Genomic DNA, 56,637 nt, shown 5'->3' with positions numbered 1-56,637 from the left:
GGTTGCCGGCGCCTACTGGCTCGGCGACGAGAAGAACCAGCAGCTGCAGCGCATCTACGGCACAGCCTTCTTCAACACGAAGGATCTCGACGCGCACTTCAAGCGCCTCGAAGAGATCAAAGCGCGCGACCACCGCGTGCTCGGCAAGCAGCTCGACCTCTTCTCCATCCAGGAGGTCGCCGGATCGGGCCTCATCTTCTGGCATCCCAAGGGCGGCCTCATCCGCAAGACGATGGAAGACTGGATGCGCGAAGAGTGTATCCGTCGCGGTTACGATATGGTATACACGCCCCACATCATGCGGCGCGACCTCTGGAAGATCTCCGGGCATGAGGGCTTCTACTCGCAGAACATGTATCCGCCGATGGAGCTCGACGACGCGGAGTACCGGCTCAAGCCGATGAACTGTCCCGGCCACATCCTCATCTACAAAAACTCCCCGCGCAGCTATCGCGATCTGCCAGTGCGCTACGCGGAGCTGGGCAACGTCTATCGTTACGAGCGCAGCGGAACCATGCACGGCCTGCTGCGCGTTCGCGGCTTTACTCAGGACGACGCGCACATCTTCTGCACGCCTTCGCAGATCGAAGACGAGGTGGTCGCCTGCATCGACTTCGCGCAGAGCGTACTCCACACCTTCGGCTTCGAAGAGTTCAAGGTCGAGCTCTCCACCTGGGACCCGAACGACCGCAAGAGCTACACCGGCAGTGAAGAGAACTGGAACCTCGCGATCAATTCACTGAAGTCCGCTCTCGGCCGCAAAGGAATTCCATTCCGCGAGATTGCGGGAGAGGCCGCTTTCTACGGCCCGAAGATCGACATCAAACTCGTCGACGTCCTCGGCCGCATGTGGCAGTTGTCCACTGTGCAGTTCGACTTCAACCTGCCTGCGCGCTTCGAGCTCGAGTACAAAGGCGAAGACGGTGAGCTGCATCAGCCCGTCATGGTGCATCGCGCGCTCTTCGGTTCGGTCGAGCGCTTCTTCGGTGTACTCATCGAGCACTACGCCGGAGCATTTCCCATGTGGCTCGCTCCGGTGCAGATAGGCATCGTGCCCATCTCGGAGAAGCATGTAGACTACGCCATCGCGGTCAAAGCGAAGCTCGAAGCTGCGGGCCTGCGCGTGGAGCTCGACCAGCGGAACGAGAAGATGAACGCGAAGATCCGCGAGTTCACGCTGCAGAAGATACCATTCGTTCTCGTGATGGGCGACAAGGAAGCAGCAGCGGAGGCAGTCAGCGTAAGGACTCGAGGCAAAGGCGATGAGGGCAGCGTCGCGCTCACCGAGTTCATCGAGCGAGCCAAGGGGCTGCTCGCTTCGAAGACGGTTGCACTCTAGAAACAAAGAAGCCAAGCGAAGCTGAGAGCTAACTGCCTTGCTAGCTTGCTGACTCGCTAACTTCTCGAGGACCCACCATGGCTTCGCTCTCTGACAACGATCGGGCCGCAGCGATTGCGATCCTCGACCAGCTACGCGCACAGATCAGCGCCGTCGCTGGCGAAGACCGCGACCGGCTCTTCCAGTTGCGGCGATACATCCTGAAGCGATTGGAGTTCGACGAGCGCGGAACACCGACGCAGCGACGCAAGCTGAAGGAGGCAAAGCGAAGGAGCCAGCTCGGACTCTGCGCCATTTGTCAGCAGGCGTTGCCCGCCCGTGGAGCAGAGCTTGATCGGTTTCGCGCTATCGACGGGTATACTGCAAGAAATACTCAACTGCTGTGTCATAGCTGCCATCAGAAAGCCGAAGCCGAACGAGGCTTCTCATCGAGTTGAGAGATGTACTGTCCCGGTTACGCCGGATCACCTTCGAGGGCAGACAGCACAGCAGAAACGATTCGCCGCAAAATGGCGGATCTGTTGACGAGCAAAGGTTTAGCTTGAGTGACACGCCTCGGAAACAGTACAATCGACAGGGGACCGATGTTTACGATTAGCGACAGTGTTCATATCAATGCTCCGATCGAGAGATGTTTTCTGCTTTCGACCAACATTGAGTTGGTGGGAAGAACACTGGGAATGAAGCCGATCGAAGGCAAGACCACTGGCATGATCGTAGGCGGAGATCATCTGCTCTGGGCAGGATGGAAGTTCGGCTTTCCGCAGATGCATGAGAGCTTCATCACACGTTACGAGCGGCCAACCTACTTCCAGGACACGATGGGCCGTGGGCGGTTCAAACGATTCCAGCACGACCATCATCTCTTCTATATGGATGGGCGCACCGTCCTGAACGACAAGATTCGATTTACGCTGCCGCTCTCCTGGATAGGAAGGATCGTCGCTCAGACCATCCTCGTGCCCTACATCTCCCGTGTGCTGCGCCGCCGCATGCAACTGCTGAAGAAGGTTGCCGAAAGCCAGGAGTGGCGAAGATATCTCCCGGAAGAGATCCACGCGGAACCGTAACGCGGAACACCCCCAAACACACAATACTGTGCTACCTCGTCTAACCGCATGGGCAGATGCGTTGCGTTATGCATCTTACCTGGGTATGAGGTGTTTTCCATGAAGGCTGTCGTGTTGCACGAGTACGGTAGACCGGACAAGTTGAAGTATGAGGGCATGCCTGATCCTGTGGCTGGTCTGGGAGAGGTGCTCGTAAGAGTCGCCGCAAGCAGCGTAAACCCCATCGACTACAAGATGCGCAGTGGCGAGGCGAGGCAAAACTTCCCTCTCGAACTGCCGGCAATCCTTGGAAGAGATATCTCCGGCATCGTGCGCGAGATTGGCGGCCGCGTCACCGGATTCGCCCCCGGCGATAAGGTGATGGCGCTCACGACAAAAGCCTACGCCGAACTCGTAGTGGTGAAGGCATCCGACCTTGCACTGGTTCCTGAAAAGCTGGATCTGGTAAAGGCGGCGGCGTTGCCTCTGGTCACCTTGACCGGGGAGCAGTTGATCACGCGCGGCACGAAGATCGAGAAAGGCCAGACAGTCCTCGTGTCCGGCGCCGTGGGCGGTGTCGGCCGCTCTGCCGTATGGACCGCGAAGAAGGCGGGAGCCGTCGTCTTCGCTGGAGTAAAAAAATCGCAGCTCAAACAAGCGGAGAGCCTCGGCGTCGACCACGTGCTCGCACTCGACGACCCGCAGGCAGTCGACAAACTTGGATTCCTCGATGCGATAGCCGACACCGTGGGCGGCAAGACTGCGGAGACCCTGCTGGCAAAGGTCAAGCAGGGTGGTGTCTTCGCTTCGGTCCTCGGGCCTCCCGGCAACGCAAAGATGCACCCCACTGTCAGGATCGAGCCTGTCCAAGCGGTCCCGGATACAAAGACGCTCCGAAGGATGGCCGAAGATGTGGCCGAAGGACGGTTCGTCATCCCAATCGACCGGATGGTGCCATTGGCCGATGCAGGCGAGGCGCAGGCTGCCGCGGAAAAAGGTGGTATAGGAAAAGTACTATTACTGGCGTAATCTATTCTCGTTACGCCGAGTACTAAAAAGTAAATGGTGACGGGCCATGGAAACGATTCAATTAGAAACCTGGATAGATGCACCCGTAGAACGGGTCTTTCTGCTTAGCCTGAGTGTCGATCTTCATGTGGCTTCGGCACGCTCCTCTGGTGAGAGTGCGGTCGATGGGGTAATGACAGGCCTTATCAGCGAAGGCGAGACGGTCACCTTTCGTGGCCGGCATCTCGGACTGAAGCTGCGCCACAAGAGCAGAATCGACTCTATGCGCCCCTACTCTTACTTTCGCGACTCCATGGTCAAGGGTGTCTTCTCCCACTTCGAGCACGAGCATCACTTTGCGGCCATGGACGAAGGCACCCGGATCAGGGATGAGGTCCGGTTCACAGCTCCCTGGGGTGCGCTTGGACGGTTTGCGACAAAGTTGGTGGTCAAGCGACACCTCGTCGCATTTCTGATGAAACGAAATGAGCACATCAAGCAAGTGGCTGAGTCTGAGGACTGGCATCGGTACCTCGACGGGCAATCCGTGACCATTGCCACACCCTCTGAAAGCAAGCCGGGAAAGAAAAGATGGGAAGCGGGCGGTCTGGTGCCGTACTCCCAGAGCTGATTCACTAAGTGGGAGCGTCTTTAGCGGCGGCGAAAGCTGTTCTGAATCGCTCGCGTACGCTCTGCCGTCTGAGGCGACTCGGGTGTAGTGGGTACCGGGCCATCCGGATAAAGAATCACGAACCTTCTTGGACCTTCGCCCGAAGAGGCCGTCGGCAAGCCGGACTTTGCCAGCGCAAGGTGGAGCATGCGGCGTTCGCGCGAGGTCATCGGCGGAAAAGAGTAGGGCCTGTTGGTGGCCCGAACCTGTTCGATAGCAGTCTCGGCAGACAGATGAAGCTCGCGGTCCCGCTTGGCTTTGAAGCCCTCAGCATCGAAGAAGATCAGATCGTGTTCTTCGGGTTCCAGGCGGAGAATCTTCGCGGCGACGTGCTCGAGAGCGTGAAGCAGTTCGCCGTTGCGGGCCAGAAGAAGGGAGGTGTCCCGGCCCGTAAACTCAACGCAGATAAGCGGAGTCTGTGGTGTACCGGTTGAGACAGGGGAGTCCGCACTGACAGGAGCATCAGGGCTGGGTTGCACGTGGCCGTTGCAGGCAAGGATGTTGGATTGCAGATCGAAACTTCCTGTATCCGTCAAAACCTTTAGAAAGTCTCTAACCTTCTTTACCGCATGGCCCTGATCCATAAAGGGGTTCGTCATCATGTAACAACCAGGTTCCAAAGTACGAGCGTTATTACCATTATCTCAAAGTAGTATCACTTCCGCTCGTATCTGGAACCTGTCAAAATCTCCGGAGCCTGTTAAAATTCACCGTTTTCCCGAAATGGTAGTGGGCGCTCCTGCCTTGCGGCGAGCGCGTTTCGCCGCAATCTCCCGCATCTCCCGGCCCAGGCTGGTCCGATTCATCACCGACTGCTGCACGATGCTGATCAGGTTCCCGATCGTCCAGTAAAGAGCCAGCCCCGACGCATAGTTCCAGGTCATATATCCCGAGACCGCCGGCATCATGAACGCCATCATCTTCTGCTGCTGCGGATCGACACCCGGCGACGGCGTGTAGAACTGCACCAGGAACTGGCTGACAATCATCACGATAGGCAGAATGTGATACGGGTCGGCGCTCGACAGATCCGGCAGCCAGAACCAGTGCGCCTGCCGCAGCTCCACCACCTTCGGCAGCATGCTGAAGAACGCAAACAGCAGCGGCATCTGGATCAGCGTAGGAATACACCCGCCGAACATGTTCACTCCATTATCCTTCTGCAGCTTCATGATCTCGACGTTCATCTCGTTGCGCTTCGGATCGGTCGCCTTGTACTTCTTGTATCGCTCCTTGATCGCGTCCATCTGCGGCTGAATCCGCTGCATCTTCAGCCCGCTCTGCATCGTCTTCACGCGCAACGGCAGAATCAGCAGGTTGATCAGCACCGTCAGCAGCACAATCGACCAGCCCCAGTTCGACGTAATGTGCGCATGGATAAACTGCAGCGACAGGAACAGGTACTTCCCGATCGGCCCGAAGAAGCCGAAGTCCAGCAGCGGCTCTAGCGTAATCGTATCGCCCGTCGCGTGAATCCCCCGTAGCACATTCACGGCCTTGGGCCCAACATACACGCGGGTCTGCGTCCGTCCGCTGGTATCGCCCAGCGCTGCGCCCAGAATCGGTACCTCGATCGCTCCCTTCGCCGGAGCACCCGAGCCAAGTCCCGTACGCCGAATCGTCTTCGCCACATCCAGCTGGTTATGTGACATCACCAGCGACGAGGTATCCGGTGAATCCGGCAGAAAGATCGCAGCAAAATAAGTATCACTCGTGCCCGCCCAATCGAACGGCCCGTTCAACGTCTCGCCGCCCGAAACCTTCTTCGCCGCCAGGTGCTCTTCCTTCGCATGCCGCGCAACATCCAGCTGCGCGCCCGCATACGCCGAAGCATTATCCTGATCGCCAAAGCCGCCGGGCCAGTTGATCAGCGTGCGAACCGGAGCGCCGTTCCGTGTCACCTCAACATCCGCATGCAGCACGTAAGTCTCGTCGAACGAGAACGTCTTGCGCACCGTCGTCGAGCCGTCCGAATAGTTGAACGTAAGGCTCGCCGGAGCAGCCAGCGTCCCACTCGCCGACGGCACATACAGCGCCTTGCTCAGCCCCGCCGTCAACGCCGCGTCGTACGTATACAGCGAGAGCGGATAGCCGAACTGCTGCGCCGCCTGCGTATGCACCAGGTTCAGCGGCTTGCCATCGGAGTCCTTGTACTTCTTCAAAATCCAGCTTGAGACCTGGGCGCCGCGATTGCTAAACGTAATGCGATAGAGCTCGTTCTCCACCGTCGTGGTCGCCTCTGCCTGGGCCTGCACCGCCGGCACCGAAGGAGTCGTAGCCGAGCCCGGGAGCGTGCTGTTCGCCGCTGCCGGAGTCATCGCCTGCGGAGCAGCCTGTGGCGTACTCGCGGGAGCGCTCTGGCTGGCATTCGGAGAAGCCGTCTGCGGGTTGTTCTTCGAGCGGAAGTACTGCAGGCCAAAGAAGACGGTGACCAGGACGAGCATCATGACGAGCAGCGATTTATTGTCGCCGCCGCCCTGTTGATTGGGGTTCTTGAACTCAGCCAAAAGAGACTTCCTATTCTTTGTGAAACGTAAGCTGCCTCCGGAGAAACTCGAAGACGCTACTTCTCATGATAAATGGTCTGTAGAAACAGGTGCAGCGCCAGATCCCGTTTAGTCAGTCCCTTACTCAGTGCCCGCTCCGCGCAACGGAACCGGATCCAGGCCGCCCTTCGCGAACGGATGGCATCGGCCAACCCGCCGAAGCGCCAGCCACGAACCCTTCATCACGCCGAAACGCACCAGCGCGACATACGCATACTCAGAGCACGTCGGCAGATACAGGCACTGGCTGGGGCTAAACGCATGCAGCACCGGCGAAAGAACACCCTTGTAGATCCCGTAGGCCATGCGAACCGCGAAGCTGGGCTTGTCATCCATGGTTTTAGAGCGAGAGAGTAGGAGGATGCTTGCCCGCGCGATCCTTCGGTTGCCTCTCCGCCGCCTTTTGAATCGCGCGAAAGACAATCGCCACCTCGCGCTCAAGCGTTGGAAAGTCGAGATCGATCACGCTGCGTCGTGGGTGCAGCACAACGTCCACCGGCGTGTGGAGAGCCGCAAGATTCCTCCGCACCGCCTCACGCATCCGCCGCTTGATGCGGTTGCGGTCGACTGCCTTCCCCATCACCTTCCCCACCGTCAGGCCCACGCGCGGACTCGACGCATCGGCATCCCGCAGCGCTGTGCCATCCGGTCCAAGCTGCGGCCGCAACGTAAAAAAGTAGCTCATCTGTTTGGCGAACTGTTTGCGGCTGGCCTTGTACACGCGCTGATAGTCGGCATGTTTGCGCAGACGAAAGATCGGGTTTGGAGTCGCGGTCATCACGGTCGGAGCAATCCGCTCCCTCTCATCCTACTAGCTATGGTTTTAAAGCTGCGGGCTGGCCGAACGCACAGCCACAACAGCGCAGGCAAAACGGAAAAAGATACAGGCCATCAGGAGCGAGCCGCAGCTCTCCTCGATGGCCTGTATCACCTTTTGAAATTTTCTTCGATCTCTTCGCTTCAGAGAAGTAAAACTAGTCGCGGAAACCGGCGCTGACGGCGATCTTATGACGGCCCTTGGCGCGGCGGCGGCTCAGGACTGCAGCACCTGCCTTGGTCTTCATGCGGGAAAGAAAGCCGTGGGTCTTGGCGCGGTGGCGGCGGTTCGGTTGAAAGGTACGCTTCGGCATGACAAAAAACTCCTGCGCAGGGTACAACACCTGCTCAAACTTTTAGACTGTTGCAGCAATCTCTGAGTATACCCGATCGGACCGGATTTTCACAGCCCTCTCTGCTGCGACCTTTGTGCCAGTGACGAAGGGCCATCCTCGCGATGACTGTGGACTCCTCACTCAACGCGCAGCAGCGCTCCCCGGCAGCACTCCTGGGAGAAGAGGCTTCATAGATGCTCCTCATTAATGCTCATGAAAGAGATCGTCAAAATGACATCGCTCAAACAACTCCGCAGCAGATCATCGACCTCATACCAAGCTATGATGGAAGTACCGTTCGCATCCTCCGTCGCAGCCGCTCTGAGATTTGTTGAAGCTCTCTCCCCCGACAAAGTGATGTCCAAAACTACGCTGTCCCTATCACAAGAAACTTCGCAGTAGAAGAGAAGAATCATCCCAGTCGCTACGTATTTTTTCCCCTCTGGGAACGCTCAATTTCACTTCTTCACTGCTTATGGTGCAACTTCTTTTTTTTGATTCTTTGCATGGAAAATCGCTGTCTTTTCCGTGCTACTATCGAACCCGATTCGCAAGACGTTTTTCTGCAAGCCCAGTCGTCCCGCACTCTGATTCACGTTGAACTACTCCTCTCCGCAACCAGGTCGCACTCGGTGCACAGCGGAGAGATTTCTGGCAACACAGTAGTCTTCCTCTCTGTCCGCAAGGTCAGGAAAGGATGACTGTTTGCCGATTACCGTGCGAAGCCGCACGATTGAAAGAAGTGCCGCGTCTGGTTTGGAACAGGAAACAAGACAAGGAAACTAAGAATGTCATTCGTTCCGACGGCGACCGCCGTATTGAATTATTGGGTACGTATCCTGGCTGCACTGGAAAAGAAAATTAATCGCCAGTCGTACGAGACGTGGCTCAAGCCAACCCGCTTCTCGCACCTCGAGGGCAAGAAGCTCTTCGTGCGAATTCCTTCCACGGACTTTCAGCACATCGGCGACCGCTACGCCGACCTCATCCAGGAAGCCATCGACAATCTCGGCCTCGACGTCGAAGCCGTCGCCTTCACCACGCCGGAGCAGGATCCCCGCGCCCCCAAGGTACGCGAAGACGGCGGATTCGCCCCCGTGCCCAGCCACAGCCAGAGCGCTCCCAGGCAGCGTCTCGGCGCGCCAGCCAGCACCGTCTCCGGTCCCACGCCGGAGCAGGCACGCTTCGACTGGAGTGCAGCCTCTCAGCTCAACCCGCGCTATCAGTTCGACGCCTTCGTCATCGGCAGCGGCAACCAGTTCGCAGCTGCAGCCGCGCAGGCTGTGGCAGAGCGGCCGTCAAAGGCCTACAACCCGCTCTTCCTCTACGGCGGCGTCGGCATGGGCAAAACCCATCTCATGCACGCCATCGGCCACGACGTGAAGCGCCGTCAGCCCCACGCCTCCATCAGCTATGTCAGCGGTGAGAAGTTCACCAACGAGATGATCAACTCGGTCCGCTACGACAAGATGACCGGCTTCCGCGACAAGTTCCGCAACGTCGATGTCCTGCTCATCGACGACATCCAGTTCCTCGCCGGCAAAGAGCGCACCCAGGAGGAGTTCTTCCATACCTTCAACACCCTGCACGAGAGCATGAAGCAGATCGTCATCGCCAGTGACCGCCCTCCCAAAGAGCTGGCCGACTTTGAAGACCGTCTCCGCTCCCGCTTCGAGTGGGGACTCATCGCCGACATTCAACCGCCCGACCTCGAGACCAAGGTCGCCATCCTGCAGAAAAAGGCGGAGAGCGAGCAGACGCAGCTTCCCACCGATGTCGCCATGTTCATCGCCTCGAACGTCCGCACCAACGTGCGCGAGCTCGAGGGAGCACTCGTCCGTCTCATCGCCTGGTGCAGCATGCACGGCGTTGAGATCACTCTCGCCGTCACACAGCAGTGCCTCAAGCAGTTCATCGACACGCAGGTCCGCAAGATCACCATCGAGACTATTCAGCGCACTGTCTCCGAGCAGTTCGGCATGCGCGTCGCGGAGCTGAAGCAGAAGAACAACTCCCGCCAGATCGTGGTGCCGCGGCAGATCGCCATGTATCTCGCCAAGCAGTTGACCGAGGCCTCCTTGCCGGAGATCGGCCGTCAGTTCGGCGGCAAGCACCACACCACCGTCATGCACTCCATCTCCAAGATCGACGAGCAGCGCCGCGCCGACAAGGACCTGAACCGAACCATCAACAAGCTGATGGAGACACTGAGCTAAAGCTTTGACGGCCCGTTGGTCGCGAGGAAGATCATTCCGACCAACGGGAGGACCAGCAAGCTTCCCTAGCCACCGCAAGGTATACAAGTCACGAAGTGACCGCCCTCCGCGCAGGAGGACCGTCCGGCAGGACACACCCTCCACTAAAAAAATAGTCCCAAAACATGGCGTATCGTCAGCCACGAAAAAACACGTTGTCACAGCACCACGCTAGCCACGCAATCCACCACGGTCACACCACCAAAACATCACGTCCAAAACACCATTTTTCGCAAAAAACCCCTTGCAAAACAGCTCTTCCACCACCCAGACTTTTTTCTCTGCCACAACGTCTACCGAGTCCTCTACCAGGACAGATAAACACCCTTCCGAACCCACTCCGGGTTGTTAATCTGCCGCATCATAAAGTCCGCAACATCCTCTCGTGAGATGCGGCTGCCATTGCGTGGCAGCGCCTCGCCGTCGACCCGATAAGAGCCCCGTCCAGCAGCATTAGTCAGCATCGGAGGCATCACCATCGTCCAGTCCAGGTCGCTCTGAGAGAGATCCTTCCACTGCGAAACCTGCGACGCCACCGGCCACTTCAGAAAGGTGTTGTAAACGATGTTCTGCACGATCCAGCGCCGCCAGACGGGTTGTTTGTCGAGCGAGGAAGCAAGCGCACCCGCAGAACCAAGAACGATGATGCGGCGCACCGGCTTCGCCATAGTAGCTGTCGCCTGCATCGCGGCAACGATAAGAGGAACAGCACGTTCAAGAACATCTTCCTTCCTGAGCGACTTTGCTCCCAAAGCCGAAAGCACCACGTCGGCACCTTCGATCGTCTCGCGCACCGAGTCAGGGTCAAAAGCGCTTCCCTGAACTACGCGGACGCGCTCGCGCAGAGCAAACATCGCAGGGGTGCGGAGCAGTGCAGAGACCTGGTAGCCAGCAGCCAGACAGCGTTCCGTGAGGAGTTTTCCGGTACCACCGCTAGCACCAAAGAGAGCGACCTTCATCCTGGCCTCCTTCAAGCTCGGGACTGATTATCCTCTGGCATGAGACGCAGGTGTGAAAAAAGTGGTTGGGGTAAACCTCTCATTCTGTTTTATTTGGTCAACATTCCCACGTTTGGTCATAAGTCTTCTCGAGAGCTTGAAGTAGCAGCTGTGAAGAACAGGGATAAGAGGGCTATTGAACTAACAATTCAGGCTGCTATTCCTTCATGTGCGTATTTACAGAGCCAGTTTTCTAAAACAAGACTCAGGGGTAAATGCCTCGTTATGAGATCGATGGAAGAGATATCCACTTTTCAAGCTACAACTGCTACTGCTACTGGTATTTATCTCTTTTTCTTTAGTTTTTTAGAAGCAGTAACCGGCATAGAGGAGAAGTTGTGGCAGGTTTCGACATCGCACACAACGGCCCCCGGTTTCCACAAAGAAATCTATCGCTTTGGAGGGCGGTTCACCCCTAGAATCAAGCAGACGTTGAGCGGCCAGGATGCACCGCTAGTTCGATTCGGTGTAAAGTTTGGCCAGCAGCAACTACGAAGACGGAGACAAAACTGTGACCAGTGCGACCCAGGAGCCCGAGATGACTTTGCCGACCGAGACGAGCGCAGCGCCAGCCCCAACCGGCAACCTCGAGATCACAGTCTCCCGCGCAGAGCTGCTGCGAGAGTTGACCGCTGCTCAAAGCGTGGTCGAGCGCAAGACGACGATTCCCATCCTCTCGAACTTTCTCTTTGAAGCGACGCAGGGCGAGAACGGCGACCGGTTGACGATCACCGCAACAGATCTCGACCAAAGCCTGCGAACAAGTTGCGCTGCGAAGGTGAAGAAGGCTGGAGCCTGCACCATTCCTGCGCGAAAGCTGTATGACTACATCAAGCTTCTGCCGGAAGGCGAGATCTCCATCAAACTGATGGACAACCACTGGGTGCAGATCCGGGCGGGCCGGTCCAACACCAAGATGGTCGGAATGGCGCGAGCGAACTTTCCGCAGGTTCCGGAGTTTCCGTCGAGTGGTGCGGTCAAGATTTCAGTGCCTTCGCTGAAGAATATGGTTTCGAAGACGATCTTTGCGATCTCAAACGAAGAGTCTCGCTACACGCTCAATGGTGCTCTGCTGGTCTTGAAGGCGGAGAGCATGGCGATGGTAGCCACCGACGGTCACCGCCTGGCACACATCGAAAAACTAGGCGAGATGCTAGAGGGCGTGTCTGGCGAAAAGAAGACGTTGATTCCTCGGAAAGCGCTCAGTGAGCTCTCCTCCCTACTGGGCGTGACGGAGTCCGAGACAGTGGAGTTTGCCGACGATGACCAGACTCTCTTCTTCAAGGTGGGTGGGCGCGTATTGACCAGCCGTAAGCTGACAGGCCAGTTTCCCAACTATGAGGCCGTGCTGCCGCGGGACAACAACAAGTTCGTCATTGTGCGCTCTGAAGACTTGATGGGCTGTATCCAGCGCGTTGCGCAGTTTGCCGATGAGCGCAGTGGAGCGATCAAGATTCGCCTTGAACAGAACGAGTTGAAGCTCTCTTCTTCGAGCACGGATGCCGGCGAGTCGGAAGACACTATCGAAACTCCTTACAACTATGATCCGCTGGTGGTCGGCTTCAACAGCCAATACCTCATTGATTTTCTGAAGGCGATCGGCAATACGGGCGAAGTGCGACTGGAGTTCAAAGACGCTCAGTCTGCAGGCCAGATGCGGCCTGAAGATGCAAATGAAGATGTGAAGTACCGCTATATTTTGATGCCAATGCGAATCTGAGCCAACGAGCCGTTCGGCGGTGTCAAATCAACCATAATTTGGCCAAATGGCCAGAATATGGTTGATTTGTTTTGGTAGATGGCACTCGATGAGTGCATTGCATTGCCAGCGCTGTTATCACCTGCAGAGGAATCACTTTTTCTTGTGGCCTCGCTATACCGGCCCTATCATGATCTTTCGGCCTTGTTGTGGCCAAAAGCCAATCGCCTCTCCCACGGCGCAAAACGCGCTCGATCCTCGACGATCCCACCCAGTTCGTCCGGAGCCTTTGATGACGGCCCAGGTTCGTAACCGCATCTATCAACTTGCCTCCAGTTTCCGGCATCGCTTTCATACAGAAGAACGCTATGCAGCGAATTCTCTTCGCCCATGAACTTCGGTGAAGCCAAGGGATTAAGCTTTGACCGTGTTCTAATCTAACCACACGGACCCGCCACAAAATGGCTTCGTACAGGCGATCCCAAGCATATCAAAGGCTCAAACACGAAGCTCTATGTTGGATCACGCGTGCACGACAAAGCGTGGCCTTTGTCTTTAGCGGAAAGACGTCCGTGCCCCATGCCAAGATCTTCCTCTAAACGGCACGGAGTGCCGCCCGCATTAGCCAGAGCTATGCTTTTTAACACTTTGGCTGAATGCTCTGCACTGAACCATTGGCAAGGTCCGTCCAAGTGATGACGGTCGTGAACTCCGCATAGGTCTGATTGTCAACGAACAGCACTTCCTCTTCAGGGTCAGAGATATGAGTCGCTGGAAAATCGTCCGGGAGATGGCCTATTCCTAACTGTCCACCCGCGCCAAGGATGATGCAGGGATACTTCACGCCGCGCGCCCGGCTTGCCTGGATCTGCTCTTTGTAAAACTGCCAATCCCTGTTCGCTCCGGTGAGCGGGGCTAGCGTGTGCGCGAGCTGTGGATGCCAGGTGCCGACAATCGCAGGAATGTCGGTGAAGAGGCTGTCGATCAGCATGGAATCATCAAGGTCTCTAATTGCCGCCCTTGCCGACGCCGGATTATCCTCGATTAACAATTCTGATCCGAACGCGTCAGCGATGAGCGCTAACAGCTTTTTGCGATTATGGGCGGGCACTCTGCCAGCCTGAAACTCGTTTAGTGTAACGAGAAGCCAACCACGCGCTGCCTGGACTGCCGCCTTCCGGATAGAGGCGACCTCTTCTCTATCTCCGGAAAACTGAATATCAAACAAGCTGAATATGTCTAAGCCTGTTTGAAAAGCCTGCTGAAGAAGCGGCCATGAAGAGCCTACGAAGTGCTGAAGAAACATCGACGCCACACTCGATAGACTGCCCCGTGATACGGCGGCCATGATTCAGGTGCAGCTCACCTCGCTCGATCAACTCGAAATCCTCGGGGCGAAACCAGTACAATTGGCGGCAGCCATGCGATAACGGGATTGATAACGTGGAGCAGAAAGCAAATCCTATGCCTTCGTGCTATCGAAACAGCCGAAGGCAAAAGCTTTGGCTAGAGCGATGCCCCAGGCACCGGCTCCGCAGCCAATATCGAGGATTTGCTCGACCTGGCTCAGCATATCCTTGGAAAGCCCACGAATCAGTTGTTGAGCGGCATGCAGATTGCTGGGAAAGATGGCTTGAACGTGGTCAGCGAAAAAGCGCCGCCTTCTTCCATTTGGTTTACTTTTTGAAACGAGGAACCACTCTTAACGACCTCGGAGAGCTGTCCCCAACTCTCACAGTGGGCGCGCACGCGTTTTACTGCTGAACCCATGTAATTGACATGGCCCCGAACCAGAAACTCAATGACCGAATTCTCCACATAATAGGTGTTCCCATTTTTATGCAAATAACCGCAGGCAACAAGCGCGTCAAGCAGAGTCTACATGCCGGTCACTGACGCACCAGCGGCTTCGGCAACTTGAGCACAAGTGGAATAACCTTCGCGAATAGCAGAAAAGACGTCGAGTTCTACACCAACCACCAGCGCCTGCGCTTTTGGGGCTCCCCATAGATCCATCCAGAGGTGAAGATCATTTTTGGTGGCGCCAGCGTGGATTCAGAGATGGGCTTTGAGTTACTAAAGGGATTCGACTGGATTGACTACGTCGTTCACGGTGAGGCAGAACAGAAGCAGGATTCTACAAACATCTTAGTGTCTCGTTGCCGTTTGAAGCTTCACGAGGGTGCTGGCGGGGTGCAAAGCACCACTGCACCTTTTGCGGTCTCAATGGCGATACCATGACCTTCCGCAAAAAAAGTTCTGCCGTGTTTACGAAGAAATTGTAAGCATGGCGAAAGATTATCGTTGTTTGACTCTCGACGCTGTAGACAACATTCTAGCCATGGATTACTTCACGGAGCTTTTGCCGAAGTTATCTAACTCCGATATCGATCTCGCACTTTTCTTCGAGGTTAAGGCCAACCTGACTCGTTGTCAGGTCGAATTGCTACGAACTGCGGGGATTACTAAAATCCAACCAGGCATTGAAAGCGTTAGTACGCGATTGTTAAAGCTCATGAACAAGGGCGTTACTGCAATCCAGAATATCCAATTGCTGAAATTCTGTTGTGAGCTTGGCATCTATCCATATCGGAATGTGCTGTATGGTTTACCTGGCGAGATGGCGGCGGATTATGCCGATTTCCCTCAAATATTTCGGACCATCAGCCATTTGAGTCCGCCCGTCGGAACAAGCCGAGTAATTTTTGAGCGGTTTAGTCCTTACTTCTACGATCAAGAAAAATACTCTCTCAGCCTGGAACCGTCGCCTCTCTACCGCTTGCTTTTCCCAGAGTCACTAGTGGACATGGAAAAATGACTTACTACTTTAATCGGAAAGGAGAAGCCGACCTCGGCGATCAATTTGAATATTTTCAGCCTTCCCGCGAATTCATTACAGAGTGGCAGGAGGCTTGGACAGAGAAAACTGGTTTTGCTATTTTGAAAAGGGACCTGACTTTCTAACTATCTACGACAATCGACCGCTTCAGTCTGGAAGTTTTTCTGAAGGGAGATGAACAACGCTGCGCGGTCTAGCGGCACAGGTTTATTTGTTCTGTGGCGAGCATCGTTCATTCAAGGTAATACAGGAAATGTTGAGCAAAACCGGCGTGCATGAGATTGAACCTCAACAAATTGACGTCATGTTGAAGCACTTGGTTAGAGGCGGACTAATGTTCGAAGAAGGAGACCGATATTTAGCTCTCGCGGTGCACAAAAGAGCACAGGGCGCGAAGTAAGGTATCTACTTTTGCAAACAATGTGGCGGCACACCATGGCGCAAACGTACGCGGAGAACTCAACCAATATCATTCATTTGCGTTGTTCCGGTTTTCGTCACCCGATGAAATATGGTCTGGTATATGAACCGACACAACTTCCATCTTGCTTCCACTTCGATTCGGATCGATTACCACTATGTGCTGGAATTGCTTGGATCCAGCCTTCTCATGTCAACGTCCGCATCTCCGTTGTAGTCGCCCTCGTTCTCCTGTAACTCTGCATCGGGATAGGCAGGAAGTCCCAACCCTTGCGCCACAACCGTATCGTTCGTCTTTATTTCAATTCCACCGAATGGCGTCGCCACATTTGATGTGGTCGTATTCGCCGTGATCATTCTTATATATATATGGCAAGTAGCTCATATCAACCCGCTAAGCAGAAGAATCGCGAATGCAGCAGTGCGGCGTTTATCCATCGTCATCACCTCTCCAAATACTCTAGAAAGCAATACGCCAACTGTTATGCGGCAGTTCCCGATATAACAGTAACTCTCTTCTCCAAAAATCATAGATCAAAAATTCAACAGTCCTTACACGAGAGGATTCTTGGTCAAGTGCGCCTTCTGGACTTGTGAGGAAGATGGCACACAAGTCCCGGCAGCGGTTGGCGAGTGGCTGATCCCTTATACTCACAGCTGGTGAATTCATTGGAGGGTAGCAATGGGACTGTCCTGGCAACAAGGTCCACTCTCGCCTAAATCAATCGGTCGGTTTCTCGTTCCCGAGACGCTGCCTGACAGGCTTTTGTATGTCGAACCGCTGCGTCGGCGTATGCGTGTGCATTTCGGCGGAAGCTGGATCGCCGATAGTGAGCGCGTCCTGCTCCTTTTCGAGCCGGATCGCTACCCGGTGGCCTACTTTCCAGAGGCTGACGTCACTCCCGGTGTACTTCAACTGGCCGACCATACCACCCGACATCCGGATCTTGGTCTTACGTCCTGGTACACCGTGCGCGGTGGGGAGAAAAGCACGCCGCGTGCCGCGTGGCAACACGCGGACCTGCCCGCCTACGCGAGCGATTTGAAGGGAAGGGTCGCGTTTGCCTGGCCGGCCATGGACGCCTTCTATGAAGAGGACGAACGGATCCTGGGCCACGCCGCCGACAGCTACCACCGCATCGACATCCGGCAAACATCACGCAATCTTGTAGTTCGCCATCACGACCGCGTCGTCGCCGATACCAAACAGCCGCTCGTTCTGTACGAGTCGGGATTTGCGCCACGCTGGTATGTTCCGCGTGCCGACATCGATGAATCCACGCTGACCTTCGTGGAACATCAGACGTTCTGCCCCTACAAAGGGCTGTGCAGCTACTACGACATCGGCGATGCACGGCTCGGCGCATGGTCCTATCCCGAAGCTTTTACCGAGGTCGGCCGCATCTCCGGCATGGTGTCCTTCGAGCCCGACATCGTTTCGGTACTGCTCGACGGAACTCAGCTGCAGCTTGAACCAGGCCAGACAGTCATTCCGCATGGTCCCGATCGGGAACTCACCGTCGCGGAGGCGAGTGCACGCCGATAACAAAATGCAACACTAGGAATTTTTGAACGCTAGAGATGGTTTCGGGGCTTCGCCTACGGACCGGAGCCACTCGCGATGCCCGCCGATGACAATCTTGTTCGCAGCCGACACGCGACCTTGTCATTGATCTCTAAAACATGATGGTCATCGATCTCTGAGATGTTGGAATCGATCCCTCACAGGAATCTGCATGGAGTCCAAACCGTGAAAACACCAACGCTTTCTGTCGAAGTGATCACTCTGCCGGTGAGCGATGTCGACCGCGCCCTGCGATTCTATGTCGATCAGGTCGGTTTTACGCTTGACGTCGACTACTCGCCTAGTGGGGCGTTCCGCGTCGTGCAGCTCACTCCACCCGGCTCTAACTGCTCGATCCAGATCGGTAAAGGACTCACCGATGCGCCGGCTGGTTCCGTTCGCAATATCTATCTCGTCGTCGCGGACCTGGAGGCTACACAGAGCCTTCTGCTCGAACGCGGGGTTGAGATCGGTGAGATCCGGCACAAGACTCCCGTTGGAGCCTGGGACGGAGGATTCGCACCTGGGCTTGACCCTGCGCGCGGAAACTATGCCAGTTTCGCCAGCTTCTCCGATCCGGATGGCAATAGCTGGGTGCTACAGGAACGGGGCTACCGCACGGTGTGACATAGTTATGGGGCTTGGCGATGTCGAATCGGGCCGCTACGATGGCGCTTCGGCGGCGCGGACTATGCTCTCGACGAAGCATTAGAACGTCATTGCTGCACGTTATTGGCGAAGTTCGACCTCAGTGGCACCTTGACCGCCCTGGTTTTGCGGTGGCTCGGTGACGGTGGTGACATGAGGATGGCTGCGAAGATATTCGCGCAGAGTCCTGCGAAGAACACCCATACCAGTACCGTGCACGATGCGGATGCGGGGCAGGCCAGCTAGAAAAGCCCGATCTAGGAAGCGTTCGACCTCGGTCTGGGCTTCGTCGGCTGTGCGGCCTATCACGTTGATCTCAGAGGTCATGTAATCGGTGTCGTTGTTAGCCGTTGCGACGGTGATCCCACCGCGCTTGCGCGCGGCCTCGAGCGGCGTCACGACTTTGACTGATTCAACTTCTGCGATGTCGTCGATAGCGGCACGCATCTTCATCGGCCCCATCGAGACTTCAAAGGTCTTCGCGTCGATGATGCGGTCGACCCTGGCCTGGCGTCCCAGAGACTTCAGCTTGACCAGGTCTCCGACCTTGATGCCTTTGGGAATATGCGGCTGAGCCGCGGGGTCGTTTTTGTCAGCTCTCGAGGTATGAGCGACGACAGCGGAATTGAACTGCTCGGAGAACTCGCGGCGCAGAGTTGCCATGCGCCTGTCGGAGTCGCGAGCGATCTTTTGAGCAAGTGTTTTGTCGTCGATCGCTTTGACCGTCTCGCGAAGCTGGTAGGCGAAGTCCTCAAGCAGTGAATTGAGCTTCGTCTCCAGTTCTTTGGTGCGTGCCTTTTGTTCCACGCGGCCTTCGACTTCGACACGAGCCTTCTCACGGGAGAGCTCGCGCTCTCGTTGTTGCATCGTCTCGCGGTCAATCGCGGCTGCTGTCAGCTGATCGTGAAGCTGGTCGAGGAAGGCGCCGATGTCTGCCGTCTGCGTGGTCATCTGGGCGCGCGCGGCTGCGATGATATCGGGAGCAAGACCCAACCGTGCTGCGATGTTGAGGCCCGCAGAGGCTCCAGGAACGCCGAGACGCAGCTCGTAGGTGGGAGTAAGAGTCTCTTGATCGAAGCCGACAGCAGCGTTGAGAACACCGCCATGGTTGGCGGCATAGACCTTCAGCGAGGTGAGGTGGGTCGTGATGCAGCACCAGGTGTTGAGTTTGAGGAAGTGGGTCGCGATCGCAACTGCAAGAGCGGCTCCCTCTTCGGGATCTGTGGCAGACCCTAATTCGTCCAGCAAGACCAGCGAATCAGAGCCCGCCTCGCGGGAGATGCGATCAAGATTAATGACGTGGGAAGAAAAGCTTGAAAGGTTGCGCTCGATGGATTGAGCATCGCCAATATCAGCATAGATATTCTGAAAGAGAGGAAGCTTGGCTTCTTCGGCAGGAACGGGGATGCCTGCCTGAGCCATCAGCGAGAGCAGGCCAAGAGTCTTCAGGGAGACTGTCTTACCGCCTGTGTTCGGACCGCTGATGATGAGTTGTTTCGCGTCCGTAGGCAGAACGATGGTAAGAGGAATGGGGGTGGCCGGTGCAGTCTCTTCTGCAATGGCTGCGGCGCGCATGCGAAGCTCAAGAAGGGGATGGCGAGCGGCGGTGAGCGAGAGCTCTTGCGTAAAGAGGGGACGCGAGCAGTTCAGAGTCTCGGCGAAGCGAGCACGGGCGTAGTGAGACTCCACCTCGGCGAGAATGCACGAGCCAAGATGAATGGCGGCCGCGTTTTGCCCCAGCGCCCGCGTCATCGCAACCAGGATGCGATGAATCTCTGACTGCTCTTCCTCAAGCAGCCGAACGAGTTCGTTATTCTGTTCGATCGTCTCAAGCGGCTCGACGAACACGGTTTGACCGGACGAAGAAGATCCGTGGATGACGCCGGGAACCTTGCGCTTGAACTCGGATTTTACGGGGATGACAAAGCGGTCGCCACGAATCGTAATGAGATCTTCCTGCGTGCTGCCGCCTTCACTGAGGCTCTGCAAGGACCTGCGAAGGCTTGCTTCAATGGCGCGATGTTGGCGCTCCATCGCGCGGCGGATACGGCGAAGCTCTGGCGAGGCATCGTCATTGAGGCTGCCGTCTGCTTCTATCTTGCCGCGCAGAAGACGCAGCAGCGGGGCCAGGTCATAGTCAAGCAAAGGCGCAGACAGGGCCGCGATACTGGGCCAGTCGTAGCGCGTACCGCTGGGCGAAGGATCGATGAGGTTGCGCCAAGCGGCGACGCGCTCCACGACAACGAGAAGGTCGCGAATCTCAGTCGACTCAAGCGCAGCGCCATCGATGCGAGCCTTATCGAGCAGCGCCGTCGGGTCAAAGAGTCCACGGAACTCGAAGCTGCCCCCGCGGGAGAGCATGGCACGCAGCTCTGCGGTACGCTGCTGTTGCTGGTCGATCCAGGCGAGGTCGGCGCAAGGTTCCAGCGCGAGCACCCAGGCGCGGCCGAGGGGGGAGAAGGTGCGGCCGGCGATATTTTCGCGAAGACGCGGCCACTCCAGAACCGCAGAGCTGGCTTCGCGAAGGGGAGACGGGATGATCGGTAATAGCGATGGTAAATTCACTTCCCTTATCGTACCCTCGCAGGGAACTGCCGACCGCCCCTATGCGTAGCAACGAGAGCGCAGGGCCGGCGCCTTGAATGGTTGGAGGTGTGAGATGGTCTGTCAGGCATGTGGAACTCCCGTCGGCGAGGGCGTTCATTTTTGTTCAAGATGCGGGGCTCAGGTAGCCGCCGCTCAACCGATATATGCAGCGTATCCCAACCCGCCAATAGCCATGGCCGCGCCACGAGTCCAGCGGAACCTGCAGACACTGGGGGTACTCTGGTGTGTCTTTGGCGCATACCGCGTGATCGGCGGACTGATTGGAATGTTCTTTCTGCGTGCGTTCGCATTCCGCAACCTAGGGGGATTCGACTGGCCCTTCGACAGCCACTACCACGGCGGTCTCGATCACTCGTGGATGGGCGCATTGTTCCCCGTGATTGCGGTCTATACGGTGGTGATGGCAGCGCTGGCGGTGACTGTCGGCTACAGTCTGCTGACGCGCCGTCCCTGGGGCAGAATGTTTGCTATCGTCGTCGGCATCCTTACCCTGCTGAAGCCGCTCTTTGGTACCGCGCTGGGAATCTACACGCTGTGGGTTCTGGCTCCAGGCGCTTCGGGACTGGAGTATGACACGGTCGCGGATCGTACCTAAGAGGCTGGACGTAAACTGGAAGCATGAACTTTCCTGTCACGCGTTTGCGTCGTCTGCGGCGAACCAGTGCGATGCGGTCCCTGGTCCGCGAAACGCATCTGCACCCCGGCGCTCTGATCTATCCTTTGTTCGTCTGTCCCGGCGAAGGAGTACGCAAAGAGATCAGCTCCATGCCCGGTGTCTTCAACCTCTCGATCGATGAGGCGTTGAAAGAAGCCGAGGCGTGTGCTGCGCTTGGATTGGGTGGGTTGCTGCTCTTCGGCCTGCCATCAAAAAAAGATGAAAAGGCGAGCGGGGCATGGGCGGATGACGGCATCGTCCAGCAAGCGCTGCAAGCGATCAAGAAGAATCGAGCGCTCGACTCGCTGGTGACGATCGCAGATGTCTGCCTCTGCGAGTACACCTCGCACGGGCACTGCGGAGTCGTCTCGCGCGACGGCGATCATTATGAGATTCAGAACGATTCCAGCGTCGCGCTGATCGCGAAGACGGCGGCATCGCTGGCCAAAGCAGGCGCCGATGTCGTTGCCCCTTCCGACATGATGGACGGGCGTGTGGAGGCGATTCGCATAGCTCTTGACGCGAGCGGCCACGAGCAAACTCCAGTGATGAGCTATGCGTCGAAGTTTGCCTCGGCGTTCTACGGGCCATTTCGCGAGGCAGCAGACTCTGCACCACAGTTCGGAGACCGTCGCAGCTACCAGATGGATGGCGCGAACCTGCGCGAGGCGATGCGCGAGATCGACCAGGATATCGCCGAAGGTGCGGACATGCTGTTGATGAAGCCTGCCATGCCTTACCTCGATGTCATTCGCACGGCGCGGGAGCGGTACGATGTGCCCATGGGCGCCTATCAGGTTTCAGGCGAGTACTCCATGCTGCACGCTGCGTTTCAGCGCGGATGGCTGGAGCCGGAGCGGGCCATGATGGAATCGTTGCTGTCGATCCGGCGGGCGGGCGCGGACTTCATCGTCACCTACTTTGCGAAGGATGCAGCGAAGGTACTGGGCTAGAGATTACTCAGCTTTACCGGGTCAGAAAAACCGGGTCACGGAGAGTTCAGCGGATCTTCAAAACTATCCTGCGGTAGCGGTGTGACGATAGCGTCGTCGCCCAGGCGAGCGCGAAGATCCGCCAGTGTCATCTCGGGTTGCGAGGGCGGCACATAGCGGATGTTGTAGTTTGCGATGGTGCTCGCGACCAGATAAAGCTTTGCGCCCGGAATAGTCCGCCAATAGCTGTCGCGAGGCTTCTGTGTGCCATGTTCGCGATCGCGCTCCAGTTCCTTCTGTTGATAGCGCGCTGCTCGCTCCAGGAAGATGCCTTCGAGTTTACCGTCCTGGTCGAGAAACCAGTCGACAAGTTTGCCGCGATAGAGAATGTCGGCCGCAAGAGCGTCAATCTCAACGTCGAAGTCTCTTTGGCTGCGCGGGAGGGAGCGGGTGGTAAAGAGTAGCTCCCACTCCGAAACGTAAGTCAGGAGAAAGTCGTCGCAGAACCGCTTCAACAGGCGATGCATGCGCTGGTCCACCCGGTAGTCACCATACTTCGAGACGATAAATCCGGACAGCCACCCTTCGGCTCCGCAGAAGAGCCACAACAGGGAGATGAAGCGCCCCTGCTCCAGAAAAGCACGCAGGTAGGCTTCGGAGAGATGAGCGCGAACGGCAAAAGGGTTTGAGCCGGTGACGTCCGGACCAGGCAGTAACGAACGAAAGACGGCGCGATACGCCTCGGCTTTAGAAGGGCCAATCCCAAAAGCCGGAAGCTGGCCTAACGGCGTATGAATCAGAAGGATCCAGGAAAAAAGAAAGGGAAGTATCGTGACGAGCAGCGAGAAGACAACCTCTTCGGTACGCGTCCGCTGGTATCTTCTTGCAGGGATGTAGGCCGAAAAGAAGAGCCGGTAGATGACGCCCGGGGCAAGCAGATAGCCGATCAGCAGAAAGCCCGCGACCAGCGCACTCATGGTCTAGGCAGGCTTGCGGACGATGCGGAAACGCTGGCCGCGATCATCGGTGAACAGGGCAACCCCGTTTTCGGCAAGGTCTCGGCGAACTGCGGCAATCTTTTCGGTCAGTGCAGATTCAGAGGATGAGCCTGCCTGGTCTTCAGAGTCAAAGACGCTGTTGCGCAGCGCGTTCGTTAATCGGGCTACATTACTAACCATTAGTTCTCCACACAAATTCCACAGCTTTTATTATGACGCAGATGTCAAGGCTAATCGTCGTTTCCTGCAGCGCCGAATCTAATAAGTACCCAAAGAATCGAATAAGATAGTGAAGTTGGTTTACCTACATGGAGTGTTCCCTTGGCAGATACGATCTTTGACGTTGTAGTGCTTGGCGGCGGACCCGCCGGATATACGTGCGCGATCCGCGCCTCGCAATTTGGACTGAAGTCCGCGCTGATTGACGCGAACGACCGGCTCGGAGGAACCTGCCTGCTTTGGGGATGCGTTCCAACCAAGTCGATACTCTTCTCCGCCGAACTGTGGGATCACCTGAAGCACGCCGAGCGTTACGGCATCGACGGCGTAACCCCCAAGCTCAATTGGAAGGGCGTCCTGGCACGCAAAGACGACGTCATCTCGCGCCACGTCAAGGGTCTCGACTTCCTGATGAAGAAGAACAAGATCAATGCCATCAAGGGATACGGCCGACTGACTGGACCTGCAAAAGACGGCGTCCATACCATTGAGGTGAAGACTGCCGACGGCAAGGTTGAAACCGTAAAGGCGAAAAAGGTAGTGTTGGCGACCGGCTCAGACGCGCGTATGCTCCCTGGCTACACGCCGGACACGACCATCATGACTAACTTCGAGATCCTGAAGATCGACGAAGCTCCCAAATCGCTGGTCGTCGTCGGTTCAGGCGCAGTCGGGGTGGAGTTTGCCTCTATCTTCAAGAGCTTCGGCGCAGAGGTCACCATCATCGAAGCTCTGCCGCGCATGGTCCCCGTCGAGGACGAGGACGTCAGCAAGGAGCTTCTACGGCTCTATAAGAAGCGTGGAATCGACGTCCACCTCGGGGCGAAGGTCGACAAGCTCGAAAAAAATAAGGATGGCGTCCTGGTTCACTTCACCAAGGCAGACGGCACTGGCGAGACGAAGCAGGCAGAAAAAGTTCTGGTAGCTGTTGGCCGCGCACCACGCACTTATGATCTAGGCCTCGACAAGGTAAAGATCACTCCCGACCGCGGCTTCATCGTCACTAACGAGTGGATGGAGACGACCGAACCTGGAATCTACGCTATCGGGGATATCGTCGCGGGCCTGCCGCAACTGGCCCACTCCGGCAGCATGGCGGGGATGGTCGTCGCGGCAAAAATCGCCAGTAAGTACGCGAAACCCGTCACTCGCAACCGCGTTCCTGGCTGCACCTACTGCGATCCCCAGATCGGCAGCGTCGGCCTCACCGAGGCGCAGGCAAAGGAGAAGGGCTTCCAGGTCAAGGTCGGCAAGTTCCCCTTTGTCGGCAACTCCAAGGCTACGATCCTCGATGCGCATGACGGCTTCGTCAAGGTTGTCTCAGACGCGAAACATGGAGAGATCCTTGGCGTCCACATCATCGGACCCTACGCCACCGAGATCATCGCAGAGGCCGTTACCGCGATGGAGCTCGAGGCCACCATCGAAGAGATGATGTTCACCATCCACGCACATCCAACCGTCGCCGAATCCCTGCTCGATGGCTTCTCCAGCGTCGAAGGCCTGTCGGTCAACGTCTAATCGCTTATGGCGTTAGGACAGCAGCCGGGCTACCAGGCTCGGCTGTTCTCTTTCTCGCGTTAAGAATCAATGCATATCAATCTCCTCCATCTCGGCCGCATCCCGTATCACGAAGCTCTGGGCATCCAGCAGCAGGTCATCGCAGCGCGAAAGCAGAATCTGATCGCGGACACCCTCCTCCTGCTGGAGCACCCGCCTGTCCTGACCCTCGGCCGTAACGCCCATCGTTCCAACATCCTCGCCAGCGATGACCAGCTCGCGCAGCGCGGCGTCGAACTGCATGAGGTCAACCGTGGCGGCGATGTCACCTACCACGGCCCGGGTCAGCTGGTCGGATACCCCATTGTTGATCTGCGCGGCGACCTGCCCGGCAAAAAAGGTCCCCACCTCGGCCCGGTCGACTACGTCCGCCTGCTCGAAGAGGCGTTAATCCGCACCTGCGGAGACTTCGGCGTGATGACCCAGCGAATCTGCAAGCTGACCGGCGTATGGACGATGGCAGGCGGAACCATTCGCGAAAAAAAGATCGCGGCCATTGGCGTTCATGTCTCGCAGGGCATCACCTCCCACGGCTTTGCGCTCAATGTGACGACAGATCTCCGCGACTTCGAATGGATCATCCCTTGCGGCATCAACGACCGCCAGGTAACCAGTCTTGAGCTCGAAGCCGACTCCGACCGCCAGCCAACGATGGAATCAGCCCTTAACGCCACAGCTAGAAACTTCGGCCGTATCTTCGAGCGGCAGATGCTCTGGTGCGACTCGCTGGATCAACTGCTGGCCCCGCATGGATAAAACGCGAAAAATGGCAAAAGTGCTGCTGTTCGCTAACCGCACCGCGAAGCCAGCTTTTACCCAGCCGCCGTATAATCCCATTTGCACAAGCCCGTTCGCGGACCGGGCTGACAGAAGGCGGTTTCAGCCGCCCCTATCTACAGACCGCACCTGATATCCAGATATCCAGGGGAGAAGAGATATTCATGCCGACTGACGTAGTTATGCCCCAGATGGGCGAATCCATCACCGAAGGCACCATCACAAAATGGCTCAAGAAGCCGGGCGATGCCATCCAGCGCGATGAGCCTCTCTTTGAGATCTCCACCGACAAGGTCGATGCCGAGATTCCATCGCCCGCCGCCGGCACTCTCAAGGAGATCAAGATCTCCGAAGGCACCACTGTTCAGATCAACACCGTCGTCTGCAGCATCGAGGAGGCTGGTTCGGCGTCGTCCGCCTCCACGAAAGCTGAGACTGCACCAGACACCGTAACACCCGCTGCCGCACCTCCTGCCGCCGGCGGAAATCCTCCAGCGTCCGGCCCCGGCACTGACGTGCTCATGCCGCAGATGGGCGAGTCCATCGCAGAAGGCACTATCACCAAATGGCTCAAGAAGATAGGCGACACCGTCCAACGCGACGAACCCATCTTCGAGATCTCGACTGACAAGGTCGATGCAGAGATTCCGTCGCCAGTCGCTGGAGTACTCTCCGAGATCAAGGTGCAGGAAGGCGCAACCGTCACTATTAACACGGTCGTAGCGGTCATTGGCGGCGCTGCAGGAAAGTCCTCCGCACCCGCTGCATCTGCACCCACCGTCTCAGCACCCGCGGCAGCCGCTCCCTCAGCTCCTCCGGCCGCCGCTTCAGCAACAGCAGGAGAGCGTGTTCGTTCGTCGCCGCTCGTCCGCAAGATCGCGAAGGACAACAACGTCGATCTGACTCAGGTCGCCGGTTCGGGCGCATCAGGCCGCATCACCAAAACCGACATCGTCAGCCATCTGGAGCAGGGTCCAAAGCCAGTCGCTGCTGCCTCTGTCGCTCCAGCCGCCTCCTCGGCCGCACCCGCCGCAAAGCCCGCCGCGCCTCAGCCTCAGCCGGGCGAGCTCGTTCCCATGACCAAGATGCGCTCCATCATCGCGCAGCGTATGGTCGAGTCCAAGCGCACCAGTCCGCATGTCCACACCGTCTTCAAGGTGGACATGACGCGCATCGTCAAACTCCGCGAGAAAGAGAAGTCGAAGTACGAGCAGCGTAACGGCGTCAAACTGACCTACATGCCCTTCATCACTCGCGCTGCCATCGTTGCGCTGCGGAAGCATCCCGTAGTCAACGGGTCGATCGAAGGCGAAGCCATCCGTTACAACAAGAACATCAACATCGGAATCGCCGTGGCTCTCGATTGGGGCCTCATCGTTCCCGTCCTCAAGCAGACCGAGGAGAAGAACTTCCTCGGCATCGCGCGCGGCATCGTCGACGTCGCAGATCGCGCCCGCAACAAAAAACTCGCCCCGGACGAGATCTCAGGCGGCACCTTCACTCTCACCAACTCCGGCATCTTCGGCGAACAGTTCGGGACACCCATCATTAATCAGCCGCAGAGCGCGATCCTCGGCATCGGCGGCCTCAACAAAGAAGCCGAAGTCCTCACCGATAAAGACGGCAACGACTCCATTGCGATCCGTTCCATCCAACGCTTCACTCTTGGCTTCGATCACCGCATCGTGGACGGAGCAGACGCCGGCAAATTCATGTCCGACTTCAAGACCTATCTCGAAAACTGGTCTGAAGACATCGGTTAATTTGTATCGATAAAAGTAACAAAAGCGGCAGACTCGTTCTGCCGCTTTTGTTACTTTTTGAGGGGCGATGCTCGACCCGAGCAACGCGAGGTCCCATGCCTCATAACCCACCCAGACCGGTATACAAGTCACGAAGTGACCGCCCCGCGCGCAGCGGGCCCGGTCGGCAGGCCCGCACTCTCTTTAACTCAAAACTCCACTAAGGTTCGACGAATTCAAACAGAAATTCATTCCTGGACTGGATGTATTCCACTGCGATCTCACATAGCTCTTCAGCGCTGTAGTCCCAGTACTTCTTCTGCGTAAAATCCAGGCAATCTTCGTCGCGGCATTCATACTCGTGGTCTGTCCCAGAGCCGTAAACATCGATTCCCAGCAGCCTTGCATTCTTGAACTTGAATGTGCCCACCGCTTCCACAGCAACATCAGCCGGAAAGAGCAGAGCACCGTTCCATCTGACAACTCTGTCAGCATAGCCCTCAAGAAAGCTGAAATCCTCATCCATTACAGAAGCTCCTTGGCATGCAGCACCAACCCAACCGCCTCATCAGCCGTAGCCCCCACTGCCGAAAGGTGTCCCATCTTCCTTCCCTTCCGGGGCCGCTGCTTCTCGTACAGATGCAGCCTCACCCCCGGCACGGCCAACGCCGCATCGAATCGCGGCTCTTTCGCCGAACCGTCTTCGTTCAGCCAAACCTCGCCAAGCAGGTTCACAATCGCCGCAGGCTGCACCACCTCCACACTGCCCAGCGGCAGGTCGCATACCGCCCGCACCAGTTGCTCGAACTGGCTCGTCACACACCCTCGTTCACTCGCGTGGTAGCTGTTATGCGGTCGAGGGGCAAGCTCATTCACCAAAAGCCTGCCATCGGTCGTGCAAAACATCTCAACTGCCAGTACTCCCTCCAGCTGAAACGTATCGGCAATGGACTCCGCGATCTCCCGCGCCTGCGACATCATCTCCGAAGAAAGCGGTGCCGGAATCGCGCTCCACGCCAGAATCTGTTCTTCATGATGGTTCAACGCTGCCGGATAAACCTTCACCTCGCCGTTCGGAGCGCGCGCCACCAGCACAGAGATCTCCTTGTCCAGCTCAACTGCCTTCTCCGCCACTCCCGCACGCTCGCCCAGCGCCTCCCACGCGCTCCTCAGCTCGTCCTCGACCGACGCGCCCGCAGCAAAGCCGACTTTGCCCTGTCCACGTCCATCGTAACCACCGGTAGCGCTCTTGCAGAAGCATCTGCCGCCAAGCGCAGCCACGGCCTGCCGCAGCTCCTCCAGCGACCGTACCGCGCGATACTCCCCCACGGGAAATCCATTCCGTCGCAGCCAGTCCTTCTGCTCAATCCTGTCCTGGATCACGGCCAGCATCGCCCCACCCGGCCGCACCGGCGCGTAGCTCGCCGCCGCCGCCATACTGGCCGGCGAGATCTGCTCAATCTCCAACGTCACTACATCGCAACCGCGCGCAAGATTCGCAGCCTCTCGCGAATCGTCCCATCCGGCCTCGATGCATCCATCCACCACAAACCGCGCCGGGCAAGCCGGATCCGGATCGAGCACAAGGATGCGGTACCCCATGCCGCGAGCGGCCATCGCCGTCATCCGTCCCAGCTGCCCTCCGCCAAAGATCCCAATCGTCGCGCCCGGCAAAATCGGCTTCGCCTTCGATCTGTCAAAGCTCACGCGCCAACCTCGTCTTCTCCCGGCACATCCAGCCTTTGAGCAAGAACCTCATCACGCCGCGCCGCGCGCCACGCCACCAGCTTCTCCCTCAGTGCTGCATCTGTGGTGGCCAGCATCGCAACCGCCAGCAGTCCCGCATTCATCGCTCCGGCCGCGCCAATCGCCAGCGTCCCAACCGGAATCCCCTTCGGCATCTGCACAATGCTCAGCAGCGAATCCATACCCTGCAGCGCCGTAGCTGCTATCGGCACACCCAGCACCGGCACCACCGTCTTCGCCGCAATCATCCCCGGCAGATGCGCCGCGCCGCCCGCTCCGGCGATAATCACCCGCAGCCCGCGTCCCACAGCGGCATCCGCATATTCAAACAAAAGATCTGGTGTCCGGTGCGCCGAAACCACACGCGCCTCATGGGCAACGCCAAACTCCTTCAGCACCTCAACGGCGGCACGCATCACCGCGTAATCGTTGCGGCTTCCCATCACAACTCCAACCAGAATATTGCCTAGCGGCTCGGCGTCCATGGCCCGATTATACGGTTTCCCCTGCACGCCGCGCCTACCGCCAGACTATGCTCGCTTCGCCCAGACACTCGCATTCAGACACATCACAACTCCGTCAATCGTCATACTCAGCCCCTCGCTAAACTTGCCCGAATCTGCAATCTGCCTCATCGTCACAGCATCGGCCATGTTGATAGCCGCCTCGACGATCTCCACCGCCGCCTTCTTCTTTTGCTCCCCGTTCTGCGCTCCAAACAGAGCCTCCGTCCCTTGCACCACGCCAGGAATCAAAGCAACCGCCCGCAGAAATAGCTTCAGAAAATTCATCTTCTCTCCTCAATCTCCTAACGCCGAAAGTAGTCAATCGCGAGATGGAGCATGGCCAGGACCGCTCCACCCGCGCCCAGCAGCCCTTTCATGCGCTGCACACTCCGCTCATGCTGCGCCACCCGATCTTCCAACTGGTTCAACCTGCCCGGCTGTCCCACCCCCATCAGCTGTTTCATCTGGCTCTTCAATACACTCAAATCCGCCAGGACATTTCCTTCGAACTCTGTCATCCTCTCTCCTTCCAGCCGTTATTCACTCACCGGCAGATTCGTAAACACAGCGCTTGAAAACCGAGAATACAAAGGCGGCTTCGATCCATCGAACATCCGCACGTAGTAGTGCTCGATCTGTCCCTCGCGCGGAATAGAAAAACTCCGCACCGGGCTGCGCAGCACCAGGTCCTGATCCACCCCCGGGCCAAAGTCGCCATCTCGGCGCCTCACCTCAAACCCGCCCCCGACAGGAGCAGCGGTCCCCGTATCCACCTGCAGCGCCGTCCCGGTCGCGCTGACCACCTGCAGCATCTGCAGGTTCGCCAGCACGCTGCCTCCAGCCGGCATCGTCGAGCTCAGCGCGGTCAGCGGGAGCAAAGCATCCGCAGCAATCGCCTCGGACAGCGTCAAACCCAACCCCTCGGCCCAGTCATTGGCAAACGCCATGCGATAGGTCAACATCTCCGGGCTTCCCATGCCATCGCTGATCTCCACCCGCCGTACCACCACGCTCATCGTCTGCCCGTTGCTTGTCACTGCGAGCACATCTCCCGGCCAAACATCCTGCGGATTCACCGCGTCATAACTACCAGCAACCGCAGCCGCACGGCTGGCCGAAAAGCTCAGCACAGCCAGCGCCGCATTCTCGCAGTCCACTGAGCTTCGAGCCGGTGGCTTCAGCACCTTCCCCAGCCACTGTGCCGTCCCCGGCACGCCGCCAGCAGCCTCCGCCTCAACACTCGCTGCATTCTGTATCCGGGCCACAGCCCTCTGCTGCGCACGATACGTCACGGTTACAAGCTCTCCGGCCACCGGGACCCGGCCCGAATAAAAAGTAACCTTTCCTGTAGCAGATACAGAGCAATCGGCTCCTTCACCCGCAAGACCCACCAGGCGCGTCGTCTTCACCCCGCTCGGCAACGTGCTCACCACCCACGAAGAGCCCGTCTGCGTCAGCCTGCAATATCCCATCGACCCGATAAGCTGTACGCTATTCACCGCGGCAAAGCTGCAACTCGCCGGAGAGTTCACCACGCTTCCGTCATACAGAACGACAGCCGGAGTGTTAGAAGCCAGTCCAAGGTCCTGCAGTTCAAAGACAACGCTCATCGGCGCCGTCACCAACCCGCCGCCGAATGCCTCCACAACCCCATCCACCATCGCATAGTAGGTCTGCAGCACACGTTGCATCTCCACCGCATGCAGCCGAATCCGAATGGTATACGTATGTCCCTGCAGCATCGGGAACACGGTTCCAACCTCAGCCCCATTCACAAACGGAACTACGACCGTATTCCCCCCGCTCTGTCGCACGTTATAGCCCACAAAACAGTTCGCGCTCTGCGTCGCCCCGGAGTACAACCCGCACACAAGGCCCGCGCTGGCCCCTCCCAGCACCAGGTTTCCAGCCTCAATCACTAACGAACCCACCAGCTCCACCGGGTCGATCGCCGTCAGCGTAGTCTGCCCATCCAGACCGTTGCCTCCGGTCATCGTCAAACCAGCCGCACTCAATCCAAGATGAGATCCAGGATCGGCAACCTCCCAGATCTGCGTATTCAGCACCGATTCATTGAAGCTATCCGTCAGCAGCTGCGCGGAGTTGGCCGTCTTCTTCGGACGAAACGGATCCTCCGACAACTCAAACACCGTCGTCGTTCCATCTCCGGCAAAGGTCTCGGTGACATACGCGGTCGGCTCCAACTCCCCGCTCACTGTAACGTCATTGGCCAGCTCCTTCACTGCGCTCGTCTTCAGTGCCGCCACCTGCAACGTGCCATCGCCATCGCTCAACGCATGGACCACCGTACCCGCAGGCTGCAGACCCACCGCACTGTTGAGCACGCGATACGCCGCATAGGTAGAGCTCGCGACATTCCCTGCGTTCACCGACCAGCTCTCCGTCTGCACCGGCTCGAAGACCCCCACCGCCAGTCCGTTCATCACACCCGTCGTAGTAAACAGCCCGGCATCCACGCGGTTGGTCAGCGTCGTCAGCAGCTGCCCTCCGCTCTGCCCCAGTCCAGCGCCACTTAGCGGAACCGTCTGCTTATCCAGCAGCCACTCATCGCTCACCGCGCTGAACGCATAGCGATACACGGGCCCCTTCAACCCGGTCCCTGCATATATCGCCTCCGGATCGGTCGCAACGTACCCCGTAAAAAGAATGGTGCCGTTCGCCGCAGTCACCACCACGCGTCCTCGTCGCGCCGGAACCGCCAGCCCAGCCCCAGCGGCTGCGTCGCTCACATCCAACATGCCGCTGCACAACGATGGCGCATTCAGGCTGCGTGTGATCTTTAGCGGCCCCTGCGCGCACAACGCCGTGCTGTAGTCCACCGCTCCGGCGCCGTCCAAGTTGTCGATCGTCACGATCACTGGGTCACCGCCGCCCCGATCGGGCTCAACCCCCGCATCGAACGAACCTCATCCACCGTCAGCACGCCAGCCTGCAGCAGGGTCGTCTGTATCTGCAGCTCCTCCATCTCATCTCTGCTCTCCAGGTCGTTGAAGCAGAACTCAAACTCGCGCCATCCCAGCTTCTTCGCAAACAGGTCCCGTGTAATGTGCTCGGCCAGCAGCTTCGCCACCGGGATCACCGCACTCTGAAACGCCTCGTCTGCCATCTCGCCGGCGGTCGACTTGTTCACATCGCTCTGCACTCCAAGCAGCATCGGCGGCAGTTCGAACGCATTCGCAATCATGCGAATCAGCATCTCCTGCCACTCCAGCCGCAGGTCCGCGTCGGTCCCACCGGCAAACTTCAATACCTCGGGCTTCTGTTCGCAGCTCAAAAATGGCACGCGCCCAGTCCCTTCAATCTCATCCTGCCACCACCGGATCAGCCGGTCATGCTCCTCCGGAGTAGCATCGTTCAGCCATAACGCGTACTGCGCCACGGAGTTGCTGGCAAGCTTTCCTGCATACCGGCTCGCGCTCAGAAACTGGTTCACTGTCTCGAACGCAACCTCCAGTCGCCCCAGGCCAAACGGCGTGTAACTGCGCGGATTCAGCCGCACATATATCAGCTCATCGTCCAGCAGAGGCACCAGCGCCTCCTGCCCGATGCGCCCCGTAGCCTGCGCATACCGGGGCTTACTCGGGTCGCCATCCCACTTCGTATCGATCTGGATCGTCGCCCCATCCACCGCCCAAAGATGAAACGGCCTCTCTGGATCGCCGGTTGCCTCCATCTCCACCGCACCAAATCCTCCGACCAGCAGATCCTCCAGCACCTGCTCCCACAGCACGCGAAAGCTGTCTGAAGCATTCGGCTCTTCCAGGCAGCGACGTAGCACCTGCATCCGCGCCTCCGCATCCTCCACCGTCACGCCCGAGTATCCCCGCCGTACCCTCACCTGCCAGTCCATGCTCGCAATCTTGTCCTTCACCACGTTAATCGCGCGCCGTACCACCGGGGTCTCGGCGAACCTTCGCAGATTGGCTGCCGTAGGCTTCGGCAAAGAGCTCTGCCCCGCCCGGCCAGCCGGGCGATACGGACTCAGGATCGAAGGCAGCATCGCCGTCTTCCTCTCACCCACCCCCGCGTCTCCCGCCGACGCCTCCACCCCAGCCAGTCGTTGCCAAACATCCTTCACCATCGTCCGAACGTCCATGCCACCCTCTCTCTTTCCATCTCTGCTGCAAAAAGAAAAAGGCACAGCCCCCGGGCTATGCCTAACGTAGAAAACAAAAAATCTAAACACTCTCTAAAACTCAGCGCGAAAACGTCACCTCAAACTCGCAGCTCCATCCGCGCCGTCTCCGCCACCCGCGCCAGGTCATTCAGTGTCACCACGCGAATCTCCTGCCGCTCCATCGCCTCCACTCCAAACCGGTACCGCTCCATCGCCTCATCTTCCATATCAGAGACAGCCCGCAGAGCCTCCACCACCGCCGTCAACTCCAGCTTCGCGCCCTCCACCCTTTGAACCCCTTCTACCAACTGCGGAGCCGAATAAGCCAATCCCTTCGCCGCCTCCACATCCCCCTCCAGCGACACCGCCTGAAACATCCGAATCACCTCACCCGCCGTCACATCTTTCAATCCAGCCCTGTACCCGCAGTCGATCTTCATCGGATCTCCCGCCCGCGTATACAGCGAAGCCGCAATCCTCTTCCGCATCAGCCCCCACACCCCGGCCCGTTCAAACTCCGTCCGCATCGCCCCCACAATCGCCGCGCGTCCCGTGCGCCTCCGTTCGATCTTCGCCTTCAACGGCTCAACATACATCTTCATCAACTGTTCGATCTCAGCCGGTAAGCTCTCTGCCAGGCAAGCCCGCACCTCGGTCATCTGCACCGAGTTCGCAAGCGTATCCTCCAGAATCTCCATCACCGGTTTGATCCCGTACTCAGATCCAGGAGCATCCCCGCCTACCGTCCGAAGTCGCTCTCCAATCTCACCCTCCAGCGCCTCCAGCAGACCGATATCCGCATCCGCATCCATGCACTTCACCCGCGCCCAGTCCCGAGTGAAACGCACCACAGCGCTCTCGGCCCGCCCTGCCTCCCGCAGCAGCACGCCGATATTCGCAAACTCGCCCTTCACCACATCCGGCACATACCGAATCAGGAAGAACTCGCACTGGACCCGCTCCGCCAACCCAAACCCTCCGAGGAACCGTTCTATGTTGTCAGTTCTCAGTCCGATACTTTACTGACACCCGAGAACGGACACCTGACAACCAACCTACATTACGAATCTTCCCACTCCCTCGACCTCATCGAACTGCCTCGGCACCACAATCTTCTTTCCCTCCGCCCACATTGGGAACGGCACCCGGTTCGAATCACGAAACTCTCCAATCAGCTCTCGCACCCGCGACCTGCGTCTCAGCATCTGCTCCATCAGCCGCTCGATCACCACCGTATCCCCTCCGTACCACTCCGGCGGCACGGCCTCGGCGATTCCCCACAGCGTCTCCGCCTCCATCGTCTCCACCCGGCTCAGCCAGGGCTCAAAGCTCTCCCACCCGGTCACCCGCGCATACACCTGGTTCCTCGGGTACACCCCACGCAGCGGCGAATCCGGAAACGTCCACTCTCCCGCATTAAAGCAAAATCCCTGATCGATAAACGTCGCCCGATACTTTCTCTCCCGCGGCTTTCTCTCAAACACGGCCTGCCGCCCATTGCAGTTCCCAGCCCACTTATCGATGCAAAGCATTCCTGCAAACTCCGCCAGGTTTCTCACCTCTTCCAGCTGCTGCTCCGGCAGATAGTCCACCACCTGCCCCGGCATCAACCCTCCGACAAACTGCGACCCAAACTGCAGCCCCGCGGTATACCTCTGCCTCACTCCACGCGGAAGCTCCACAAACATATCCAGCGTATTTCCCACCAGCCACTCCGTGACTTCGACTACATCGCTAACCGGCACTGTCAGTCCCGCTGCAGCCGCCAGCCGGGTCGCGATCAACTCATTCGCCAACACCCGCCGGTCCTGCGGATTATTCTGAAACTTCACCACCCAGAGCTTGCCATCCGCTCCCAGCATCAGCTGGCTCTGCGCGCCACCCCGCATCCGTCGAATCGCCTGAACCGCCAGCACCGCCAAGCCGTGCACCCCAAACCAGAATAACCCGTGTCTCCCGTTGATCGGAATCATCTTCCCTCCGACCAACGGGAGGCCCACGCGAAGCTCCAAAAAGCGTGAAAACGCCCGCCCCACGCGCAGTGGGCCCGTCCGGCAGGACATCATCTCTTCCCCAATATCTCAGCCCTCACCGCCTGCGCCACAGCCATCGCCATCAAGCAGTCATCATGCGCCCCATTCACCGCCCCGGTCCTCCCGCCAGCCATCGCAACGAAAGTCCTGCACTCCCCCAGCAGCCGCCGGCTAAAAAACATCCAGGCAGACTCCACCAGTAGCGCCCCCATCCGGCTTACCATCCCCGGCTTCGACCCCGCCGTCGTCAACCAACCCGCAACGCCGCCCTGCTCATACACACGCGCATACCGCTCCACGCTATCCAGATAAGCAAGCACACCAGCTCCATGGTTATTCCTCTCCACCGCAATCATCGCCCCTCCATACTCCCGCGCCAGCTCTGCCGAAGCCCTCGCCAGTTCCAGAGTTCCCAGCCTCTGCTGCAGCTCCGCGCACTGCATCCCCGAGGCTCTCTCAATCACCTGCACCGCCGCATAGTCTCCATCGGCCCCACCCCCAGCCGTGTCCACCGCAACTACATATTCCTTCCCGGCAATCGGCGGCAGCCACACCTGCAACGCACCACCTCGCCGAACCTCGAGAGGCTCACCAACCGAAGCCAGACGCGCCTCCACGGCCTCCACCTCAAAGCAGCACTCCCCGGTAGCTTTGAAGCAGCTCTCCGCGTCCTCCGCAAACTCCTGCGACCGCAGCCCGCGGTAACTAGCCTCCAGGCCTCGGCGAAATCCAATCTGCCGCGCAGTCAAACCATTTGCCGACACCAGTCGAAGCTCGTCCTCACGCAGCGAATCAACCGCCGCACCAACATAAGCGTCCTCCATCCACCAGGGAAAAAAGTGCCGCACCACACCGCTATCCCGCTGACTAGCTAACCCGCCCATCTGCTGAGCCCGGCCCCACTCCTCGTAGAAGCATCCATAAGCCCCATTCGGCGTAGACTCCATCACCATCTCGCCCTCAGGAGCAAGCGCCGCCCGAAGCCCCGCCAGCGTCGCCCCCGCATCTCCCGGCCACCGGCTCACCTCGCTGCAGTGCAGATACTGCACCGTCAATCCACGCCCAGCGTTCTCATCCGCCGCGCTCACCACACGAAACTCGCTGTCCAGCTCCGGAAAGCACATCTGCCCGGCGTTCGCCTTGCTCCTCCGCAGCGGACCCTCGCGCAGCTCCTCTGGCAGACACTCCCAGAACCTCTGCACGATCCGAAAGATTCCCTCAGCCGCCTCTCTCGTCTGCGCCACCTGCACCGTCATCACACCGCGAGCCGTAATCGTCTTCAGAAAAAACCGGCCCGCCACCCAGGTCGTCATTCCCATCTGCCTGGCCTTCAGCACGATATTCTGCCTGCCCCGCCCCCGCTCAAACGCCTTCTGTACTGCATTGGCCAGCAGCGGCCTCTCCACACCCTCGCGATCTCGAACCTTCAACAACTCCGCAGCCGCCTCCACTAAAGCGGATGGCCTTGCATCCATCCATCTGCCCAGCGCCAGCAGCTCGTCCACATCCCATCCAGCCTCACTCATTCCAACAACCTCATCCCCGCAAAGCCGCAGGACGCAGCCCGTCCTCATAACGAAGCTGCGCCCTGCCCACCGCCAGTTACCTCTCCCAGTGACATCCAGAGATCGTCTTGGCATTCGGAACGTCCCGCAGCGTCAATGACCCATTCGCAGGCACCGTAACCGCCGTCCCTACGCTCAATCCGTTGATCAGCTGCGACGAACTCCCCGCCAGCACACCCACCGTAAAGGTGGACTGCAGGTTCGTCACCGTATACAGCGCGCCGCTCTGCCCCGTGCAGTCAGGCAGCGTCAGTGTCTGGTTCGCCGTCGGGCTCGCAGTCACATAACCATCTCCGGCCTGCATCGTGTAGCTGCTTGCAGTCACCACGTGAGGATTCGCCTGGTTGAATCCGAAGTAATAGTTCAGCGTATTGCTTGCAGCATTGGCGAGCAATTGCTGGCCAGCCTGCGTCGGATGAATCGCGTCGCTTTGGAAGTACGTCGTATTGCTCGTCGCTCCATCTGCACCCAGCAGCGGATTCGCCGCGAAGTCGATGACGCCATCAGCACCATAGGCCTTTCCGTTAGTCAGAATCAGCGAGTCGTAAGCGTCCTTTGCCGCATCGTACGATCCGCCTGCTCCGTCATTGCCTGAACGTGAAAGCATCGTTCCAACGAACACGCGGCATCCGGCGCTCTTCAGCGTCTGCACCTCTCCTGCCAGGTTTGGAGCCAGCGACGCTGCACTCTGTAACGGATTCAGAAGATCGTTCGTGCCTAGAAAGACAATCGCAACGCTGGGCCCTTGCGTCGCCTCACAAAGCTGCCCCACCCTGTTCTTCTCCGACCCCACCACAGCCTGCAGCGTAACCCCGACAATCCCCCAGTTGACGACGTTGTAGGCAGGTTGATTCGTCAGGCTCAACAGGGAGCAGTAGGGATTTGATGTTCCCAATCCTGCCGTGATCGAATCGCCAATGCAATGCAGCGTCGGAACCCCTTGCGAGACTGCAGCAGGCGAAGTACTCACTCCTCTACTCGCCACATCATTCGTAATCTGGTTGCTGATCTGCTGGATCTGCGATGCGCTCATCGTGTTCGTAGGGAAGGTCACCATCCGGTAAAACGTACCCGTCAGCCCCGATGTCCCAAAGATGCCGGTGTCACTGGATCCGAGAAACAGATTTCCTGACGTCTGAAGACCTGCAGAGCTGAAGTGAAAGATGTCATACGAGCTAGCCTCCACTCCATCGATATAGATGCGATCGACGGAAGCCCCAGGAGTACCCAGGACATAGGTCAGGACATGGAACCCCGACACAAAATTCTTCACCCCTGTAAACACAGCATTCTGTCCATAGATGCTGGGTGCCAGAATATAAGTGTCCTGCGAGAGGCGCCCTTGGTTCTCATAGTCGTAGAGAAGGTTGAGGCCGTTACCGCCCAGGCTCGAACCCACCAGCATGGGAAACGAGTTCGCCGGAACCGACGTACCGATCGGCTGCAAATACACTCCCATCACGAACGTCTCCGAGCTGTTCAGCGCAGCCGGCAAAGCCACCTGCTCCTGTCCACTGAAGGTAAGTCCGCCTGAAGTCCAGTTCGGAGCAAGTGCCCCGGCGCCCAGCGTGCCGTTATTGCCACTGCCGCTGTGGTCGGTAACGATCGTGCCTGAGCCTTCCAGGAAGTTGTAGTCTGCCGTCGCCCCGGCAATCGCCGCCGCGCCACCAGACACTCCAGCCCCAGTCGACGCTGCTCCCGCTCCCGCCGGTACAGACCAGCTCCCATCTTCGCGTAAATAACGCGTCGTTCCCGCCGTCGTGCCGGGATCAGGAACTGCACCACGGGCATGTCCAGCCCCTGAGGCTCCAAACAACGGAAGCTGCGCCGCCGCTACACTTCCATTCAGGGTCGTCGCATTCACAGTCCCTGCGTTGATCGTACCCGCAGTAAACGCCTGCGGACTGAACTGATACGCGGCGCCGTTCATGGTCATCTGGAGTACGTCCGTCGTCGGTTGAAACGAAACCTTATCAATGGAGTCAACGCTGTCCAGGTCAAACAGATCGTAGCCGGAGTTCCATCGTCCACACCCACGAGAGTTGCAATGCACGGAAAACACGCTCTGCTCGCCCGCCTGCAAATCCATCGAGCTCTGCCATATCCCGAGAACCCGCAACCCGGCAAAGGGAGGCGTATGAGTTCCTCCGTTGCCAAAGTAGCTAGACATCGGCGCGCCGTTGGTCACACTCCATCCAGTAATGCCCGGCCCGACGTTTGATTCATACTCCACACCGGCTGTCACAGAGTTTGTCGGCCGCGGCATCGTCTGCTCCACAAAGGAGACATCTGCTGCAACATTCTGCTGATAGTAATGCGGCTCCTCCAGTGCATCGTTCGCCGACCACGGCACCGTATTCGGCGCCAGGGTTATCTGCCCATCGACGCTCTTAGTAGCCGTATCGAACACTCCCAACACCTCAGCCATCGGGTACAACACGTACCCGCCGGTAAGCTTGGCTACAGCTCCTCCTGTGCTTGTGCTGTTTGCGCCGGCCTGCGCGTAGGTCAGCGTGTTCGTCGCCGTGGTGGTCACCGTAAACGTTCCGTTGTAGCTCTGGTCCGCCACACCCGACACAGTCATCGTCAGCCCGTTCACATCCACCGGCATCGACCCCGCTGTCGTCACTGTCACCAGGCCATTGCTCCGTGCAATCGCGGCGATCTGCATCGATACATTCACATACGCGCTATTGCTTCCCTGCCTGCCTACGATCTCAGTCAGCCCGCCCGCATAGTAGAGACCCGTGCTCGAGTAGGATCCGATCACCGGAAACACCTGCCTGATTCCACTCGCGGTATCGACCGTCTGCTCCAACCCATAGCCGCACAATCCGCCGAAGGCTATCGTTGCGCCTGTCTGGTGCGGCTTGTTCAACGTCATCTGCAGATGAGTCCCATCCACCACCGTGTAGTTCGCCATCTCATAGTCATGCGGCGCCGTGCTGAATGGTTGATCCGTGATGCAAGCCACACCCGTCGGACTTGGAATCGCCGCCGTGCTCGTCGCAAATCCTGCGATCACGCCGCTTGTGGCAATCGGTACTGTAACCGTGCCAGGAGCAGTATTGTTTGACTGCGAAGGAATCAGCTGCGCCGTCGCCAGAAACACGCTCACTGGAAAATTCGTCCCGGAGAACGTTGCGCCCGCTCCTGGTACAGGGCCGCTTCCCTGGCTGGTTATACCCGTCAACACCCCGCTCGTAATCGTCTTCTGCGGGTTCTTGTCGATCAGATACCGCCCCTCACCCTGCGTTCCCCCAGCGGAAGTCGCCGACACCATCACCACCGTCGACCCAGGTGTGCAGCCGGTCGCGCACGTTCCCTGAAAGACATTCGCGTCCTCCAGAATCTGAATATCGTAAGGATGCGCGCCTTCATCCGCAGAGTCGCGAAACCCTCCCGACGAAATAATGGCCTGCGATCCCACCAGGCAATCGCCGACCCCATAGCAGTTGATCGTCTGGGCATCCAGGGCATGCTGACCCAGCGTGTTGTAAGTCCCAGTTACCGTAAGCGCATCGTAGTTGGTCTTGAAATACGGAACACTCCCCAGCGATTGCGCAAACAGGTTCGAGCCGCCCGTCAGCGCTTGATGATGAATTGCCAGGCCATACGAATTCGGATCGCTCGAACCTCCCGCCGCTACCTCGGCCGCGGAGCTCCGAGTCGATGTCACATCGATCACCTGGCCCGCGTCCTCTCCACCTGCTATCGAAGTGGTAGGGTTCAGGTACGTATCGCGCCGCTGACCGTTCCTGTCATCCTCCACATGCGTCCCACCCGTACCGCTGTTCCAGCTAGGTGAAGAGTAGTTCTCGCCTACAGGATAACTGCGCTCCACCTTCACATTGCATCCACTTCCGCAATCCGGACTAGTCACCGCATTCGCAATGCCGTTGCTTCCCAGCCCGTTCACATATTGACTCGCATACTCGTCGCCGTTCAGATTGTTCACCTGCAACTGCGTCCCCACAGGCTGCGCCACAACCTGCGTCGCCGCCGGCAAAGTCGAAACCTTCTGTCCTAACCCTGCCGTAATCCCGGCCACGTTTATATCCACATAGTGTTTGTCCGCGGCCTGGTTCGCGCTTGTCGGATCGCCGGGAAGTACCAGCGGTCCGGTCATCGTGTCCCCGGTCTTCTCCACAAAGGGGTTCGAGCTGTCGAGCGGATGCCCCGTCACCGCTGCTGCAATTGCTGTATCCACATAGCTCTTGCTCACCGTCTGCATCGCCACCGAAGTCGGAAGCACTGTGCTCTTGATCGTGCTCACCTGCACCGGGGCCTGGCTTACCGGGACCACCCAGAACTCCCGGCTCACGCTCCCATCATCCAGGTGATACACCGCCGTATAGTAGGTTCCTATCGGCGTGGACCCTGCGTTCGGCACCAGCGCAAGGCTCAATGCTCCATTCGCAATCGTCGCCGAGGTCGTCCCGCTTGGCACTGCCTGGCCGCTCGCAGCAGTAAACGCCTGCCAGCTTACAATCACGCTTCCATTCGCCAGTGTCCCGTCTCCACGAAAGACCGTATCTATAACCTGCGTAGTACCAATTGTGTTGGGCGTCGTCGCCTGTGCCGCCGTAGCCACTCTGATCCCGGTTATCACGCCCGGAACTGCCAGCAACAGCATCCCGATCAGCGTCCATCCCTTAGGCTTCCAATGCATCGTTGTTCTCCTCGTTCCTATTCCCTGGTCGTTCCTATTCAGTCGTTAGTGGCAAGACAGCGGCAAATACGGTGCGTCCACGCGATTCGCCATCGCGTTGCTCTCGCGCTCTTGCCGTGTAGTACCTCGGACGTTGCTAAATAGCCCGCATCGCACCCGGCAGATAGCTGCGAAAGCACAAAACCGTCTCGCCGTCGTTGGCGTCCTTCACCGGTAGCGCGCGAAACGCCCCCGCCAGCTTTACCTTTTCCAGCGGGCCTGCCAGCGTCTCCACCGTCTCGGCCGAACCCTGCATCGCCTGCAGACGCGGATAGTGATAGATCACCCGATCTCCCTGCTCCCCATCCATCACAAACAGTGCAGACCACTCCTGAAAAAACCCTCCGCCCTCGCGATCCACAAACCCCATCAGCGGGCTCACCTGCATCCCCGAAGGCGGAGATCCGGCCAGCAGCGGCGCACCCAATTCCAGCACGCCACCCGCAATCCCCACCACCCTGCCCACATTCAGCGTCACTCGGCGAACGTAGTTAATATCATTCCCCACCGAAGCCGGCGAACTCACATATGCTGCGCTCACGCCACTACCCACAAACCCCGTCTGCGCCACATAATCTTCATCGACGGCGATCAGCTCCCCCACCCGGAACTGCGCCGCCGCCGTCGCCCCCACGCTCAGCGAGCTAGCCGTCGATCCCGCCACCAGCGGAACCGCCTTCGCTGCCACTCCTCCGCTCCCATTCGCCGCCGCTCCATTTGCCGTCTGCAGCAGGTTCATCTGCTGCGACCCCGCCGCTAGCGCCATCTGCAGCTTCCCCCAGCTATCAAACTCAAGCTGCACCGTCGCCTCTACCTGCGTCACCACCTGGCTCTGCGCTATCGCTGGAGCACCCGTCGTCAACGCGCCAATCTTAGTAGCGCTCTTCCGTGCAAAATGCGAGCACCAACCCAGATCAACCCAAGGCGCAGGCGGCGCACTCAACGCAAACGTCCCAGCCTGTGCCGCATCGAACAAAGTAGGCAGACCCGCCGCACGATTCACCGGAGCGAAGTAAGCCCTCACCCTCCGCGTCACCGGTGCCACTGCCCCCACGAGCCCAACCGAACTCACCGTCGTACTCACAGCTCACCCGCTTCCTGGTAGCAAAACACCTCAACCGTGGCCACCCGTTCCAATCGCTCTCCGTTCACCACCGTGGCTCCAAACGCAGTATCTCCCCAAAACACATTCGTTCCCATCGCCACCGGTGCCAGTCCAGAGCCGCCCGCCGCGCCAACATAATCCATCTTCGTCACCGTCTGCGGAGCCGCGCTCACAGCAGCCACCAGCTCCGCATCCATCGCGGACAGCAATCGCCCCCGGTCCATTCCCCCATTCCCGGAGCTTCCATCGGTCGCATAGCTGATCTCACAGATCATCGTCACCAGCGGCAGCGCACTCTGCACAGCAACTGTAAGTGCTGTCCAGCGCAGGCAAAACGCATCGACCGGCACAGCCGCAGAAGCCAGCTCGTTCTCCTCCACCAGCACGCCAGGCCGCACCACCCCACGCAGCACGATCGTTCGTGCTGGATTCACCGCCGCCAGCTTGTCTCGCAGCGTGACATAAAACGTATCTCTGGCATTCTGCATAAATCTGTAACCTCTCCAGTAGCATTTGCTGCAGCTAAACCATCAACGCCAACGGAGCCCGCAGCACCAGTCGGTAGACATAAGTCGTGCCCCCAACCTCGGACTCCGAGGCCGACTCAATCTCCATCAGCACACCATCGATCAACACCCCAAACGCCGTCGCAAACAAGACATTCGCAGCCGAATGCCCCATCGATCCCACCAGCAGATTCACCGCCGTAGCCGAAACCATCAGCTCGCTCGTGGTTGCTTTACCCGCAGAGACTGTAGCCCGTGCCTTCCTGAAGACCACCGGCTCAAGCGTCACATCCTGGAACGTTGGCACCGCCAGCCCCAGTTGCTCCGTCTCATCCCCCGCACTGGCTGGCGCTGGCATCCGCAGTAATACGGACCTCCCTCCACTGCATCGCAACAACACATCCGCTGCCCGCTGCGCTATGATCGCCGCATCTCGCAACTCCCCCATCGCCTCACCCCAGCCTCTCTGCCACGTAGGGCTTCAGTAGCATCTGTACCTGCGGGTCAATCAGCGATCCGCTGAAATACTGCATCTGCATCGTGTCCATCTTGCTCGACTTAACATTCATTGCCGGTGTCGCCTGTGCGTTCTTCACAATCTGTACGCAAGCCACCTTCACCGCATCGGGCACAGTCACAAGGCCAGACGTGTAAGTCACCTCCACCTCGTTGTAATCGAGCCCAAGAAAGTTCCTGGGAAACGTCAGCTCCGCGGTCGTCTCATTCACATCCACCGTGGTCACATCCAGCGCACTCCAGCTTCCCGGCACGCTGAAAGCCCACGCAACCTCCTCGCGAAATGTGTCAGACAGCTCACCCCGTCGAGGCCTCGCAAATCGAACACGAACGCCCACTAGCGTCGCAGCCGCCCCCACCGCAGCCGCCAACGGACGATAGCTCAACCGCACCGTCTGCGCGCCGGCCGTCAGCCGCATCCGTTCCACATACTGGGTAGCCAGCAGGCTCGGCCGCCGGCAATACGCCTCCATCAGCGCAGAGGCCATCGTCACCCAGTCATCCGTAGTCTCTGCCGTCAGACCATACTGCACATACTCCGTCGGCAACAAATAGCCCATCGCACCCTCCTCTAAATAAGCAACAGGGACCGGCACAAAAGCACCGGCCCCCGTAAAACAAACCACTAAAACAAAGTACCCGTCTCTAGCGGTCAACCAGAACCTGGTAGTGCGCATAGCTCGCGCCCTTCACCACCACGCCGCCAAACTTCACTACAACATACTGCGAAGCCAGCGAGCCTGGTACACCAAGTTGGAAGATGCGAGGATTCGGATCGCTCAACCAGTGATACTCAATCAGGTCTTCGGTCACGATGTAAGCCGGGAGCACCGCCGAACCCGAGCCGGGAGTTCCGGTATAGCTCAACGTCCACTCCGGAATCAGCGGAATATCTCCCGCCTGTGTCGAAAGCGTCTTCACCGTAAAGCCGGCCTCGATCTCGCGCGTATTCAGCACGACGTTGAACTCGGTCTTCATCTCGCGATCGATCAGATCGAGCAAAACAGGATTCGCATAAATAGCAGTAGGACGAACGCCAAACGAGCTGTTCGAAACCATCTGGGCAATAGTCGACTTCAGGCCATCGACGATGCTCTGGTTGGTCCCGATCGAAACCGTATTGCCGCCCGCGGCGATCTGCGCGCCCGTGCCATAGTACTGCGCAGTCGTAGGCGAGCTCAGGCTGGTGTCTGTGCCGTTCCAAAGAGCGACGTCATGCGTACGCAGAACGCCGTCCACGGTATCGGCCAGGTCCTTCGCCTGCAGATAAGCGAACTGGCTCTGCTGCCGGCCAAGCTCCATATCGAACAGGTTGTAGTTGATCTGCGCAACCAGTGCCTTCAACGGAACGCTGTTCTCTACCCGTGTAGGGTTGACCAATGGAGCGATGATATTGCGTGGATCCACAAACCCGGTGGCAGCCGCAGGAGACGGAATGGCAGTCTCTTCAAAGTAACGGGAAGGATGCCCTGTCGCCGGAACCTGTTTAATGCGCTGTCCGAAGATCCCACGACGTCTCACACGGTCTAAAATCTCGGTCTGATACAACGGAACTTCAATCGCGCCAGGTCCAATGTAGTCCGCAGCGCCATGAATATCGGTAAACTTCGCGTTCATCTTTCTCCCTTTCAAAAACAAAAGGTGCAGCCGAAGCCGCACCTGTCTAAAACTTCACTACCGGCGCCGAAGGCGCGTCAGCCTCGATGGCAGATCGCGCCGTGCGCGCGGCACGCACTTGCTGTTGCCTGTCTTAACCCAGCAATCCAGCCCGCATCAGCTGAGCCTTCACTGCGATCCGCTGCTCAATGCTCAGATTCGCGAGTGCAGCATCCACGCCACCAGCCTCTACGGTGTCCACGGTCAAGCCCTGCTTGGCCAGCAGGTTCGCCATCGCCGCAGGAAGAGTCTTTCTTCCATTTGTAACCTCAGAAGGCACAGATGCTGCCGCAGCCTTCAACTGGGCAATCTGCGCCTCAGCCGCTGCAAGCTTCTCCTCCAGCTCTGCCTCTCGCTGCCTTTCGACCGTAGCAACAATGCGGCCGATCGACGCCTCGGCATCCAAAGCAAAATCGCTCTGCCGTTGTGTCAACCGCTCTACTGCCAACTCCAGTAAGCCAGCCGCCGCAGCCAAACGTTCCATTGTGCTTCCAAGCTCATCCTTCATCTCGATCTCCATGCTCCCTCACTTTCTCTTCGTTGTAATCAGTCGACCCAAGGAGCTGGGTTAGGCCGCAGCAGCTGGGCTTTGCCCGTTCTGCACATTCAAAATGGCAACCACGGCAGAGATAATATTCGCGACGTACGTGCTATCGGCAGGGATGCCAGCTTTCACCAGCAACGCGGTCACTGACTGTTCCGTCAGCAGCAGCACCTCCGAAAGCTTCTGGGCGCCAGTATTATTCTGTGCTCCCGAGGCCGCGTACTTCTGCTCCACCAGTAGCACCGCCGTCTGAATCAACGAAGTGGCGTCGGCCACCTCGTTCACAACCGGAGCCGCTGCCGGGAACAGAAGCCCAACCAGCTTCTCCACCGGAACCGCATACTCCACCGCCCACTTCAGCCCCTTTGCAAAACCCTTCCCGATCGTCTCCATCACACTCACAAAACTCATCGTTCCCCCATTTCCATTAAGCGCCGAAGGCGCGTCAGCCTCGATGGCAGATCGCGCCGTGCGCGCAGCACGCAGTTCTTTCCAATACTTACCGAGCCACAGCCACCCGGCACCGCTCCACAGTCGCACGCTTCACCCGAAAGCTAGTGCTCCGGTACGCAGCCTTCTCCCGCAGCAAAATCGCAGCTCCGGTAAAGGTCGCCCTCGTCAGCGTCCAAACCTGCGCCCGCATATCGGCCACATGCGCATCCGCCAGCTCGTAGCTCATCCCCATCAGCTCCTGCCCTGCTCCCTGAATCTTTCCCTCCATCTCCGGAAAGTCCCGGGCAAACAGGTATCCGGCACCGTCAGCTTCTTTCCATCCACCTCAGCCGCCGTAATGATGCCGCACTTCTGCCGCGCATCATGGCCATCCCACCCGGCTTTGTAGTCGACCGCCATCCCCAGCAGACTCGGCAGCGCCGCCTCTGCCGCCGCCCGCGTCAGCACCACCCGATGCCCCTTCGCACCGCTCGGAGCCTTATCGCTCGCCACATCTACCAGCGTCAACACGCCTTCAAACGGCAGCCGGTTCGGATGTCCATGCACCACCGGAAACTCCACCGCCATTGCCCGCATCTCCAGTCCAGCCGCGCCTCGCAAAACCGCCGGTCTGCCCGTCCCCGGCAATCCAGCAAGCCCGGCACTGCGCCGATGAAGCCCTTCTGAGTGACCCATTGCACCTCCTCCATGTTTGTAAAGTTCGTTCAACGATCACGACTCCGCCGTCGCCCCGCAGACATGCGCGGTTGCCTTTTTTCTCAACCGGCACATCCGGCAGGCCGCACGCCACACTATCCCGAAGGCTCTCTTCCGATCTAAAGCAGTTACAAACCTGCAATCAAACCGATCCATATCAGTTACAAATAAAAACCTTGGTTCAAAGGAAGACGATGAGTCGCCATACTCTGCCACTCTTATTGCTCCGGCTCCCGGGTCAGCTTCTCCAGCAGCTTGCCCACCACGCTCTTTCCGCGTCGCTTCGTATCCGGCAGCTCGCCTTTATCCAGGCCACCCAGATTCGCCAACATCTTTGCATGGGCGATGCTGCCCTTCTTGGCCTCCTCTACAAACCGCTCCACAATCTCAGGCAGCGCCTCCGCTACCCGGGCCCGCGTAAACGTTCTGCAGAACTTCGGCCGCGGACTCTTCGCCCCCACCGTCTTCGCATCCGCACTCTCACCCGCTGAACCACTCCCATCCAGCCCCTGCCGCACAAACCTTCCAGCCACCCGCTTCCGTTCCACCTGGTCTCCTCCCAAAAGCAAACGGGAGAGCAGCCGTTAGGCGCTCTCCCGTCTCTGTTCTTTACTACCTTTCCAGAATAGCAGTTGGCCCATAACTCATACGCCAACTTCCCAACACAAACAATCGCCTTCGAAACAATCACTTACCCTATTCCAACGATCCTTCACCCCTTGACAACATCTTCCACAGATCAGGAATCGGCGCCAACATCCCCCGCAAAAGCAAACGGGAGAGCAGCCGCTAGGTGCTCTCCCGCTTCATTCTTAGTACCTTTCCAGAGTAGCATTTGGCGCATAACTCCTACGCCAACCTCAAGACAGAAAGAACAGCAATTGAAACAAAGGGTTACGGGTTACAGAACAGCGCCAGCCTCTTGACACGCCTTCAAAGGTTCCAGCAGCTTCCGCTCCAGAAAGATCTCCGTCAGCTGATCCAGCGCATTCGCATACCTTCGATGCACCGACCTCAGGCTCAACCCCAGCAGACCCGCCGTCTCCGCCTGCGTAAACTCCTGCAGCGCAATCCGTCGAATCAGGTGTTGTTGTCCTTCGTTCAGTCTCTTCAGACATGCCTCCACGTCATGCACGAAGATCACCACATCTTCAAAGCTGTGCACTCGGTAGCTCGTCACCCTTCCGCGAAACATCTCGCGGCCAAGTAACGAGGGCGCTCTTCCCGCCTCCATCGACAGCCTCACATACCGTCGCAGCATCCCCTCCGTATACTTTCGGTAGAACGCCAGCTCCGGAGCCGTCGTCTTCGGTTCCATCTCCTCTGGCCGCGTCTTCACTCGCGAAGGCGAAGCCGTAGCCCACACCACCGGCAGAATCATCAGAGCTGCACTCATCGCGCACCTCCAGCTACTCCTGCCGCTGCGGTGCATCCTGCGCTGCGAATACTCCCGCTCAACACCCGCTGGCGCTTCCTGCCTCCAGCACGCTTGCCTCGCGGTGCCGGAAACTCCGCCAGTCGCCCGGCGCATCCCCGGCAGTACACACCATCAGAGCCCGCACGGAGCCAAAGCGCCCCGCACCCTTCACATACTTTCAAATCAACGCGCAAGTAGTTCACTTTTGTTCCCTTTCAAGGCGTACTCATCCCCCGGCGAGCCTCGAGTTTTTCAATAGTCGAGTGGGCTCGCTTAGGTTGCTATGGAGTGCCGTTCACCTCTCCGCTTCGCTCTCCTGGCTCCGTCGGTTAGGCGACAACCCTCCTCTTCGGTTGCATCGATGTGGTGTGCACCTTGGGAAAAATCCATCACCCTGTTTCACCCTCCCCACGTCTCCAAAGCGGACTTGGCCCGGTCGCCTTCGCAAGAAGCTCCACCAGCCGCCCTCTCCGTTTCGATTTCCGTATTGGGAAAGTCTCAAGGTTATAGCTTTCGACAAAACCTCTGTCAACGCCAATTTTTCCTCAGGAAATCTATTCGCGTATATCCCTCGTTAGCAGTATGTTGCCCCTGAAACTTGTTGCACTAAGCGAATATTTCGCTTTATATTCGCCATGCCCAATGATATGTTCGCCGAGAGATACCCTCCATCATGAACTTCCAAGACCTCCACGAACTTCTACGACTCGAACTCCAACGACGCATCGATCGAGGCCTCCTTACCGGCAGCCGTCTCGCCCATCAGGCAGGCTTTCAGCAGGCTCACATCTCCAACTTCCTCAACCGGAAACGTGCTCTCTCCCTCGAAGGTCTCGACCGCGTCCTCGCCTCGCAAAAACTCTCCATCGAGCAGATCCTTCCCCTGGAGATCTCCGCTTCCATCCCCGCTCCCAGACCCACCGAAAACAGCGACCCCGTAGAGATCATTCCCGTCGTCTCTCCCTCCTCCGCCATGGACGATGCGCACGTCCTTCCCTCTGCCATCATCGAAACTATTCAGGTCTCTGCCTCTCGCCTGCACGACAACCGCGCCCGCCCCTCTCCCAAACACGCCCGCTGGCAGCGCTTCCTCGCCATCCGTGCCGACGCACAGCAGTCCGCCGCCATGGATCCAGTCCTCTCGCCCGGATCCATCGCCGTCCTCGACCGTCACTACAACTCGCTCGCACCCTATCGTGCCCATCAGCCCACGCTCTACGCCGTCCGCTGCGGTGCCGCGCTCCTGCTGCGCTTCGTAGACTTCGACGAAGGCCGCCTTATCCTTCGCCCTTACTCGCGCAACTTCCCGGTGCAGCTCCTACCCCTGGCAACCCACGAGTCGCCAGCCGACTACCTGGTAGGCCGCATCTGCCTGGTCTTCTCCGAACTTTAAACCAGCAGCACAAAAGGCGCCGTAGGCGCGTCAGCCTCGATGGCAGATCGTGCCGTGCGCGCAGCACGCCGTTGCCGTTGCCTGTCCTTTTGGTTGTCATCCCGTAGGGATCTGCAGTTGTCGTCCTTGCCATTACAACCCCACCCACCCAACCCAAAATGCTACGCTGTCCTTAGACGATGAACCTCCGCATAGCAGCCATCCGCTCCGGCACCGACCCGGTCCGCAAGCTCACCACAGGCTCCTTCCAGCGCTGGCTCGAAACGCCTCTCACCTGCCCCAAGTGCGACGCCACCTATAACCTCGCCGTCGACTGGGACCAATCCTCCGACCGCTGGTTCCCGGAGTCCTCTCGTCCCCTCATCACTCTTCTAAAAAAGGCCATCCACATGGGCCACAGCACCAACCACCGCGTCACTCACTTCGAAACCGAAGGCGTCATCGTCGAAAGCGTCACGCCCACCACCCCATAAGTCTTAGCCTGGGCGTCTCCCATAGGAACACACTCAAACGCATCCTGCTCCGAGCCCCATCTCAGAGCCGCATTCCCACAGAAACGCCTCGTTCGGCCCTGTGGGGAGCGCCAGCCTTACGCTACTGCCAGTTCGTACTCTTCTGCGCTGATATCGGTGATCGATCCCACCAACGTAACGCCAACTGCAGGCTTCTTCCAGTCGCCCAGCGAGCGGCTCAGCATCGACGCCGCGCAGCCTTCGCCGCAAAGCACGACGATATCCCGGCTCCGCGCCAGTTCCGCGTCCCACGGCATAAACGTCACGCCATGCGAACTAACCTTCGCCAACACCCAGTGATTACTCGTCTTCTTCTGCACTCCGCAAAGGCATGTATAAAGTGTGATTGCCGCCATGGGTTGCCTCCTCTTCTCTTGATATACGTCTTGTTAGATGTACTTTTCAGTCGATATGCTACGTTTTGCATAGAAGCAAGTCGGCTGCCAGTCGTCCCAAACGACTAGCCTCCTTGTTTTCAACGCCGCCACTAAGAAAATATTTCCCTTCACTCGTCGATTCCCCAATCAAACCCCCAAAAGTGGCAAATCTTTTCCACTTCTGGGCACTCCAAAGCACTCCTTGTGGATGGTTGGGAGCAGGTTGGGAGCACGACAGACAGTGGTTCCGATCCGTCCTAGGGCCTGCCGCCACCGAAACCTCGCGAGCCGTCATCTTCTGAGCCCAGCCCACGACGGCGATGCCACCTGCAGGAGGATATCGTCCAACTTGCTAAACTTGTACATAATGTTCTCAAAGCTCTATGCGAAGTGGATGTATGCGTGGGAGACCGCGCTCACCACTCGCGACACCAACCGAATCGTTCGCCCCCTCGAGTGGGGCTTTGACTGGCTCAAAGACTTCAGCCCCCTCGCTGCCTCCGCCGACCCGAATCCAGACCAGCACCTCACCGACGCGCCCGTGGCCGACAGCTACGACCGCATGATCGCCGTTAACCGCGACATCGTCGCCCGTGCCGACGAGTTCTTTGGCTACCAAACCCCCAACGACTTCCGCCTCGAGCGCCGCCATCCCCAGCTCTACCCCACCAACGTCCGCCCCGAAACCCTCGAGCAGGACGCCGAGCTCCGCCGCCAGGCCGAAACCGGAGAGATCGAAGAGGCCGACTTCCTCCGCTTCACCTCCCCGGTCCGCAGCCTCTATCCGGAGAACGACACCGTCAACGCCCGCTGGTACCCCGCCCATCCGGACACCCAAAAGGGAAAGCCGAAACAGGCCATGATCGTCATGCCCCAGTGGAACGCCGACGCCTTCTCCCACAACGCCCTCTGCACCCTCTTCAACAGCTTCGGCATCTCCTGCCTGCGGCTCTCCAAGCCCTACCACGACGTCCGCCGCCCAGCAGAGCTCGAGCGCTCCGACTACGCCGTCAGCTCCAACGTCGGCCGCACCACCGAAGCCTGCCGTCAGGCTGTAGTCGACATCCGCAGCTGCATCGACTGGCTCGAAACCCAAGGCTACGAACACTTCGGCGTCCTCGGCACCAGCCTCGGCAGCTGCTACGCCTTCATCGCTGCAGCCTTCGACGAGCGCCTGCAAGTCTGCGCCTTCAACCACGCCTCCACCTGGTTCGGAGACGTCGTCTGGGCCGGTCAAAGCACCCGCCACATCCGCGCCGCCTTCGAGCAGTCCGGCCTCACCCAGGACCAGGTCCGCGAGATCTTCTCCATCGTCAGCCCCATGTCCTACATGGACCGCTTCGCAGCAAAGCCCAAGCGGGTCCTCGTCGTCCACGCCACCTACGACCTAACCTTCCCGCTCAAGTACTCCCTCGACGTCCTCACCAACTTCAACGCCCTCAACATCGACTACGTCTCCAAGGTCCTGCCCTGCGGCCACTACACCACCGGCGAAACCCCCTACAAGTACATCGACGGCTGGTACCTCGGCTCCTTCATCTACAAATCCTTCAAGCACCTCGCGCGGGCAAAAACCGCCTCAGCCCTCAAATCGCACATCACCGCAAAAGTCTAATAATCGGTAATCACGAAACGGTGCTCTTGCCTCGAATCGAAGCGAAAAGCGCAACGCTACAAATCAGCACCAAAATCTTTGCATCCTGTCCTACTAGTTGGTAGTCTCATAGGCATGCAAGGAGAAACCGCAGATCGCATCCTCCAAACCGCCAAGACCCTGATCGCAAATCTGGGCTACGCAGGATTCAGTTACGCCGATATCGCTGAAGCAGTCCAGATTCGGAAGGCCAGTATTCATCATCACTTTCCGACGAAGGCGAACTTGGTTGTCGCCGTCCTCAAAGCTCATCGAGAGGGGCTCCTGCAGGCGACACAGTTCTTGACACAGAAAACCGACGACCCCCTGGCGCGACTCCAGGCCTACGTCCAGCACTGGGAGGGATGCATTCGAGACAACAGCCAGCCGTTCTGCATCGCCGCGCTGCTCGCAGCCGAGCTCCCAGGTCTTCCCGAAGAAGTGCGCGCGGAAGTCCACGAATACTTTCTGGTCTTGAGCGAATGGATCCGCCAGACTCTCGAAGCAGGTGTCGAGAAGCGCACCCTCAAACTTCAGGGGACCCCTGAAGACGAGGCACAAACGTTCATGGCGACCGTCCACGGTGCCATGTTGTCCGCACGTGCTCTCGGAAGCTGCGATGTCTTCCAGGCCGTTACCACCAGCGCACTACAACGTATCTCTCTGCGTAAGTCCTAGCCGGCAGCAATGCTCGCCAGGTTTTCATTCACCATTCAATCTACCAACTAGAAGATAGCTAAAGGAGCTCTCATGGCCACCACCGCTTCAAACGAACAGATACAAGCGCATTCGTTGCGCAACCTCTACTTCACTCGCACCGCCGTCCAACTACTCTGGGCAGGCATCGTCATCGCAACCGCAGCCAGCAATCCTGCATTGGCCGCTGGTCTCCTTATCCTCTACCCGCTCTGGGATGTCGCATGCACCGTCTACGACCTGAGATCTTCCGCCCGCTCCAACTCCGGCCCGCCCACTGCGCAATACGTCAACGCGGCCTTGGGAATCCTCGCAGCGATCGGGATAACCCTGACCGCCTTCAAGTCTCCTCAGCAGGCCGTCGTCACCTTCGGCGCTTGGGCCTTCGCTGCCGGACTCGCGCAACTTGCCGTCGGCATCTCTCGCAGGAAACAGATGGGCGGGCAGTGGGCAATGATCCTGAGCGGCCTACAGTCCACTGCGGCAGGTGTGGCCTTCACTCTGGGCGGGCTCCACGACAAGACACATATCAAAGATCTGGGAGGCTACGCGGTCTTTGGCGGAGTTTACTTTCTTATCGCCGGCTTCCTGATGCACCGCAAGTTGTCCCGGAGCTCAGGGGTTGGTGCAGCCGTCTGAACGCTAAGGATGGCCTGGGAAGGATGGCCAGGCCAGTTTTAGAGATTACCCGGAGGGGTTCCATATCTACTCGCGAACCTTGGACGAAGACTCTTGGACCGAAGGATTCGCGAGGGTCTAGCTGCTTATCAGCAGACGAAGTTGCCGAAAACCCGACTTTGCGGGAGTGTCTTTAGAATGGCGAGATGCGCACCGCAATCGCCTGCTTGATTGCTTTCTTCTTCACGCTGCAGATGCCTGGGCAGACCAACTCAACGACCGCGCCCCCGATCCTGCGAGAGGCCGTGATGCCCCGATACCCGCCGATCGCAGCGGCTGCACATGTGACGGGCAAAGTGACCGTAGAGGTGACCGTCAAGAACGGATCGGTGGTGAATACTAGTGTCTTACCAAAACCTGATGCTCCTGCAGGTCGGCGGCTACTTGAATCGCCAACAGTCGAAAATCTACGAACATGGAAATTCGACTCTCAGGTAGCGGGCACTTTCACTGTCACCTATACATATCTGATCTCCGGCACCGAGACGGACGCACCTACCAATGCCAGGATCGAAATCCTCCCGTCTTTAGACGTCCTGCTTACAGCTCGACCGGTCAAGCCGACGATTACCTACTAGCCTTCCCTGCGCTAGCTCTTGCAAAACGGGATTTGCGGAAATTGGGCTACGTCTTGCGCTGCAGGACGGCATCGGCAATGACTTCGGCTTGGTCGCCCAATTCGACCTGTCCAAGTAGGGTGATCATCTTCGCGCGATCTTTGCGCTGGACAGCATCGTCCCAGGTCGCGACTAGGTTCCTCGAGTAGAGACGCTCGTTGACGGTCATTCCGCCGAGTTTGCTCATACAACCCACGATAAACGGAGTTTGCGGCAACTTCGCTATCCCGGACTTGAAGCTGACCGCATCACCTTCACACGTCGAGTCGGTTGGACACGGCGACTCGCCCGTACCATAAGCCGGAGTCCTTGATCGTTCGCTTCTGACTGCGAAAATCTGTGTAGATCAGCCCATACCGTTCGGTATAACCCTCTGCCCATTGGAAGTTATCGAGGAGAGTCCAGGCATGATACGCGCGGACTCGCGCTCCGTCGGCGATGGCGCGCGCTAGTTCCGCCAGCACTTCTCGGTACCACTGGAGGCGGCGTGTATCTGGTACGCGGCCCTGTTCGTCGGGGCTGTCAAGATACCCGCATCCACTCTCGGTGATTTCGATGATCGGGTGGTTGTAGTCTTTTGAGATCTGGGTGACGAGGTCATAGATTCCACGCGGCCATACTTCAAGGCCGGAGTCGGTAAGCGGCCCCTCGGTGGGCATCGCGGCACGGAAGCGCGTGTACGGATCGCGGCCGCCTGGTGAGTTGCTCTCAATCTCAGTGCCGCTGAAGTTGCCGCCGCCAAGAAACTTCTCCTTGCTGGCATCCGCGACAATACGTCGCGTGTAGTAGTGAAAGCCGACCCAGTCAAGCGGCGCATAAAGCAGTTTTTCATCGCCCACTTTGAACCCCATCATCTCGTACGGCGGCTCTCCGACGAACGCCTTCGGGTAGCGGCCATGCATGGCTGCCTCAAGGAAGAAGACATTGTTCATGGCGTGGTATCGAGCGGCAGCTGCGCGGTCGTCTTCCGAGTCAGTCTTGGGATAGGCGGGGGCCATCTCATAGGCGCTCCCGAAGGTCGCTTGAGGAGAGGCTGCTTTCACTGCGCGGTGCGCCTCGGCCTGGGCAAGCGCCAGGGTGTGCGCTGCTTTCAGAAAGTCGCTGAAGCTGCTTCGGCAAGGAGGCGCGGCACCCGCGGCATAACCCATGAAGGCTATCGCCCAGGGCATGTTGAAGGGTGCCCACACTGTGATTCGATCCCCGAGATGCTTGGCGAGAATGCCCGCATAGTCTGCGAAGTAGTTAGCCAGATCCCGATTGGGCCAGCCACCGCGATCTTCGAGTGCCTGGGGAAGATCCCAGTGGTACATCGTGCACCAGGGGCGGATGCCTGCGGCAAGCAAAGCATCGACGAAACGGCTGTAGTGGTCGAGCCCCTTCATGTTCGGGGCACCGACGCCCGTTGGCTGAATACGCGGCCAGGAGATGGAAAAACGTTGACTCTTCTGGTTGAGGCGCTTGGC

57 protein-coding genes (2 of these 57 running past the window's edge) are annotated in these 56,637 nt (G+C 58.5%); 21 read left to right on the top strand and 36 right to left on the bottom strand.

The features are described from left to right. The 5 genes from thrS to GSQ94_RS04360 all read left to right on the top strand — a co-directional run. On the top strand, positions 1–1,339 hold the 3' portion of the coding sequence (thrS, locus tag GSQ94_RS04380; protein ID WP_158942502.1) for a threonine--tRNA ligase. Its footprint begins 680 nt before the window's first position; only the last 1,339 of its 2,019 coding nucleotides appear in the window; its start codon lies beyond the left edge, outside the window; it ends in the stop codon at positions 1,337–1,339. A gap of 77 nt (positions 1,340–1,416) precedes the next feature. Beyond that, positions 1,417–1,776, top strand: a complete 360-nt coding sequence (locus GSQ94_RS04375) for a hypothetical protein (protein WP_158942095.1) — start codon at positions 1,417–1,419, stop codon at positions 1,774–1,776. A 147-nt stretch (positions 1,777–1,923) separates the two neighbouring features. Further along, entirely contained in the window at positions 1,924–2,409 is a 486-nt protein-coding gene (locus GSQ94_RS04370; RefSeq protein ID WP_158942094.1) for a hypothetical protein, read from the top strand. A 99-nt stretch (positions 2,410–2,508) separates the two neighbouring features. After that, a complete protein-coding gene (locus GSQ94_RS04365) occupies positions 2,509–3,417 on the top strand; it encodes an NADP-dependent oxidoreductase (RefSeq protein WP_158942093.1) in 909 nt (302 codons plus the stop codon). A gap of 46 nt (positions 3,418–3,463) precedes the next feature. Next, a complete protein-coding gene (locus GSQ94_RS04360; protein WP_216843009.1) occupies positions 3,464–4,027 on the top strand; it encodes an SRPBCC family protein in 564 nt (187 codons plus the stop codon). 20 nt (positions 4,028–4,047) lie between these two features. Here the strand turns inward: GSQ94_RS04360 and GSQ94_RS04355 are convergent, their stop codons facing one another. From GSQ94_RS04355 to rpmH, 5 genes are all read right to left on the bottom strand, one after another. Further along, positions 4,048–4,668: a R3H domain-containing nucleic acid-binding protein gene (locus GSQ94_RS04355; protein WP_254063650.1), complete on the bottom strand. Its 621-nt coding sequence runs from the start codon at positions 4,666–4,668 to the stop codon at positions 4,048–4,050. A 105-nt stretch (positions 4,669–4,773) separates the two neighbouring features. Further along, positions 4,774–6,573, bottom strand: coding sequence for a membrane protein insertase YidC (gene yidC, locus GSQ94_RS04350; RefSeq protein WP_158942092.1), 1,800 nt, complete (start codon positions 6,571–6,573; stop codon positions 4,774–4,776). 120 nt (positions 6,574–6,693) lie between these two features. Then, positions 6,694–6,948, bottom strand: coding sequence for a membrane protein insertion efficiency factor YidD (gene yidD / locus GSQ94_RS04345; RefSeq protein ID WP_174240882.1), 255 nt, complete (start codon positions 6,946–6,948; stop codon positions 6,694–6,696). A gap of 4 nt (positions 6,949–6,952) precedes the next feature. After that, complete coding sequence (rnpA, locus tag GSQ94_RS04340) at positions 6,953–7,390, bottom strand: ribonuclease P protein component (protein WP_158942091.1); 438 nt, start codon at positions 7,388–7,390, stop codon at positions 6,953–6,955. Positions 7,391–7,586: 196 nt separating this feature from the next. After that, entirely contained in the window at positions 7,587–7,742 is a 156-nt protein-coding gene (gene rpmH / locus GSQ94_RS04335; RefSeq protein WP_123490004.1) for a 50S ribosomal protein L34, read from the bottom strand. Positions 7,743–8,551: 809 nt separating this feature from the next. On the opposite strand from rpmH, the gene dnaA reads away from it, so the two are divergent. Further along, positions 8,552–9,979: a chromosomal replication initiator protein DnaA gene (gene dnaA / locus GSQ94_RS04330; RefSeq protein WP_158942090.1), complete on the top strand. Its 1,428-nt coding sequence runs from the start codon at positions 8,552–8,554 to the stop codon at positions 9,977–9,979. Between the two features lie 344 nt (positions 9,980–10,323). Here dnaA and GSQ94_RS04325 read toward each other — a convergent pair whose 3' ends face one another. Then, the gene (locus tag GSQ94_RS04325; protein ID WP_158942089.1) at positions 10,324–10,977 is read right to left on the bottom strand and encodes an NAD(P)-dependent oxidoreductase; all 654 of its coding nucleotides are present in this window, start codon (positions 10,975–10,977) and stop codon (positions 10,324–10,326) included. 577 nt (positions 10,978–11,554) lie between these two features. Here GSQ94_RS04325 and dnaN point away from each other — a divergent pair. Continuing rightward, the gene (dnaN, locus tag GSQ94_RS04320) at positions 11,555–12,736 is read left to right on the top strand and encodes a DNA polymerase III subunit beta (protein ID WP_158942088.1); all 1,182 of its coding nucleotides are present in this window, start codon (positions 11,555–11,557) and stop codon (positions 12,734–12,736) included. 619 nt (positions 12,737–13,355) lie between these two features. Here the strand turns inward: dnaN and GSQ94_RS04315 are convergent. Further along, positions 13,356–14,063: a hypothetical protein gene (locus tag GSQ94_RS04315; protein WP_216843008.1), complete on the bottom strand. Its 708-nt coding sequence runs from the start codon at positions 14,061–14,063 to the stop codon at positions 13,356–13,358. 939 nt (positions 14,064–15,002) lie between these two features. On the opposite strand from GSQ94_RS04315, the gene GSQ94_RS04310 reads away from it, so the two are divergent. Continuing rightward, complete coding sequence (locus GSQ94_RS04310) at positions 15,003–15,533, top strand: hypothetical protein (protein ID WP_158942086.1); 531 nt, start codon at positions 15,003–15,005, stop codon at positions 15,531–15,533. A gap of 597 nt (positions 15,534–16,130) precedes the next feature. Here GSQ94_RS04310 and GSQ94_RS04305 read toward each other — a convergent pair. Beyond that, positions 16,131–16,331, bottom strand: coding sequence for a hypothetical protein (locus GSQ94_RS04305; protein ID WP_158942085.1), 201 nt, complete (start codon positions 16,329–16,331; stop codon positions 16,131–16,133). A 325-nt stretch (positions 16,332–16,656) separates the two neighbouring features. Between GSQ94_RS04305 and GSQ94_RS04300 the strand changes: the two genes are divergently transcribed. Both GSQ94_RS04300 and GSQ94_RS04295 read left to right on the top strand, forming a co-directional pair. Then, entirely contained in the window at positions 16,657–17,520 is an 864-nt protein-coding gene (locus GSQ94_RS04300; RefSeq protein WP_158942084.1) for a DUF427 domain-containing protein, read from the top strand. 204 nt (positions 17,521–17,724) lie between these two features. After that, entirely contained in the window at positions 17,725–18,165 is a 441-nt protein-coding gene (locus GSQ94_RS04295) for a VOC family protein (RefSeq protein WP_216843007.1), read from the top strand. Between the two features lie 102 nt (positions 18,166–18,267). Here the strand turns inward: GSQ94_RS04295 and GSQ94_RS04290 are convergent, their stop codons facing one another. Further along, positions 18,268–20,751 (bottom strand): endonuclease MutS2, encoded by a 2,484-nt coding sequence (locus GSQ94_RS04290; RefSeq protein WP_254063648.1) that lies wholly within the window; start codon positions 20,749–20,751, stop codon positions 18,268–18,270. 94 nt (positions 20,752–20,845) lie between these two features. Here GSQ94_RS04290 and GSQ94_RS04285 point away from each other — a divergent pair, with 94 nt between their 5' ends. Continuing rightward, positions 20,846–21,388: a zinc-ribbon domain-containing protein gene (locus GSQ94_RS04285; RefSeq protein ID WP_158942082.1), complete on the top strand. Its 543-nt coding sequence runs from the start codon at positions 20,846–20,848 to the stop codon at positions 21,386–21,388. A 23-nt stretch (positions 21,389–21,411) separates the two neighbouring features. Next, entirely contained in the window at positions 21,412–22,401 is a 990-nt protein-coding gene (gene hemB, locus GSQ94_RS04280) for a porphobilinogen synthase (RefSeq protein ID WP_158942081.1), read from the top strand. A 35-nt stretch (positions 22,402–22,436) separates the two neighbouring features. On the opposite strand, the gene GSQ94_RS04275 is transcribed toward hemB, so the two are convergent. Next, positions 22,437–23,357 (bottom strand): hypothetical protein, encoded by a 921-nt coding sequence (locus GSQ94_RS04275; RefSeq protein WP_158942080.1) that lies wholly within the window; start codon positions 23,355–23,357, stop codon positions 22,437–22,439. Positions 23,358–23,360: 3 nt separating this feature from the next. Next, positions 23,361–23,558: a hypothetical protein gene (locus GSQ94_RS04270; RefSeq protein WP_158942079.1), complete on the bottom strand. Its 198-nt coding sequence runs from the start codon at positions 23,556–23,558 to the stop codon at positions 23,361–23,363. Between the two features lie 141 nt (positions 23,559–23,699). On the opposite strand from GSQ94_RS04270, the gene lpdA reads away from it, so the two are divergent. The 3 genes from lpdA (at position 23,700) to sucB (ending at position 27,697) form a co-directional block, all read left to right on the top strand. After that, positions 23,700–25,118, top strand: a complete 1,419-nt coding sequence (lpdA, locus tag GSQ94_RS04265; RefSeq protein WP_158942078.1) for a dihydrolipoyl dehydrogenase — start codon at positions 23,700–23,702, stop codon at positions 25,116–25,118. A 69-nt stretch (positions 25,119–25,187) separates the two neighbouring features. Continuing rightward, on the top strand, positions 25,188–25,913 hold the full coding sequence (lipB, locus tag GSQ94_RS04260) for a lipoyl(octanoyl) transferase LipB (RefSeq protein ID WP_158942077.1): 726 nt from the start codon (positions 25,188–25,190) through the stop codon (positions 25,911–25,913). A gap of 185 nt (positions 25,914–26,098) precedes the next feature. Continuing rightward, positions 26,099–27,697, top strand: coding sequence for a 2-oxoglutarate dehydrogenase, E2 component, dihydrolipoamide succinyltransferase (gene sucB, locus GSQ94_RS04255; protein ID WP_158942076.1), 1,599 nt, complete (start codon positions 26,099–26,101; stop codon positions 27,695–27,697). Positions 27,698–27,896: 199 nt separating this feature from the next. Here the strand turns inward: sucB and GSQ94_RS04250 are convergent, their stop codons facing one another. The 22 genes from GSQ94_RS04250 to GSQ94_RS04150 all read right to left on the bottom strand — a co-directional run bounded on the left by GSQ94_RS04250 (position 27,897) and on the right by GSQ94_RS04150 (position 49,247). Further along, positions 27,897–28,202, bottom strand: a complete 306-nt coding sequence (locus GSQ94_RS04250; RefSeq protein ID WP_158942075.1) for a hypothetical protein — start codon at positions 28,200–28,202, stop codon at positions 27,897–27,899. Further along, complete coding sequence (gene purK, locus GSQ94_RS04245) at positions 28,202–29,383, bottom strand: 5-(carboxyamino)imidazole ribonucleotide synthase (protein WP_256369960.1); 1,182 nt, start codon at positions 29,381–29,383, stop codon at positions 28,202–28,204. Before purK ends, GSQ94_RS04250 begins: the two co-directional genes overlap by 1 nt. Continuing rightward, positions 29,380–29,907 carry a 5-(carboxyamino)imidazole ribonucleotide mutase gene (gene purE, locus GSQ94_RS04240; protein ID WP_158942074.1) on the bottom strand — a complete coding sequence of 176 codons (528 nt, stop codon included), beginning with the start codon at positions 29,905–29,907 and terminating at the stop codon, positions 29,380–29,382. The genes purK and purE overlap by 4 nt, the downstream gene beginning before the upstream one ends. A 45-nt stretch (positions 29,908–29,952) precedes the next feature. Then, positions 29,953–30,213 (bottom strand): hypothetical protein, encoded by a 261-nt coding sequence (locus GSQ94_RS04235; protein ID WP_158942073.1) that lies wholly within the window; start codon positions 30,211–30,213, stop codon positions 29,953–29,955. 17 nt (positions 30,214–30,230) lie between these two features. Beyond that, positions 30,231–30,446 (bottom strand): hypothetical protein, encoded by a 216-nt coding sequence (locus GSQ94_RS04230; RefSeq protein WP_158942072.1) that lies wholly within the window; start codon positions 30,444–30,446, stop codon positions 30,231–30,233. An 18-nt stretch (positions 30,447–30,464) separates the two neighbouring features. Further along, positions 30,465–32,807 (bottom strand): hypothetical protein, encoded by a 2,343-nt coding sequence (locus tag GSQ94_RS04225; protein ID WP_158942071.1) that lies wholly within the window; start codon positions 32,805–32,807, stop codon positions 30,465–30,467. Then, the gene (locus GSQ94_RS04220) at positions 32,804–34,045 is read right to left on the bottom strand and encodes a phage portal protein (protein WP_158942070.1); all 1,242 of its coding nucleotides are present in this window, start codon (positions 34,043–34,045) and stop codon (positions 32,804–32,806) included. The genes GSQ94_RS04225 and GSQ94_RS04220 overlap by 4 nt, the downstream gene beginning before the upstream one ends. A 119-nt stretch (positions 34,046–34,164) precedes the next feature. Continuing rightward, positions 34,165–35,034 carry a DUF3037 domain-containing protein gene (locus GSQ94_RS04215; RefSeq protein WP_158942069.1) on the bottom strand — a complete coding sequence of 290 codons (870 nt, stop codon included), beginning with the start codon at positions 35,032–35,034 and terminating at the stop codon, positions 34,165–34,167. Positions 35,035–35,121: 87 nt separating this feature from the next. Next, positions 35,122–36,039: a HipA family kinase gene (locus tag GSQ94_RS04210; RefSeq protein ID WP_158942068.1), complete on the bottom strand. Its 918-nt coding sequence runs from the start codon at positions 36,037–36,039 to the stop codon at positions 35,122–35,124. Between the two features lie 89 nt (positions 36,040–36,128). Further along, positions 36,129–37,625, bottom strand: a complete 1,497-nt coding sequence (locus GSQ94_RS04205; protein WP_254063647.1) for a terminase — start codon at positions 37,623–37,625, stop codon at positions 36,129–36,131. A gap of 76 nt (positions 37,626–37,701) precedes the next feature. Further along, complete coding sequence (locus GSQ94_RS04200; protein WP_158942067.1) at positions 37,702–42,336, bottom strand: SGNH/GDSL hydrolase family protein; 4,635 nt, start codon at positions 42,334–42,336, stop codon at positions 37,702–37,704. Between the two features lie 136 nt (positions 42,337–42,472). Then, positions 42,473–43,459: a hypothetical protein gene (locus GSQ94_RS04195; RefSeq protein WP_254063646.1), complete on the bottom strand. Its 987-nt coding sequence runs from the start codon at positions 43,457–43,459 to the stop codon at positions 42,473–42,475. Then, complete coding sequence (locus tag GSQ94_RS04190; protein ID WP_158942066.1) at positions 43,456–43,968, bottom strand: hypothetical protein; 513 nt, start codon at positions 43,966–43,968, stop codon at positions 43,456–43,458. Before GSQ94_RS04190 ends, GSQ94_RS04195 begins: the two co-directional genes overlap by 4 nt. 34 nt (positions 43,969–44,002) lie before the next feature. After that, positions 44,003–44,434 (bottom strand): hypothetical protein, encoded by a 432-nt coding sequence (locus GSQ94_RS04185; RefSeq protein ID WP_158942065.1) that lies wholly within the window; start codon positions 44,432–44,434, stop codon positions 44,003–44,005. Between the two features lie 4 nt (positions 44,435–44,438). After that, a complete protein-coding gene (locus GSQ94_RS04180; RefSeq protein WP_158942064.1) occupies positions 44,439–45,062 on the bottom strand; it encodes a hypothetical protein in 624 nt (207 codons plus the stop codon). An 85-nt stretch (positions 45,063–45,147) separates the two neighbouring features. Continuing rightward, on the bottom strand, positions 45,148–46,119 hold the full coding sequence (locus GSQ94_RS04175) for a hypothetical protein (RefSeq protein WP_158942063.1): 972 nt from the start codon (positions 46,117–46,119) through the stop codon (positions 45,148–45,150). 133 nt (positions 46,120–46,252) lie between these two features. After that, positions 46,253–46,666, bottom strand: coding sequence for a hypothetical protein (locus GSQ94_RS04170; protein WP_254063645.1), 414 nt, complete (start codon positions 46,664–46,666; stop codon positions 46,253–46,255). A gap of 60 nt (positions 46,667–46,726) precedes the next feature. Beyond that, positions 46,727–47,113 carry a hypothetical protein gene (locus GSQ94_RS04165; protein ID WP_158942061.1) on the bottom strand — a complete coding sequence of 129 codons (387 nt, stop codon included), beginning with the start codon at positions 47,111–47,113 and terminating at the stop codon, positions 46,727–46,729. A gap of 88 nt (positions 47,114–47,201) precedes the next feature. Further along, entirely contained in the window at positions 47,202–47,381 is a 180-nt protein-coding gene (locus GSQ94_RS21270) for a hypothetical protein (RefSeq protein ID WP_254063644.1), read from the bottom strand. A gap of 5 nt (positions 47,382–47,386) precedes the next feature. After that, positions 47,387–47,830, bottom strand: coding sequence for a hypothetical protein (locus GSQ94_RS21265; RefSeq protein ID WP_254063643.1), 444 nt, complete (start codon positions 47,828–47,830; stop codon positions 47,387–47,389). Positions 47,831–48,069: 239 nt separating this feature from the next. Beyond that, positions 48,070–48,399, bottom strand: a complete 330-nt coding sequence (locus GSQ94_RS04155; RefSeq protein ID WP_158942060.1) for a hypothetical protein — start codon at positions 48,397–48,399, stop codon at positions 48,070–48,072. Between the two features lie 353 nt (positions 48,400–48,752). Further along, positions 48,753–49,247, bottom strand: coding sequence for a sigma factor-like helix-turn-helix DNA-binding protein (locus tag GSQ94_RS04150; protein ID WP_158942059.1), 495 nt, complete (start codon positions 49,245–49,247; stop codon positions 48,753–48,755). Positions 49,248–49,941: 694 nt separating this feature from the next. Here GSQ94_RS04150 and GSQ94_RS04145 point away from each other — a divergent pair. Both GSQ94_RS04145 and GSQ94_RS04140 read left to right on the top strand, forming a co-directional pair. Further along, complete coding sequence (locus GSQ94_RS04145; protein WP_158942058.1) at positions 49,942–50,661, top strand: hypothetical protein; 720 nt, start codon at positions 49,942–49,944, stop codon at positions 50,659–50,661. A 179-nt stretch (positions 50,662–50,840) separates the two neighbouring features. Beyond that, positions 50,841–51,134: a hypothetical protein gene (locus tag GSQ94_RS04140; protein ID WP_158942057.1), complete on the top strand. Its 294-nt coding sequence runs from the start codon at positions 50,841–50,843 to the stop codon at positions 51,132–51,134. A gap of 116 nt (positions 51,135–51,250) precedes the next feature. Here GSQ94_RS04140 and GSQ94_RS04135 read toward each other — a convergent pair whose 3' ends face one another. Beyond that, on the bottom strand, positions 51,251–51,529 hold the full coding sequence (locus GSQ94_RS04135) for a hypothetical protein (protein WP_158942056.1): 279 nt from the start codon (positions 51,527–51,529) through the stop codon (positions 51,251–51,253). A 388-nt stretch (positions 51,530–51,917) separates the two neighbouring features. Here GSQ94_RS04135 and GSQ94_RS04130 point away from each other — a divergent pair, with 388 nt between their 5' ends. The 4 genes from GSQ94_RS04130 to GSQ94_RS04115 all read left to right on the top strand — a co-directional run bounded on the left by GSQ94_RS04130 (position 51,918) and on the right by GSQ94_RS04115 (position 55,135). Next, entirely contained in the window at positions 51,918–53,165 is a 1,248-nt protein-coding gene (locus GSQ94_RS04130; protein ID WP_158942488.1) for a S9 family peptidase, read from the top strand. A 114-nt stretch (positions 53,166–53,279) separates the two neighbouring features. Then, on the top strand, positions 53,280–53,861 hold the full coding sequence (locus GSQ94_RS04125; protein ID WP_158942055.1) for a TetR/AcrR family transcriptional regulator: 582 nt from the start codon (positions 53,280–53,282) through the stop codon (positions 53,859–53,861). Positions 53,862–53,933: 72 nt separating this feature from the next. Beyond that, on the top strand, positions 53,934–54,518 hold the full coding sequence (locus GSQ94_RS04120; RefSeq protein WP_158942054.1) for a DUF308 domain-containing protein: 585 nt from the start codon (positions 53,934–53,936) through the stop codon (positions 54,516–54,518). Positions 54,519–54,703: 185 nt separating this feature from the next. Next, positions 54,704–55,135 (top strand): TonB family protein, encoded by a 432-nt coding sequence (locus GSQ94_RS04115; RefSeq protein WP_158942053.1) that lies wholly within the window; start codon positions 54,704–54,706, stop codon positions 55,133–55,135. A 46-nt stretch (positions 55,136–55,181) separates the two neighbouring features. Here GSQ94_RS04115 and GSQ94_RS04110 read toward each other — a convergent pair whose 3' ends face one another. Together GSQ94_RS04110 and GSQ94_RS04105 are read right to left on the bottom strand one after the other, a co-directional pair. Beyond that, positions 55,182–55,361: a hypothetical protein gene (locus tag GSQ94_RS04110; protein WP_158942052.1), complete on the bottom strand. Its 180-nt coding sequence runs from the start codon at positions 55,359–55,361 to the stop codon at positions 55,182–55,184. Between the two features lie 67 nt (positions 55,362–55,428). Beyond that, positions 55,429–56,637, bottom strand: the 3' portion of a protein-coding gene (locus GSQ94_RS04105) for a glycoside hydrolase family 1 protein (protein WP_158942051.1). It continues 330 nt past the right edge of the window; the window shows 1,209 of its 1,539 coding nt (coding positions 331–1,539); its start codon lies off the right edge, out of view; it ends in the stop codon at positions 55,429–55,431.

The sequence above is a fragment of the Granulicella sp. S190 genome (assembly GCF_009766095.1).
In the GTDB taxonomy this organism is placed as follows: Bacteria; Acidobacteriota; Terriglobia; order Terriglobales; family Acidobacteriaceae; genus Edaphobacter.
This window is presented reverse-complemented; position numbering and strand designations above follow the sequence as displayed.

Bases quoted from the DNA above. Each gene is read 5' to 3' on its own strand.
- GSQ94_RS04300 (WP_158942084.1), top strand. From the start codon at position 16,657: ATGGGACTGTCCTGGCAACAAGGTCCACTCTCGCCTAAATCAATCGGT.
- GSQ94_RS04150 (WP_158942059.1), bottom strand. From the start codon at position 49,247: ATGAGTGCAGCTCTGATGATTCTGCCGGTGGTGTGGGCTACGGCTTCG.
- GSQ94_RS04285 (WP_158942082.1), top strand. From the start codon at position 20,846: ATGGTCTGTCAGGCATGTGGAACTCCCGTCGGCGAGGGCGTTCATTTT.
- GSQ94_RS21265 (WP_254063643.1), bottom strand. From the start codon at position 47,830: ATGGGTCACTCAGAAGGGCTTCATCGGCGCAGTGCCGGGCTTGCTGGA.
- GSQ94_RS04115 (WP_158942053.1), top strand. From the start codon at position 54,704: ATGCGCACCGCAATCGCCTGCTTGATTGCTTTCTTCTTCACGCTGCAG.
- GSQ94_RS04370 (WP_158942094.1), top strand. From the start codon at position 1,924: ATGTTTACGATTAGCGACAGTGTTCATATCAATGCTCCGATCGAGAGA.
- GSQ94_RS04145 (WP_158942058.1), top strand. From the start codon at position 49,942: ATGAACTTCCAAGACCTCCACGAACTTCTACGACTCGAACTCCAACGA.
- GSQ94_RS04230 (WP_158942072.1), bottom strand. From the start codon at position 30,446: ATGACAGAGTTCGAAGGAAATGTCCTGGCGGATTTGAGTGTATTGAAG.
- GSQ94_RS04210 (WP_158942068.1), bottom strand. From the start codon at position 36,039: ATGATTCCGATCAACGGGAGACACGGGTTATTCTGGTTTGGGGTGCAC.
- dnaN (WP_158942088.1), top strand. From the start codon at position 11,555: ATGACTTTGCCGACCGAGACGAGCGCAGCGCCAGCCCCAACCGGCAAC.
- GSQ94_RS04220 (WP_158942070.1), bottom strand. From the start codon at position 34,045: ATGGACGTTCGGACGATGGTGAAGGATGTTTGGCAACGACTGGCTGGG.
- dnaA (WP_158942090.1), top strand. From the start codon at position 8,552: ATGTCATTCGTTCCGACGGCGACCGCCGTATTGAATTATTGGGTACGT.
- purE (WP_158942074.1), bottom strand. From the start codon at position 29,907: ATGGACGCCGAGCCGCTAGGCAATATTCTGGTTGGAGTTGTGATGGGA.
- GSQ94_RS04200 (WP_158942067.1), bottom strand. From the start codon at position 42,336: ATGCATTGGAAGCCTAAGGGATGGACGCTGATCGGGATGCTGTTGCTG.
- yidD (WP_174240882.1), bottom strand. From the start codon at position 6,948: ATGGATGACAAGCCCAGCTTCGCGGTTCGCATGGCCTACGGGATCTAC.
- rnpA (WP_158942091.1), bottom strand. From the start codon at position 7,390: ATGACCGCGACTCCAAACCCGATCTTTCGTCTGCGCAAACATGCCGAC.
- GSQ94_RS04375 (WP_158942095.1), top strand. From the start codon at position 1,417: ATGGCTTCGCTCTCTGACAACGATCGGGCCGCAGCGATTGCGATCCTC.
- GSQ94_RS04110 (WP_158942052.1), bottom strand. From the start codon at position 55,361: ATGAGCAAACTCGGCGGAATGACCGTCAACGAGCGTCTCTACTCGAGG.
- GSQ94_RS04355 (WP_254063650.1), bottom strand. From the start codon at position 4,668: ATGATGACGAACCCCTTTATGGATCAGGGCCATGCGGTAAAGAAGGTT.
- GSQ94_RS04305 (WP_158942085.1), bottom strand. From the start codon at position 16,331: ATGATCACGGCGAATACGACCACATCAAATGTGGCGACGCCATTCGGT.
- lipB (WP_158942077.1), top strand. From the start codon at position 25,188: ATGCATATCAATCTCCTCCATCTCGGCCGCATCCCGTATCACGAAGCT.
- GSQ94_RS04315 (WP_216843008.1), bottom strand. From the start codon at position 14,063: ATGGCCGCCGTATCACGGGGCAGTCTATCGAGTGTGGCGTCGATGTTT.
- GSQ94_RS04275 (WP_158942080.1), bottom strand. From the start codon at position 23,357: ATGAGTGCGCTGGTCGCGGGCTTTCTGCTGATCGGCTATCTGCTTGCC.
- GSQ94_RS04360 (WP_216843009.1), top strand. From the start codon at position 3,464: ATGGAAACGATTCAATTAGAAACCTGGATAGATGCACCCGTAGAACGG.
- GSQ94_RS04310 (WP_158942086.1), top strand. From the start codon at position 15,003: ATGGCGAAAGATTATCGTTGTTTGACTCTCGACGCTGTAGACAACATT.
- GSQ94_RS04365 (WP_158942093.1), top strand. From the start codon at position 2,509: ATGAAGGCTGTCGTGTTGCACGAGTACGGTAGACCGGACAAGTTGAAG.
- GSQ94_RS04135 (WP_158942056.1), bottom strand. From the start codon at position 51,529: ATGGCGGCAATCACACTTTATACATGCCTTTGCGGAGTGCAGAAGAAG.
- GSQ94_RS04130 (WP_158942488.1), top strand. From the start codon at position 51,918: ATGTTCTCAAAGCTCTATGCGAAGTGGATGTATGCGTGGGAGACCGCG.
- GSQ94_RS04125 (WP_158942055.1), top strand. From the start codon at position 53,280: ATGCAAGGAGAAACCGCAGATCGCATCCTCCAAACCGCCAAGACCCTG.
- GSQ94_RS04190 (WP_158942066.1), bottom strand. From the start codon at position 43,968: ATGCAGAATGCCAGAGATACGTTTTATGTCACGCTGCGAGACAAGCTG.
- hemB (WP_158942081.1), top strand. From the start codon at position 21,412: ATGAACTTTCCTGTCACGCGTTTGCGTCGTCTGCGGCGAACCAGTGCG.
- GSQ94_RS04235 (WP_158942073.1), bottom strand. From the start codon at position 30,213: ATGAATTTTCTGAAGCTATTTCTGCGGGCGGTTGCTTTGATTCCTGGC.
- GSQ94_RS04250 (WP_158942075.1), bottom strand. From the start codon at position 28,202: ATGGATGAGGATTTCAGCTTTCTTGAGGGCTATGCTGACAGAGTTGTC.
- GSQ94_RS04140 (WP_158942057.1), top strand. From the start codon at position 50,841: ATGAACCTCCGCATAGCAGCCATCCGCTCCGGCACCGACCCGGTCCGC.
- GSQ94_RS04205 (WP_254063647.1), bottom strand. From the start codon at position 37,625: ATGAGTGAGGCTGGATGGGATGTGGACGAGCTGCTGGCGCTGGGCAGA.
- GSQ94_RS04170 (WP_254063645.1), bottom strand. From the start codon at position 46,666: ATGAAGGATGAGCTTGGAAGCACAATGGAACGTTTGGCTGCGGCGGCT.
- GSQ94_RS04325 (WP_158942089.1), bottom strand. From the start codon at position 10,977: ATGAAGGTCGCTCTCTTTGGTGCTAGCGGTGGTACCGGAAAACTCCTC.
- GSQ94_RS04180 (WP_158942064.1), bottom strand. From the start codon at position 45,062: ATGGGCTATTTGTTGCCGACGGAGTATGTGCAGTATGGTCTGACGGCA.
- sucB (WP_158942076.1), top strand. From the start codon at position 26,099: ATGCCGACTGACGTAGTTATGCCCCAGATGGGCGAATCCATCACCGAA.
- GSQ94_RS04270 (WP_158942079.1), bottom strand. From the start codon at position 23,558: ATGGTTAGTAATGTAGCCCGATTAACGAACGCGCTGCGCAACAGCGTC.
- rpmH (WP_123490004.1), bottom strand. From the start codon at position 7,742: ATGCCGAAGCGTACCTTTCAACCGAACCGCCGCCACCGCGCCAAGACC.
- GSQ94_RS21270 (WP_254063644.1), bottom strand. From the start codon at position 47,381: ATGAGCTACGAGCTGGCGGATGCGCATGTGGCCGATATGCGGGCGCAG.
- GSQ94_RS04120 (WP_158942054.1), top strand. From the start codon at position 53,934: ATGGCCACCACCGCTTCAAACGAACAGATACAAGCGCATTCGTTGCGC.
- GSQ94_RS04185 (WP_158942065.1), bottom strand. From the start codon at position 44,434: ATGGGGGAGTTGCGAGATGCGGCGATCATAGCGCAGCGGGCAGCGGAT.
- GSQ94_RS04165 (WP_158942061.1), bottom strand. From the start codon at position 47,113: ATGAGTTTTGTGAGTGTGATGGAGACGATCGGGAAGGGTTTTGCAAAG.
- GSQ94_RS04175 (WP_158942063.1), bottom strand. From the start codon at position 46,119: ATGAACGCGAAGTTTACCGATATTCATGGCGCTGCGGACTACATTGGA.